Consider the following 57,671-nt stretch of genomic DNA (forward strand, 5'->3'; position numbering starts at 1 on the left):
CCCGGCCCATACCGCCCCCCCCCCACCCCCCCCCCCCCCACCACCCCCCCCACCCCCCCCCCCCCGCCCCGGGGGTCACCGCCCCGTCCGCCCCACCCCGTTGCACTACCGGTCCGTTCACTCGGGGATCGGGCGGGTCAGCGGCCCGCCCAGCGGTGCCACACCTCGGCGCGGGCGGTCGCGGTGCGGCCGCGGCGGGCGAGCAGCGCGGCGGGAGCGTGGGCGCCGAGCTCGGCGAGCACCCGCAGCCGCAGCGCGAGCCGGAAGTTCGCCGGCGGCACCGGATCCCCGCGCAGCCTGCGCAGGGGCAGCACCGCGGTGAGCGCGGCGAAGCGCGCCAGCTCCCGCGCCGCGACCCGTCCCGGCGCGCAACGCAGCAGCGCCAGCAGCCGGTTCCGCTCGTTCCACCGGTGGAACTTCGCCGAGCCTGGCCGGGTGCTCGCGCCGTGCAGGTGCGCCACCCGGGCATCGGGCACCAGCAGCACCCGGCCGCCGTCGAGCCGCAGCCGCCACGCGGTGTCGGTGTCCTCGTAGTAGCAGAAGAACCGCGCCGGAACTCCGCCCGCGGCGCGCAGTTCCGCGGTCCGCAGCAGCGCCGCCCCGCCGCAGAACCCGAACACCTCCCGCGCCGGGCCGGCGGCGGCGCCCGAACCGGTTCCGCCGACGGATTCGGTCCCGCCGACCGACTCGACCTCGGCACCTGACTCGACCTGCACCGCCGGTTCGTCCCCGCCGGCCGAAGGGACCCCGCCGACGGACTCGCCCCCGTCCACCGAATCGACCCCGTGCCCATCACCGCTCAACCGCACTCCGGCGGACTGCACCGCCCCGTCCGGGGTGCGCAGCACGGAGGCCGCCGCCCACGCCCCGCGGTCCGCGTCGAGCGCGTCCTCCAGTGCGGCGAGCCAGCCCGGTTCGGGTGCGGCGTCGTCGTTGAGCCAGGCCACGAACGGGGTGCCGATCCGCGGCAGCGCCGCCGCGATGCCGCCCGCGTAGCCGAGGTTGCGCCGCAGCCGCAGCACCTCCGGCCGGGACGGGTGCCGGGCGATCAGCTCGGCGGTGCCGTCGTCGGAGGCGTTGTCCACCACCAGCGTCCGATGTGGACGGTTCAGTGCGGCGACCGCGTCCAGGCAGGCGGTCAGGTGCCGCCGCCCGCGCCAGGTCACGACCACGACCGTGCTCCGCACACCGCCTCCGTTCCGCGTCCGGCCCCGAACCCTAGGTGACGGCACCGCGCTTCCCGGCGGTACCGGTGAATTCGCAGCGTAGGGTTCTGCTCGGCGTGCAGGTGGCCGCCGCCCGCGAACCGGAGAGGTGATGAGGTGCCCGAGTTGGTCGTGATCGCCGAGCAGCTGGTCGCTCCGGTGCCGGGCGGCACGGGCCGCTACACCCGCGAACTGCTCGCCGCGCTCGCCGCCACCGCCCCCGCGGGCTGGGAGGTGCGCAGCGCGATCAGCCGCGGCGCCGATCCCGCCCGCGCCGCGGTGGACGGGGTGCGCCCCCCGGCGGTGCTGCCGCTGCCGCGCCGCGCCCTCACCGCGGCCTGGGAGCGCGGCCTGCCGCCGTGGCCGGGCGGCGACTCGGTGCACGCCATGACCCCGCTGGCCCCGGCTCGCAAGCGCGGCCGCGGCCTGGTGGTGACGGTGCACGACACCGTGCCCTGGACCCACCCGGAGACGCTCACCCCGCGCGGCGTCGCCTGGCACCGCCGCGCCATCGCCCGCGCCGCCCGCGACGCCGACGCGATCGTGGTGCCCACCGAGGCCGTCGCCGCCGACCTCGCCACCCGCGTCGCGCTGCGCGCCGACGTGCGGGTGATCGGCGAAGGGGTGCCCGGAGCGCTGCTGGCCGAGCCCGACCCGGACCGGGCGCGCACCGCCGCCGCGAGCCTCCCGTCCCGGTACCTGCTGACCGTCGGCACCTTCGAACCCCGCAAGGGCCACGCGCACCTGATCGAGGCGCTGGCCCGGCCGGAGGCACCCGACCTGCCGCTGCTGCTGGTCGGTGCGCCGGGCTGGGGCGGGGTCGACCCGGTGCGCTTGGCCGAACGGCACGGCCTGCCCGCCGGGCGGGTGCGGGTGCTGCGCGACATCGGCGATGCCGAGCTCGCCGTGCTGCTGCGGCGGGCGACGGCCCTGGTCGCGCCGAGCCTCGCCGAGGGCTTCGGGCTGCCGGTGCTGGAGGCGATGGCGCTGGGCACCCCCGTGGTGCACTCCGACGCTCCCGCCCTGCTGGAGGTCGCCGGGTCCGCCGGGCTCACCGCGCGCCGCGCCGACCCGCGCGCGCTGGCCCGCGCGCTGCGCATCGTCGTCGATGACCCGGACCAGCGCGCCCGGATGTCGGCGGCCGGTCCGCGCCGCGCCGAGCTGTTCGGCTGGCGGCGCGCGGCCGAGCAGGTGTGGCGGGCGCACCTCGAGGCGTGATTTGCGGAACCCCCCACGATCCGCACCGGCACCCCCGTACGCTGCACGCGTGCACAGAGGCGAGCCGCAGCTCCTCGTCGACGCCACCGCCGTCCCCGCGGACCGCGGTGGCGTCGGTCGCTACGTGGATTCCTTGTTGGCCGCGCTCGACCAGGACGGCGCGCAGCTGAGCGTCGCCTGCCAGCCGCGGGACGCCGCGCTGTACGGCAGGCTCGCCCCGAACAGCCGGATCATCCCCGCGGCGGAGGCCGTCGCGACCCGCACCGCCCGCCTCACCTGGGAGCAGACGACGCTGCCCCGGCTGGTGCGCAGGCTCGGCGCGCAGGTGCTGCACTCGCCGCACTACACGACGCCGCTGGCGAACCCGGCGGCGTCGGTGGTCACGCTGCACGACGCCACGTTCTTCACCGACCCGGCGCTGCACTCACCGGTGAAGGCCCGCTTCTTCCGCTCCTGGACGAAGGCCGCGCTGCGCCGCGCCACCCTGTGCGTGGTGCCGAGCGAAGCCACCGCCGACGAGCTCGCCCGCAGCGCCGGGGCCGACCGCTCGGCGATGCACGTGATGTACCACGGCGTCGACCCCGAGCACTTCCACCCGCCGTCGCCCCCGGAGATCGCGGCCGTGCGGGACCGGCTGGGCCTGCACGACCAGCCGTACGTGGCGTTCCTCGGCGCCCTCGAACCGCGCAAGAACGTGCCCGCGCTGATCAAGGGCTTCACGATGGCCGGCCGCGGCCGCTCCGACGACCCGGCGCTGGTGCTGGCCGGTCAGCCCGGCTGGGACACCAGGGTCGAGCGGGCGCTGGAGGCGGTGCCGCACCGCGTGCGGGTGATCCGCGCCGGCTACGTGCCGTTCGCCGAGTTACCCGGTTTCCTCGGTGGCGCGCACGTCGTCGCGTACCCGAGCATCGGCGAGGGCTTCGGGCTGCCCGTGCTGGAGGCGATGGCCTGCGGCGCGGCGGTGCTCACCACCGGACGGCTCAGCCTGCCCGAGGTCGGCGGAGACGCCGTCGCCTACTGCGGGGTGCGGCCCGCCGAGATCGCCACCGGGCTCACCGGGCTGCTCGACGACCCGGCCCGCCGCGCCGCGCTGTCGGCCGCCGCGCAGCGCCGCGCCAAGGAGTTCACCTGGGCCGCGTGCGCGGCGCAGCACCGCGAGGCCTACTCCCGTGCGCACCACCTGCACCGCCGCAGCCGCTGACGGGGCCTCACCGCCCCGCGGCCGCCGAGCACCGTTCGGCAGAATGTCCGGGCGTGACCGCCTCTTCCCGCAGCCATGGCGACGAGCTCGCCATCGTCATCGTGACCTACTCGCCCGGCGAGACCCTCGACCGCAACCTCGACTCGATCCGCGCTGCCACCGAACGCCCGGTGCGGGTGGTCCTGGCCGACAACGGGTCGACGGACGGGGAACCGGAACGCGCCGCCGAGACCCGCTCCGAGGTCGAATTCCTGCCGACCGGGGCGAACCTCGGCTACGGCGGGGGAGCGAACCGCGGGGTGGCGGCGCTCGGCGAGGAGTACGGCTGGGTGGTGATCAGCAACGCCGACGTCGAATGGGCGCCGGGTGCGCTGGACGAACTGCTGGCCGCGGCCGAGCGCTGGCCGCGCGGTGGTGCCTTCGGCCCGCTGATCAACGAGCCCGACGGCACCGTCTACCCGTCCGCGCGGCTGCTGCCCTCGCTGGGACGGGGAGCGGGGCACGCGGTGCTCGGCCGGATCTGGCCGGGCAACCCGTGGACCCGCGCCTACCGGCAGTCCGAGGCGGTCGTCGAAGAGCGCACCGCGGGCTGGCTGTCCGGCTCCTGCCTGCTGCTGCGCCGCGAGGCGTTCGACGGCATCGACGGCTTCGACCCGCGCTACTTCATGTACTTCGAAGACGTGGACCTGGGGGACCGGCTCGCCCGCAAGGGCTGGCTGAACGTGTTCGTGCCCAGCGCGCGGATCACGCACATCGGCGGGCACGCCACCTCCAGCGCACCGGCGAAGATGCTGGTGGAGCACCACCGCAGCGCTTACCGGTACCTCGCGGACCGGCACCGGGGCGCGGTGTGGGCGCCGCTGCGGCTGGCGCTGCGGGCCGCGCTGGCGGTGCGGGCGCGGCTGGAAGTGCGGGCGCGCGGGAAGTAGCCGGGCGGGGGGGGGGGGGCGCCGCGCCGCCCGTCGAGCCGCGGCTAGTACTGCTGGCGGGCCGCGCGGGAGCCGAGCGGGCCGAACTGGCCCTCGGTGCGCTGCGCTTGGTACGGGTTCGGCGGCAGCTGCTGGCCGAAGTCCTCCTCGGGCCAGCCGTACGGGTCGTTCCGGCCGCTCTGCTGCTGGCCCTGCTGCCCGCCCTGCTGTTGCTGCTGGCCGCTCTGCTGCTGGCCCTGCTGCTGTCCGCCCTGCTGCGGGGGCTGCTGCCCCGACTGCTGCCCGGACTGCGGCCTGCCCTGCTGGTCACCGCCCTGCTGCGGCCGGTTCTGCGGCTGCCCAGACTGCTGCTGAGCGCCCTGCCGGGCCTGCCCCTGCTGCCCGGTCTGCTGCGGCCGCTGCTCGGCGCGCTGCTGCTGCGGCCGGGCCGCCTGCTGCTGGGATCCGTGCTGCTGCGGGGGCTGCTGCTGCGACGTGGGCTGCGGGATCGCCGTCGTCGCGTCCGCGTCGACCTGCGCGTGGTCGGCGGCGGCGATCACGGTGCGCGGGATCCGCACGGTCGTCGAGGCGTCCATCGGCGAGGTGGCGCTGTCCGGTGTCACGACGAACGCGCCCCGTGCCCGCGCACGAGCAAGTGTTTCGTCGGCTCGGTCCCGCGGGTCCATAGCGGTGCCTCTCCATGCTTTCGCCGTCGGGTTCTCGGCCGCGTCGCGACCGTCGCGCTACCGCGGTGCGCCGTCGAGGAGCTCGTCGCGCCGCGGTCCCTTCATGTTGTCGCCGTCCCGCGGCAAGGTATGCGTGCCCTGTCCGCGTCCCGGCACGGGGTTCGACTTCGGTCCGCGCCGTGGCGCGGGGTTCGGTCCTGTTCCGCTGCTTCGCACTGTATCCGCCGTTGCCGTTCCGGGGCGGGTATCGGCGGTGGTCGGGCGCCCGGTGTCGTCGCGGCGCGACGATCGTCGTGCCACCACCGGGAGCGCTTCCGCGACGCCGAGGTGGGGCGGAGCCGCGGTCGTTCGGTCGAGTTCGGGGGCGGCCGTCCGGACCCGGGACCTCGCCGCGCCGTCGCGGCGGCCGTCCCGCGCGTGCCACCGGGAGGATGGGGGGTGTGCTGCGGTGCCGGGGCGCCGTGCCCGCGGAACGGACCGGTAGTGACCGATTCCACTGAGCCGGAACCCGGTCTCCATTATGCCGCCGTCGTTGTCACAGTATTCCCCCCAACGGGTTTTCGTCAGGATCTACCGGACGCGCTCGGCACCGGCGCGGGGAAGCCCCCGCCGCCGATGACCGCGGCCGCGTGCCGGTACCGGATGCCGGGACGAGCCCGGCGCGAGGAAGGAGGTCCGGTATGACCGCCGGTCCCGATGGTTCGCCCGGCCCGCTGCACGACGCGGAGGCGGTGGTGCTCGTCGGCGGCAAGGGCATGCGCCTGCGCCCCCTGACGCTGTCCGCGCCGAAGCCGATGCTGCCCACCGCCGGAGTGCCGTTCCTGAGCCACCTGCTCGCGCGGATCCGGGCGGCCGGCATCCGGCACGTCGTGCTCGGCACCTCCTACAAGGCCGAGGTGTTCGCCGAGCACTTCGGCGACGGCTCCGAGTTCGGCCTGGAGCTGGAGTACGTCGTCGAGGACGAGCCGCTGGACACCGCGGGCGCCATCCGCAACGTGGCGCACCTGCTGCGGGAGAAGGACGTGCTGGTGTTCAACGGCGACATCCTCTCCGGCCTCGACCTGCGCTCCCTCGTCGAGACCCACCGCGCCGGCGCGGCCGAGGTGACGCTGCACCTGGTGAAGGTGGCGGACCCGCGCCAGTTCGGCTGCGTGCCCACCGACGGCGACGGCCGGGTCACCGCGTTCCTGGAGAAGACCGAGGATCCGCCGGTCGACCAGATCAACGCCGGTTGCTACGTGTTCCGCCGCCCCGTGATCGAGGACATCCCGGCCGGTCGCCGGGTGTCGGTGGAGCGCGAGACCTTCCCGGGGCTGCTGGCCGCCGGTGCTCGGTTGCAGGGGCACGTGGACTCCTCGTACTGGCTGGACATGGGTACGCCCGCCGCCTACGTCCGCGGGTCGGCGGACCTGGTGCGCGGCGAGCTGCCCTCCGCGGCGCTGCCCGGCACCCCGGGCGAGGCCTTGCTGCTGCCCGGCGCGGACATCGCCGCGGGCGCCGTGGTCGACGGCGGCAGCACCATCGGCGCGGGCGCGGTCGTCGCGGAACGCGCCCGGATCACCGGCTCGATGGTGTTCGACGGCGCGCGGATCGGGGCCGAGACCGAGGTGGACGGTTGCGTGATCGGCGCCGGGGCCCGCATCGGTGCGGGCGTGGCGCTGCGCGGCGCGGTGATCGGCGACGGCGCGGTGATCGGCGACGAGTGCGAGCTGCTGGACGGCGCCCGGGTGTGGCCCGGTGTGGAGATCCCCGCCGGTGGCGTGCGGTTCTCGGCGGACCGGAGATGACCTGATGCGCACCACCTGGCAGCCGCCCGGCCCGCTGGACCTCCCGCAGGTGCTGGCCCCGCTGCGCCGCGGCAGCGGTGATCCCGCCAGCGCGGTCCAGGAGTCCGGTGCGTGGTGGCTGGCGTCGACCACCGCGCACGGCCCCGGGACGCTGCGGCTCGCCGCCGACCCGGCGGGCGCGGTCGTCGCCGAAGCGTGGGGCGACGGCGCGGAACCGCTGCTGGCCCAGGTGCCGGAGCTGCTCGGCGCGGCCGACGACGACGGCGGGTTCGTGCCCGTGCACGACGCGGTCCGGCGCGGCGCGCGGGCCGCCCGCGGCCTCCGGCTCTGCGCGACCGGGGGGGTGTGGGACGTGCTGGTCGCCGCGGTGCTGGAGCAGAAGGTCACCAACCGGGAGGCGTGGCGGTCCTGGCGCGAGCTGTGCCGCCGGTTCGGCACTCCCGCGCCCGGTCCGGCGCCGCGCGGGCTGTGCGCGCCGCCGAGCCCCCGGCAGCTGCGGGAGATCCGGGACTGGGAATGGCACCGGGCGGGCGTGGACGGTGCCCGGCGGCGCACCCTGATCGCCGCGGCCGGCGTGGCGCACCGCCTGGAGCGGGCCGTGGAGCTGGGCGGGGAGCCGGGCCGCGCGCTGCTCCAGCACGTCCCCGGCATCGGGCCGTGGACGGCGGCGGAGGTCGCGCAGCGCGCCTGGGGCGACCCGGACGCGGTCAGCGTCGGCGACTACCACCTGTCGACGATCGTCGGGATCGGGCTCGAAGGACGGCCGATGGACGACGCGGAGATGCTCGACGCGCTCGCCCCGTACGCGGGCCAGCGGCACCGGGCGGTGCGCTACCTCGGCGCGGCCGGGGTCCGGCGCTCCCGGTTCGGGCCGCGTCTGCCGCCCCGCGACTACCGCGTGCTCTGAACCGGGTGCGGGCGGGCCGCGGCCAGCAGCGGGCCCAGGTCGGACTCCGCGGGCAGCGCGTCGATCGGCCACCAGCGCAGGTCCAGCGACTCGTCGCTGCGCACCGGCTCGGCGCCCGCGGGCGCGCGCACCAGGTACCGCACGTCGAAGTGCCGCGTCGGCACGCCCAGCGAGCAGGTGATCGGGTGCACGTCCAGGTGCACCGGTTCCGCGGACACCGCCAGCCCGTCGATCCCGGACTCCTCGGTGGCCTCCCGCAGCGCGGCGCCCGCCAGCGAGGTGTCCTCCGGTTCGCAATGCCCGCCGAGCTGCAGCCACTTCCCGACCCGCGGGTGCAAGGTGAGCAGCACGTGCTCCCCGGCCGCGTCCAGCAGCACCGCCGACGCCGTCACGTGCCCCGGCGCGCAGGCGCGCAGGCACGCGTCCTCGCGCGCGTCGAGCAGCGCCAGGAACGCGTGCCGCAGCGCCTCCTGCCCGTAGTCGGACGGCCGCCATCCGCGCAGCACCTGTTCCGCGTCCGCGTGCAACACCTCGGCCCCCACGACCGAACCTCCTCGCGCTCGCACCCGCTCACTCGGCGGAACCTGCGGTGATGTCAGAGTTCCAGCAGCCCGTCGTCCAGCTCGCGCGGCGGCCGCGGGCCGCCGCCCGGCTCGGCCGGGTGCCCGACGGCCACCGCGCCCAGCGGTTCCCACGACTCCGGCAGCTCCAGCGCCGACCGCACCACGTCGGGGCAGAACATCGTCGAGGACACCCAGCAGGAGGCGAGCTCCTCCGCGGCCAGCGACACCAGCAGCCCCTGCACGGCGGCACCGCCCGCGACGGTGAACATCTCCCGCTCCGCGGCGGTGCGCCGCGCGTCCGGGTAGTCGTGCGCGCCGTCCCGGACCAGGAACGGCAGCACCAGTTCCGGTGCCGCGTACAGCAGGTCGCCGCGGCCCACCCGGCGCTGCGCGGAAGCCTCCTCGCGGCCGTCGCCGCGCAGGTCCGCCAGCCACGCCGTGCGCATCGCGTCCAGCAGCTTCGCCCGCAGCGGCCGGTCCCGCAGCCACACGAACCGCACCGGGCGGGTGTGGTGCGGGGCGGGTGCGGTCAGCGCGGCGGCCACGGCGCGGCGCACCGGTTCCTCGGCCACCGGTTCCGCGCTGAACGAGCGCACCGAGCGGCGCAGCAGCACCGCTTCCCGGCGGCCCTGCGCGATGGCCTCGTCGGTGCCGAGCCGGAACAGGTCGTGCTCCACCGGCCGCGCCAGGTCCCGCGCCGAGGAACCGTCGTCCTCGGTGCTCAGCCCGCGCAGCACCGCCACCGGCACGCCGCCGAGCTTGCCCTTCACCAGGTCCGCGGCGGCGGCGACCTCGTCGGCGATGGCGACCTCGGTGACGGCCAGCTCGTTGCCCTGCGCGTCGATGCTGCCCGCGTACCGGTGCAGCACCCGCAGCCCGGCCGCGCCGATCGCCGCGTCGGTCTGCCCGTTGCGCCAGGTCCGCCCCATCGTGTCGGTGATCACCACGCCGACCTGCACGCCCAGCCGGTCGGCCAGGCCGGCGCGCAGCCTGCGCGCCGAGGCGTCCGGGTCCTCCGGCAGCAGCGCGATCCGGTCCAGCGCCACGTTCGAGGCGTCCACCCCGGAGGCGGCCTGCACGATGCCCAGCTTGTTCCGCGTGATCAGCGTGTTCCGGAACCGCGCCAGCACCTCGGTCGCCTCGGAGCGCACCAGCTCGCGGCGCAGCCGCTCCCGCTCCTCCGGGTCGCGCGGGGTGCGCACCACCCGGCCCTCGACCTTCGAGACGACCTTGCTGGTGACCACCACGACGTCCCCGTCGGACAACCACGGCGCGCTCGCCGCGATGGAGGCCGCCACGTCGTCGCCGGGCCCGAACTCGGGCAGCCCGGTCACCGCGAACAGCTGGAGCCCGGCGGTCGCCGCGTGATCCCTCATGACCCCTCCGGAACCGAGAGCCCGGCCGCGTCGAACGCGGCCCGCGCCATCTCCGCCGTCGCGTCCACGTCGGACATCAGCAGCGGCACGTCGCGCACCGCCACGCCGGGCACGTCGGCGGTGTCGCCGGTGTGCACCAGCCACGCGTCGAGCACGCCGTCGGCGGACTCCGCGCGGGAACCGTAGAGCCTGCCGACCGCCTCGGCGGAGGTCTCCACGCCGATCGCGGTCAGGCAGGCGTCGGCCATGCCGCGCAGCGGGCGGCCGCCGATGATCGGGGACACGCCCACCACGGGCGCCGCCGTCGAGCGCAGCGCCTCCCGGAAACCGGGCACCGCGAGCAGCGTCCCCACGCTCACCACCGGGTTCGACGGCGCGACCAGCACCACGTCGGCCCCGGAGATCGCCTCGGCGACCCCCGGTGCGAGCGAAGCCTCCTCGGCGCCGACCGGCACGATGGCGCCCGCGGCGGGTTCGGCGCGATGGCGCACCCACCACTCCTGGAAGTGCACCGCGGTCGGCTCGCCGGTGGCCGGGTCCTCGATCGCCACGTGCGTTTCGACCCGGTCGTCGCTGACCGGCAGCAGCCGCACCCCGGGCCGCCAGCGGTCGCACAGCGCCTCGGTCACCGCGGACAGCGGGTAGCCGGCGCGCAGCATCCGGGACCGCACCAGGTGGGTGGCGATGTCCCGGTCGCCCAGCCCGAACCAGCTCGGTTCGGCGCCGTAGGCGGCCAGCTCCTCCTTCACCGACCACGTCTCGCCGACGCGGCCCCACCCCTTCTCGGTGTCGATGCCGTCGCCGAGGGTGTACATGCAGGTGTCCAGGTCCGGGCAGACCCGCAGCCCGTGCATCCACACGTCGTCGCCGATGTTGACCACGGCGGTCACCTCGTGCGGGGACCCGCCGTCGCCTTCGCCGAGCGCGGGCATGCCCAGCGCCGCCTTGACCCCCAGCAGGAACCGCGCCCCGCCGACTCCACCGACCAGTGCTACGACCTTCACCCCGCGATCCTCGCACGCGGGCGGGGGCGTCCGAGGCCGGACCGGTGTCCGCTGCGTCACCGGCGGGGCCCGCGGATCAGAACTCCCAGAAGCGGAACGACTCCTGGCCCAGCAGCGCCAGCACCGGTTCGCCACCGACGAGGCCGAAGACGAGGTAGGCCAGCGAGAAGAACGCCCGGCCCACGAACGGCACCGCGAACAGCAGCAGGAACAGCACCAGCGGCGCCCACGGCCGCGCCTTCTCGCCGAGCTCCCGCGCCCGGTACGACAGCCACGGCTCGATCGCGCCGTACCCGTCCAGGCCCGGGATCGGCAGGATGTTCAGCACGAACGCGATCACCTGCAGGAACGCCAGGTAGGACAGCCCGGTGGACAGCCCCTGCGGCATCGGCACCAGCTGCACCGCGGCCGTGATCAGCATCCCGAGCACCAGGTTCGTCAGCGGGCCGGCCAGCGAGACCATCGACTCGACGCGCCGGTTCCGCAGCGCGTGGTGGTTGATCCACACCGCCCCGCCGGGCAGCGGGATGCCACCGGCGATCACGAAGAGCAACGGCAGCACGATGCTGAGTACCGGATCGGTGTAACGGCGGGGGTCCAGCGTCAGGTACCCCTTCGCCGGGACCGAGAGGTCGCCGCCCCGGTACGCGGTGATCGCGTGGCCGAATTCGTGCAGGCACAGCGACGTGGCCCACCCGCCGAGGACGATCAGCACGATGCCGGTGGTCCGGGCGAACGACTGGTCCACGGTGGCCAGGACGCCACCGAGCACCGTCGCGCCGAGCAGGGCCAGGAACAGGGGGCTCACTCGCGTGTTCACCCCACCAGTGTCCCCGGTCGGCCCCGACCGCCGGGTGCCGACGGGTGAAAAGTCGCGATTCGCGCTGCGCGGCGCCGCCACCTGGCGTATCGGCCCGCCGACAAAAGAGTGCCGGAGTTGCGTCATGCAGCGGGAGCGGTGGGGTCCCTCAACGGGTTGGCTCCGCTTGACCGAGTGGAGCTACACCGGTGTAATCACAGCGGTGTCATTCTCCGCTGAAATGATTGCTCGGCGGCGGGTTCGCCGGGCGGTCCACCGCAGAGCGGTCGGCCGCCGGCGGTGAATCCCGGCGAATCGTCCGGTTCGGTTTTCCACCTCGTGGATTTTCCGCCTGCCGGATTTCGAGCGGAGGCCGGGGAAAGGGAGCCCCGGCAGGTGGCCATGGTCGAACGGGCGGGTCCGGTGAGAGGGCCGGTGCGCTGCCCGGGCGGCGACGCGGGGCGCGGTGCGCCTCACGTCCGGAGTGCATCCCGAACGGTCCTGGGGAGGGCCGCAGGGAACGGGAGCGATCGGGGGAGGACCAATGTGGGAGACAGGTCAAGCCCACCTGATGGAACAGGGCCGCTTGATGGAACAGAGTCATCCGCTGCTTCAGGGGAACCTGGTGCAATGGGGGGATCGGCAGGAATCCGAGACCACGGATGCCGATGTGCTCGCTCAGCTCTTCGAACTGGGTGAGCCGGAACAGGAGTGGCAGGAGCGCGCATTGTGCGCGCAAACCGATCCGGAGGCCTTCTTCCCGGAGAAGGGCGGCTCCACTCGCGAGGCCAAACGCATCTGCGCGGGCTGCGAGGTCCGATCCGAATGCCTGGAGTACGCGCTGGAGCACGACGAGCGCTTCGGCATCTGGGGCGGGCTGTCCGAGCGGGAGCGCCGCCGCCTCAAACGACGCGCGGTGTGAAGCCGGGCCCGCGCCCGCAGGTCCGGAGGGGCCGGCGGCGCGCCGGGCCCGGCTCCGCACCGGAGGCATCCGTCCCGGACCGGCCCGCGCTGATCACCTGAGACACCTGCGCGGACGCCCGTCCCGGTTCGGAGACAGGCTCTGAGGTTTCCGGCTCCCGTCCACTACCGTCGTGCGGTGATCGCACCACGGCAGGGGAGGACACTGTGGCCGGGACCGCGCCGCGCCTGAACACCGCGCCCGCACTGGCGGTGCTGGTGTGCCACGACGGCGACCGCCGGTTGCCGGAGGTGCTGGCCGCGCTGCGCGAGCTCACCGTCCGGCCGCGGCACCTGCTCGCGGTGGACACCGGTTCCACCGACGGCACCGCGGACCTGCTGGCGGGCGCCTCCGACCTGGTGGACGGGGTGCTCGACCTGCCGCCGGAGACCGGGTTCGGCGCCGCGGTCGCGGCGGCCACCGAGCACGCCGTCGCCCGCTGGGGCGATCCGGGCCGCTGGTTGTGGCTGCTGCACGACGACTCCGCGCCCGAGCCGGACTGCCTGCGCCGGTTGCTGGACGTCGCCGAGCTCGATTCGGCCGCGGCCGTGCTGGGGCCGCTCGGCCTGGACTGGGACGATCCGCGGCTCGTGGTGGACGCCGGGTTGTCCACCGACGCCTCCGGGCACCGGCAGACCGGCATCGGGGCCGCCGAGGTCGATCCGGAGCTCGCCTGGGCGGAGGCCGATGCGGGCGGGGATGCCGCCGCGGACCCGGGTCGGGACGGTGCGGGACGGGACGATCCGGAACGGTCCACGCCCGAGCGTGCCGAGAACGAGCGTGCCGAGAACGAGCGTGCCGGGGCCGAACGGGCCGGGGCCGAGACCGGGACCGAACCGGCCGGGACCGAACGCTCGGCGACCGAGCACCTCGCGACCGAGCGAGCCCGGACCGAGGAACCCCGGACCGAGGAACCCGCGACCGAGCGAGCCACGACCGAACGATCCGGGATCGAACCCGCGGAGGCAGGGGCTGCGGAGGAGGCGGCCGAAGCGACCGGGACCGGAACGACCGGAGCGCAGCGCGGGACGGGCTCGACCGGGACCGAACCCGCCGCCGCGGAAGCCGGGGACGAACCCGCCGCGGCCGCGAGCACCGCACCCCGGGCCGCCGGGTCCACATCGGACGACCGGCGCTCGGCCCCCACCGACGTCCGCGTCGTCTCCGAAGTCCTGGCCGTCTCCACCGCCGGCGCCCTGGTCCGCCGAGGGGTCTTCGAGCGGCTCGGCGGCTTCGACCCGGCCCTGCCGCTGGGCTTCGACGACATCGACTTCGGCTGGCGCACCAACTCCGACGGGCACCTGGTGCTGTGCGTGCCGAGCGCCCGGATGCGCCACGCGGGCGCGCTGCGCACCGGCGACCGGGCACCCGACGCGACCGGGCGCGGGTTGCGGGCCGCCGAGCGCGTCGGCGGGGTGCGCACCTTCCTGGCCAACGCGCCGCTCCGGTCGTTCCTGCTCGGCGTGCCGCGGCTCGCGCTGCTGGTGCTGCTGCGCGCCGCCGGGTTCGGGCTGCTGTGGCGGCGGCGGGACGCGGCCGCCGAACTCGCCGCGTTCACCGCGCTGGTCACCGGCCGGATGGGGCGGCGCGCGGCGCGCGCCGAGCGGCGCGCCACCACCGCGGAACCGTCCGGGGTGCGCGGCCTGCTCACCAGCCGGGTGACGCGGTTGCGCAACGGGTTCCGGGCCGCGTTCGCCGGGCTGGTGCGGGAGCGGGTGCGCCGCGAGGTGGTGCTCGGCCGCACCCCCGCCGCGCTCGGGCCCGCGCGGGTGACACCGGTGGCCGCCGCGCCGCGTTCCGTCGGCCCCGCCGCGCTCCCCGCCGGGGCGCTCGGCACCCGCAGGCGCAGCGTCGGCGGCCTGCGCCGTCCCACCGGCCCCGTGGTGGTGCCGGTGGCGGCCGCGCCCGCGGAGGAGGAGCAGCGGCGGCCCTCCCCGGTGCCGCGCGACGCGAACTCCGCACCGGAACCGGATCGCAGGCTGCTGCTGGTGCAGGTGGACCGGCGCCGGGTGCTGCGGGAACTGGTGCTGGCGCCGCCGGTGGTGCTCGCGGTGGTGCTCACCGCGATCGCGCTGGTCACGCACGGCCTGGTCGCCGAGCACGCCCGGTTCGGCGCCGAGCTGCAGGGCGGTCGGCTGTTCGCGGCCGTCGACCTCGGTTCGACCTGGCGGGAGTACCTGGCTTCCTGGCACCCGGTCAACGGTGGCACCGGCTCGCCCGCACCGGCCTCGCTGCTGGTGCTGGCGCTGCTGGGCACGGTGCTGGCGCCGCTCGGCGGGCCGCAGGCGGTGGTGGCGCTGCTGCTGCTGTTCGGCGTGCCGCTGGCCGGGCTCACCGCGTACGCCGCGACCCGCACGCTGCCGATGCGCGGGAGGCACCGGGCGCTGGCCGCGGGCGCCTACGCGCTGCTGCCGCTGGCCACGTCCGCCGCCGGGCAGGGCCGGCTCGACGTGGTGGTCGCGCACGTCCTGGTCCCGCCGCTGCTGGCGGGCATCGCCTCCGTGATCGGGCTGACCAGGCTGGCGATGCTCGCCCAGTCCCGGCACTGGCTGGGCACGGCCTGCGCGACGGCGCTCGGCCTGGCCGTGCTGGGCGCGTTCGCCCCGCTGGTGCTGGCGCTGCTGGTGGTGCTGGCGCTGCTCGGGTTCGTGGCGGTGCCCGGCGAGGCGCGTCGCGGGGGGCGCCGGATGGCCGGGCTGGCCGCGCTGGTGCTGCTGCCGATCGTCTGCCTGCTGCCGTGGCCGGTCGTGCTGGTGCGGCACCCGGAGCTGCTGCTGCACGGGCTCGGCGCGCGGGTCACCGAGCTGCCCGCCGGGTGGTGGCCGCTGCTGCTGAGCGCCGACGGGGATCCGGCGACCTGGGCCGGCGGGCTGCTCGTGCTGGTGGCGCTGCTGGCCGCGGTGCTCGCCCCGCGCCCGGCGATGATCCCGGGCGCGGTGACCGCGGTCGCCGGGTGGGCGGTGGCCTTCGCCGTGGACCGGATCGCGATGACCCCGGTGGCGGGCGGACCGGCCAGCACCGGCGGAACCGGAGCTCCGCTGGTGGTGGCCGCGGCCGGGTTGCTGTGGACGGCGCTGTCCGCGGGACCGCTGCCGGTGCGGGTGCCGAGCAGGGTCCTCGCGGCCGCGTTGACCGGGACGCTGCTGCTCGCCGGGGTGAGCGCGGTGCTCGCCGGGCGCGGGCCGCGGCGGGGGGCACCGACCGGCGGGACCCCGGCGCTGGCCGCCGCGCTCGACGGGCCCGGCGGCATGCTGCTCGTCGAGCGCGGCCCGGCCCCGGCCCGGCTGGTCGAGGGCCGCGCGCCGCACTTCGGCGATGACGACCTGGTACCGGTGCCGGAAGCGGTGCGCTGGCTGCGGGAGGTCGAGGCGGACCTGCTCTCCGGCGACCCGCAGCGGGTGCGGACCGCGCTGGCCACCGCAGCGGCCCGCGGCACCGGTCACGTGGCGGTGCCGGACGCGGCGACCGCCGACCGGCTGCGGGCGGCGGCCGGTGACCTGGTGACCGATCACGGCGAGCTCGGCGACGGCACCCCGGTGCTGCGGGTGCTGCTGCCGTCCGGCCCGGTGCAGCTGCTCGGCCCCGACCTGGCTCGGCAGTCGCGGCTGGCGGGTACGCCGTCCCCGCAGGCCCGGCCGCTGGGCGTGCCCGCGACGCTGCCGGAGGTCGCGGTGCGCGTCTCGGACGGCGGGGTGGGCCGGGTGCTGCTGCTCGCCGCCGAGCACGAACCCGGCTGGCACGCGGTGATCGACGGACGGGAGGCGCCGCTGGCCGAGGGCTGGGGACACCAGGTCGCGGTGCCGGTGCCGGAATCGGCGAGCGAGGTCCGGGTCGGCTACGGCGACTCGTCCCGCACCGCGCTGCTCGTGGTGCAGGCCGCGGCCATCCTGTTCACCGCCATCGGCGCGCTGCCGTCCCGCCGCCGCTCCGACGAGTCCTGAACCGCCGGGCGGGGCCGGTCAGCAGGGCCTCACTGGCCTTCGATGACGTCCGGGTCGAGGCCGAGGTAGGTGGCGACCTGCTCGATGAGCACGTCGTGCAGCAGGTCGGCCATGTCCTGGCCGTCGCGGGCGCGGGCCTCCAGCGGCCTGCGGTAGAGCACGATGCGTGCGCGGGTCGGCAACCCGCGGCGGTCCACCCCGGCGGGGACGAGCCGCGCCAGCGGCACGTTCGCGTCCACCACCACGTCGTCGTCCCAGACGACCTTCTCGGGGGCGGTGACCTGGACCTCGGGCACCTCGTCGACGGCCACGTCGAGCTCGGTCAGCTCGGCGTGCCAGCGCTGCTCGATCGGCTCCAGGGCTTCCAGCACGATCGCGTCGAACCGCTGCGAACGGCTGCGCGCGACCGGGACCGACGACGGGTACAGGGGGCCGCGCAGGCCGCGCCCTCGACGATCCCGCCGGGCTAGCGTCCGGCGCCGATATCCACGTGCGGTCACCACGGGCTGAGGGTACGCCCTCAGGACCGCCGCGGGGATGCCCGTTCGGGTCGCCTCTCGGCACCGGAGGTGAGCACGCGACGTCACCGGACTGCCCGACACCCGTTCAGCGCAGCGCGAACAAGGTCCGCCACCTGCGCGAACCCGCCGGTGAGCGGCGTGCGCGCCGGAAGATCGGGATCGGGGCGCGAGGACGTTTCCGCGTGCCTCCGGCGCGGGCTGGACGGGGGGCGCTATCGTGCCAGTCGTGCGGAGCGTGAGGCGGTGCTCGCGGACCGGGTGTACCAACCCGGCCGTTGCGACGCTTACGTATGCCTATGCGGACTCGACCGCGGTGGTCGGACCGCTCGCCACGTATGCGGAGCCCCACAGCTACGACCTGTGCGAGGAGCACGCGTTGCGGCTGACGGTGCCGAAGGGCTGGGAGGTCGTCCGGTACGAGGGCGAGTTCTCGCTGCCGGAAGGTTCCGCGGACGACCTGACCGCGCTGGCCGAGGCGGTCCGCGAAGCGGGGCGCTCGGACCGGCCGGTGGATCCGCCGGACTTCTCCGTGGGCGGCGGCAGGCGAGGTCACCTGCGGGCGCTGCCCGACCCCCGCGACGATTAGGGGATCCCGAACGTGACGTGCCGCTCGTGGCCGTCGGGAGCTCTCCGCAAGATCACCGATCGCCGGTAGGCTCGGACCGCAGCGAGGTTGGCCGGACTACGTAGGGATGTGCAGCGTGCGGGACCTGTCGGAGATCGTCAAGGCGTACGACATCCGCGGGGTGGTGGATGAGCAGCTCGACGCCGACGTCGTTCGGGAGATCGGTGCCGCGTTCACCAGGCTCGTCGGCGGTCCGGCCGTCGTCGTCGGGCACGACATGCGGGACTCCTCGCCGGGGTTGGCCGCCGCGTTCGCCGAGGGCGTCACCGGGCAGGGCGTCGACGTGATCTCCATCGGCTTGGCCAGCACCGACATGCTCTACTTCGCCTCCGGCACGCTGGAGCTGCCGGGCGCCATGTTCACCGCCAGCCACAACCCGGCCCGCTACAACGGCATCAAGCTGTGCCGGGCGGGCGCCGCACCGGTCGGCCAGGACAGCGGGCTGTCGGAGATCCAGGAGCTCGTCTCGCACGGCGTTCCCGAGTTCCTGGGCGCGAAGGGCAGCGCCTCCGAGCGGGACATGCTCGCCGAGTACGCGGAGTTCCTGCGCGGCCTGGTGGACCTGAGCGGGATCCGGCCGCTGAAGGTCGTCGTCGACGCCGGGAACGGCATGGCCGGGCACACGGTGCCGAAGGTGTTCGACGGCCTGCCCGTCGAGGTGGTGCCGATGTACTTCGAGCTGGACGGCGACTTCCCGAACCACGAGGCGAACCCGCTGGACCCGGCGAACCTGGTGGACCTGCAGGCGAAGGTGCGCGAGGTCGGCGCCGACGCCGGGCTGGCCTTCGACGGCGACGCGGACCGCTGCTTCGTGGTGGACGAGAACGCCGACCCGGTGGCGCCGAGCGCGATCACCGCGCTGGTCGCGGTGCGCGAGCTGGCGAAGGAACCGGGCGCGACCGTCATCCACAACCTGATCACCTCGCACGCGGTGCCGGAGATCGTCGCCGAGCGGGGCGGCAAGCCGGTGCGCACCCGCGTGGGGCACTCGTTCATCAAGCAGACCATGGCCGAGACCGGCGCCATCTTCGGCGGCGAGCACTCGGCGCACTACTACTTCCGGGACTTCTGGAAGGCCGACTCCGGCATGCTGGCCGCGCTGCACGTGCTGGCCGCGCTGGGCGGTCAGGACGGCGCGCTGTCCGGGCTGATGGCCGAGTACTCCCGCTACGCCGCCTCCGGCGAGATCAACTCGACGGTGGACGACCAGGCCGGGCGGATGCGCGCCGTGGCCGAAACCTACCGGGAACGTTCCGGTGCTCGAATCGACGAGCTCGACGGGCTTACCGTGGAGCTGGCGGACGGCTCCTGGTTCAACATCCGGCCTTCGAACACCGAGCCGCTGCTGCGGTTGAACGTGGAGGCGCCGGACGCCGCCGCGGTCGCCGCGCTGCGCGACGAGGTGCTCGCCGTGGTGCGGGGCTGACCGAGTGATACCGCCCGCTGGGCGTGGACCGGGTGTGGACTCAGGAGGGAACGTGGCCGTGGCCCTGGAACCGACATTGCTGGAGATCCTCGCCTGCCCGGCACCGGACCACGGCGCGCTGCGCGCCGAGGGCGGCACCGCGCAGGACGAGTACTTGACGTGCACTTCGTGCGGCCGCGGCTACCCGGTGCGGGACGGCATCCCGGTGCTGCTGGTCGACGAGGCCGTCGGCGGCCCCGAGGATCCTGGCTCGACCGGGGAGAGGTGACCTCCGGTGCTCGACGACAGCCTCTTCGACGATCCCGACCGGCTCACCGAGGCCGACTCGCGCGGGCTGTTGCGATCCGCGGCGCTCGCGGGTGCGCAGGTGCGGGCGGCCGCGGAGACCGTGCAGGAGATCGGTTTCGACGACCTCGCCGACGGCAGGCCGCGCTCGCTGGTGCTGATCTCCCGGCCCGGCCTCGGCCCGTCCGCGTGCGGGGTGCTGGCCGCGCTGGCCGGCCCGTCCTGCCCGGTACCGGTGATCGTGGCCGAGTCGGTCCCGGTGTGGGTGGGACCGCTGGACGTGGTGTTCGCGCACACCCCGGACCCGGGTGATCCGACGCTGGCCGAAGGGGTGGCGACCGCGACCCGGCGGGGCGCCTCGGTGGTGCTGGCCGCCCCGGCCGACGGACCGGTGGCCGCGTCCGGCGCGGGCCGGGCGAAGGTGGTGCCGCCGCGGATCCCGGTGCCGGACGAGCTGACGTTCGCGCACGTGTTCACGGTGGGCCTCAGCGTGCTCGTCGCGCTCGGCCTGCTGCGCTGCGACACCGATCAGCTGGCCGACGAGCTGGACCGGGAGGCGGAACGCGCCCACCCCGGGCAGGAACCGCTGATGAACCCGGCGAAGTCGCTGGCGCTGCGGCTCGCCGACCACGAGGCGCTGCTGTGGGGCGTGGACCTGACCGCCACCGCCGTCGCCGGGCACGGCTCCTACGCGTTGGGCGTGCACGCGGGCCTCGCCTGCGACGTGGCGAGCCACGCGCAGGCCACCACCCGGCACGCGCTGTACCGCTCGGTGCGCGACACCGGCTCGGACCTGTTCGCCGACCCGGACGAGGACGGCGGCGCGACTCCCCGGGTCTTCCTGATCAGCACCCGGCACGACGAGCGCTCGGAGGCGGACGAACGCGCCGCGACCCGATCGCTGCCGGGCGCGGACCTGGTCGCCCCCGGCGAGTCGGCGCGGGCCGACGCGGTGCTGCGGGCCGCGGTGCTCGCGTTGCGGTTCGATCTCGCCGCGGTCTACCTGGGCCTCGCGGCGGGCACGCTCGGAGGTCCGGGCAGGCAGGCACTGGCCGTGCACTGACCGGACGGGGCGAACCCTGGGTGATTGCCGGGGACGTCCCTGGTGCACTGGTGGCGGAGAGGCGATGTCCTGGTTCCAGGGTCGGCGCCCTACGGTGCTGGTCCGAGGATGCGTGCGCGCCTGACCAGCGGTGAAGAGAGCGAGAAGGACTGTGGAGTTACTGCGGAACGCGGTGCGCCCCTACGCGTGGGGCTCGCGTACCGCCATCGCCGATCTGCTCGGCCGGCCCGTTCCCACTCCGCACCCCGAGGCAGAACTGTGGATGGGCGCGCACCCGGGCGACCCGTCGAAGCTGGTGCGCCCGGACGGCAGCGAGGAATCGCTGCTGGACCTGCTCGACGCGGACCCGGCGCACCACCTCGGCGAGGTGTGCACCGACCGGTGGGGCAGCAGGCTGCCGTTCCTGCTCAAGGTGCTCGCCGCGAACGAGCCGCTGAGCCTGCAGGCGCACCCGTCCGCGGAACAGGCCGCGGAAGGCTTCGAGCGGGAGGAACGCGCGGGCATCCCGCGCAACGCGCCGAACCGGAACTACCCGGATCCCACGGCGAAGCCGGAGCTGGTCTGCGCGCTCACCGAGTTCCACGCGCTCGCCGGTTTCCGGGAGGCGCACCGCACGGTGCGGTTGCTGGGCGAGCTGGACGTGCCGACGCTGCGCCCGCACACCGCGCTGCTGGCGGCGCAGCCGGACGCCGACGGGCTGCGCGCGCTGTTCACCACGTGGATCACGCTGCCCGAGCACTACCTGCGGGGGCTGCTGCCGGAACTGCTCGACGCCTGCGTGCGGCACGTGCGCGAGCACGGCGAGTTCGCGCTGGAGTGCCGCACGGTGCTGGAGCTGGGGGAGGCGTACCCGAACGACGCGGGCGTGCTGGCGAGCCTGCTGCTGAACCGGCTGGTGCTGCAGCCGGGCGAGGCGATCTACCTGCCCGCCGGCAACCTGCACGCCTACCTGCAGGGCACCGGAGTGGAGATCCTGGCGAACTCGGACAACATCCTGCGCTGCGGGCTCACCCCGAAGCACGTGGACGTGCCGGAGCTGCTGCGGGTGCTGGACTTCACCTGCGGGGACATGCGGGTGCACAAGGGCGAGTCGCTGGACGGGAACCTCACCGTCTACCAGACGCCCGCCGAGGAGTTCCGGCTGTCCAGGGTGGACTGGTCCCCGGCGAACTCGACCGCGGTGCGGCTGGACTCGGACGGTCCGCAGATCCTGCTGTGCACGAAGGGCGCGTTGCGGCTGACCGCGCAGCGCCCCGGCGCGGAACCGGCCGAGCTGGAGCTGGGGAAGGGCCAGTCGGTGTGGCTGGCGGCCTCGGACCCGGCGGTGCTGGCGAGCCCGGTGTGCCCGGACGGGACGGCGCAGGTGTTCCGCGCGGCCGCGGGCACCTAGCGGGCGCGAATCCGCTCATACCTGCTCTGTCCGGGTGATCGTGGCGGTAGATTCCCCGCGGAACGCAAGGAACCGAACTCGGGAGCGATACGTGTCAGCAGGTGGCGGAACCAAAGCGATCCTGGCGGCGCTGGCCGCGAACGCGGGCATCGCCGTGGCCAAGTTCGGCGGATTCCTGTTCACCGGGTCCTCCTCGATGCTGGCGGAGTCGGTGCACTCGGTGGCCGACACCTCGAACCAGGGCCTGCTGCTGCTCGGGCAGAAGACCTCGGTGCGCAGGCCCACCGCGGAGCACCCGTTCGGCTACGGGCGGGACCGCTACTTCTACTCGTTCGTCGTGGCGCTGCTGCTGTTCAGCCTCGGTTCGGTGTTCGCGCTGTACGAGGGCGTGCACAAGATCCAGCACCCGGAGCCGTTGACCTCGCCGCTCGTGGCGGTGGTGATCCTGCTGGTGGCGATCGCGCTGGAGTCCTACAGCTTCACCACCGCGATCAAGGAGTCCCGCGCCATCAAGGGCGAGCTGAGCTGGTGGCAGTTCATCCGGCAGGCCAAGACCCCGGAGCTGCCGGTGGTGCTGCTGGAGGACGCGGGCGCGCTGCTCGGCCTGGCGTTCGCGCTCGGCGGCGTGGGGCTGGCGGTGCTGACCGGGAACCCGGTGTTCGACGGCGTCGGCACGGTCTGCATCGGCCTGCTGCTCGGCGTGATCGCGGTGATCCTGATCGTCGAGACGAAGAGCCTGCTGATCGGGGAGGGCGCGAGCCGGTCGGTGCTGGACGAGGTCGTCGGCGAGCTGCGCGGTGGCCGGGTGCGGCGCGTCATCCACATCCGCACCCAGTACCTCGGCCCGGACGAGCTGCTCGTCGCCGCGAAGATCGCCCTGGTGCCGTCGCTGGACGTGGCGGAGGTCGCAGCGGAGATCGACGCCGCCGAGGCGCGGGTGCGGGCGAAGGTTCCCGCGGTGCGGCTGATCTACCTCGAACCGGATCTGGACCGCGGAGCGGTCTCGGAACCGGCGGTGGATCCGGGTTCCGCGACGGACTCGGAACCGTCGATCGAGCCGCCTCGGGACTGATTCGCCGCAGATCTTTCTCCGTTCGCGGGGGCTTTCCCGATGATCTGCGGATAACCGGGAAATCGTGCCACCGGGCGCCGGTCTACCTGCAATGACACCGCTGCTGTGTGCGGACTGTGATCGCTTGGAGGCATTTGGCGGATCAACTTGTCCTCCGGGTGGACGGGGCGGTCACAGAGCATTAACGAATCGCGACCCCCACACTGTTTCCTAGCTAATCCGGTGCAACACTCCCCCGCTAGGGTGCGTTCCACCATTCGGGTTGGAAGAGGAGGGCGACAGTGCCAGGGACCGGGCTGTGGCGAACGAAGACGGTCGAGCAATCGATCAAAGACACCGATGAGCCGGACACGAAGCTCCGAAAGAACCTCGGTGCCTGGGACCTGATGGTCTTCGGCGTCTCGGTCGTCATCGGTGCGGGGATCTTCACGCTCGCCGCCTCCACAGCGGGGGACGTGACCGGCCCATCGGTATCGCTGTCCTTCGTCTTCGCGGCGATCGCCTGCGGGCTCGCCGCGGTCTGCTACGCGGAGTTCGCCTCGACCGTGCCGGTCGCGGGCAGCGCGTACACGTATTCGTACGCGACGTTCGGCGAGTTCATCGCCTGGATCATCGGCTGGGACCTGATCCTGGAGTTCGCGGTCGCCGCCGCGGCCGTCAGCAAGGGCTGGTCCAGCTACCTGCAGCAGGTGCTGCAGCTCATCGGGATCAACGGGGTCCCGACGAAGTTCGAGCTCGGGCCGCTGCAGTTCGACTGGGGCGCTTTGCTGCTGATCGCCGGGCTCACCGCGGTGCTCGCGCTGGGCACCAAGCTGTCGGCGCGGGTCAGCCTCGTGATCAGCGCCCTCAAGGTGTTCGTGGTGCTGCTGGTCGTCGTGGTCGGGCTGTCCTACATCAACCCGTCCAACTACACGCCGTTCATCCCGCCGGCCGAGTCCGGCGCGGAGGACGCCTCCAAGCTGGACCAGTCGCTGCTGTCGCTGCTGCTGGGCGGTGAGACGAGCAGCTTCGGCGTCTTCGGCCTGCTCGCCGGTGCCTCGCTGGTGTTCTTCGCGTTCATCGGCTTCGACGTCGTCGCCACCACCGCGGAGGAGACCCGCAACCCGCAGCGCGACGCGCCGCGCGGCATCTTCGGCTCGCTGGCCATCGTCACCGTGCTGTACGTGGCCGTCGCCGTCGTGGTGACCGGCATGGTCAACTTCAAGGACCTGGCCACCGTGAACGGTGAGAAGGCCACGCTGGCGACCGCCTTCCAGCTCAACGGCGTCACCTGGGCCGCCGGGGTCATCACGGTCGGCGCGCTCGCCGGCCTCACCACCGTCGTCATGGTCATGTTCCTCGGCCAGGTGCGGATCCTGTTCGCCATGTCCCGCGACGGGCTGCTGCCGCGCGGGCTGGCCAAGACCCACGAGGAGCACGGCACCCCGGTGCGGGCGACGCTGCTCGTCGGCGGCATCGTGGCGCTGGCCGCGGCGTTCTTCCCGGCGGACAAGCTGGAGGAGATGGTCAACGTCGGCACGCTGTTCGCGTTCATCCTGGTGTCCGCCGGCGTGATCATCCTGCGCCGCTCGCGGCCGGACCTGCCGCGCGGTTTCCGGGCGCCGCTGGTGCCGCTGGTCCCGATCCTGGCGATCATCGCCTGCCTGTGGCTGATGCTGAACCTGACCGCGCTGACCTGGGTGCGGTTCATCGTCTGGATGATCGCGGGCGTGGTGGTGTACTTCCTGTACAGCCGCAAGCACTCGCGGCTCGGCCAGCAGCAGCGGGAGGTCGCCGCGGGCGGCTCCGTCTGATCCGCCGTTCGCGCGCAGCGGGGGCCGGGCCCCCCCCGGGGGGGGGGCGCCCGGCGGGGGGGGCCCCCCCCCCCCCCGGGGGCGGCGGGGGGGGGGGGTGCGGCGGGGGGGGGCCATTAAGAANNNNCCCCGACCCCCCCCCCCCCCCGGGGGGGGCGCCCCCCCCCCGGGGGGGGGCGCGGGGGGGGGCGCCGTCTCACCCGCCGTGCGCGCGCGGGGGGCCGTTCCCCCCCGGGGGGCGGGGCCCCGCTTCGTTGCGCACCCCGGCCGCGCGGAGTGCACGCTTGGCATCTACTTGCCGATGTGCGTACACTTTCCATATGGAAAATGAATCGAACGCCTCCGGACGCGACCAGCTCGGCCAGCTCGACCAGGTCGCCGACGCGCGCCGCCGCATCGCCACCCACGTCGGGTTCCCCACCGCCTACTGGGTGGTCTACGGCGTCCTGCTCGTCGTGCTGGCCGGACTGCCGATCTGGATGGACCTGCTGGGCGCGGACTACAGCGCCTACCTGTCGTGGGGATTCGCGGTGATCGCCATCGGCTCGGCCTTCTTCACCGCCGCCCGGCGCCGCCGCTCCGGCGTCTACCTGCCCAAGCGCATCGGCTCCTACCCCGGCGCCCGGCCGTTCTGGCTGGCCGCGCTCGGCATCACCGCGGTCGGCTTCGGCGCCATCGCAGTGCTGGTCAGGTACCAGCAGCAGGGGATCGCGCTGCTGGTGCTGCCCGTCGTGGCCGTCGCGGTGTTTGCGGCGCAGGTGAAGACCCGGGCGGCGATGCGGCGCGACCTCGAAGAAGGCCGGGTCCGGCCGTGACGGGTGCGCACCACGAAGGCGACGGGCGCCAACCCCTCTTCGAGACCGGGCCCAGGCTGGCGCTGTGCGCTCTGCTGCAAGGCGCCGAGTGGGTCGACTTCGCGACCGCCCGGGACATGCTGGGCGTCAGCGACTCCGTCCTGTCCAAGCACAGCCGGGCGCTCGAAGAAGCCGGCCACCTCGAAGTGCGCAAGGGCTCGGTCGGGCGCAGGCCGCGGACCTGGTTCCGGCTCACCCCGGAAGGCAGGACCGCGATCAGCAACCACCTGAACTGGCTCTCCGGCCTCCGGGCGGCTTTGGACGGGGAGTGGTGAGGTGGTCCTGCTGCGAGGGGGACGGGTGACGGAACGTCACCACCTGCCTTCGAACCCTGCCCCGCGGGTCGTGTCCCGCGTCCTGTCAGCGGCGAAGCCGCTGGGCCGCCGACCACCGAAGCAGCCCGACCACCGGCGGGTTCTCAGCGGTTCCCCCGCGAGGACGGCGAGTTCGCTGTGCATGGACGTACATGAGAAATCGATCCCGCAGCGAGGGAACCGCTGAGGTTCCGCTACCCCAGTGCTACGCAGCAGAAGTAGAGCGACAGAGCTCAGCGGTCCGCGGCTCGGAGGGCGTTGCCTCGTTCCCAGGGAGCTGCTCGGCCGCGCGGGTCGGTGAGTTCGGGGAGCGCGGAGCGGGAGGGCTTCTCCTCGTCCGCGGAGGTCTCGGCAGCCCCGGTCTCGCCGGTGCCTGCCACCTCGTCCGGTTCCCAGCCCAGCAGGTCCGACACGGAAGCCGACTCGTCCTCGCCGAGCTCGGCGTCGGCGCCGTCGGCGGTGCGCTCCGGCCCGGTGCGCTTTGGCTCGGGGCGCCGCGGCTCGGCGAGCGCGCCCAGCGGATCCGCGGTCTGCTGCGCCACCGCGGTCGGCGTGCGCAGCGGCAACGTGGCACCCCGCACCGGGATCTCCAAACCGGCCGCCATCGCGACCGCGCGGTCCCACTCCGGGTCCCCGCTGTAGTCCGTGTGCCCCAGCACGCCCGGCACCCAGCGGCGGAACGAGAACGGCCCGCGCTGCGGATCCGGCAGCCAGTGGTCCCCGCCGAGCACCAGCGCACCCGTCGGCCCCCGCGTCGCAGGCGGCAGCGGACCCTGCGTCCCGTCCGGTCGCAACCCGACGCCGATCAGCATCCCGTCGAAGACCTGCCGGTTCCAGGTGGTCACCGCGCCGCCCAGCGGATCGGTGCCCCGGCACAGCGACCGCCAGCGCCCGTTCAACGATCCGGCCAGATCCCGCAGCGACCCGTGCGGCACCACCCCCGGGAACGCCCGCGGATAGGCCCACTGCAGCTGGGAACCCGCGGTGACCAGCCCGACCCGTTCCCGGTCGGCCTCCGGCAGCGTCTCCAGCAGCCGCGCGGTCGCCACCGCCGCCAGCAGGCTGCCCTGGCTGTGGCCGACGAGCACCACCCGGGTGTCCGGCTCGGCGAGGTGCTCGGCCGCGCGCGCCGCCAGCTCCGGCACCACCTTCAGCGCGTAGCACGGCGGCACCACCGGGTGCGCCTCGCGCGGCCAGAACAAGGTGAGGTCGCACAGGATTCCCAGGTACCGCCCCGCGGTCCGCTCCTTCGCCGCCAGCTGCACCATCCGCAGCAGCCCCGCCGCGAGCAGACCCAGCGCCAGCACGCCCAGCGCCCGCAGCCAGTCCGCCCACTCGGTGCGCGGGAAACCCCACGCCCGCAGGGCCACCGCCAGCAGCGTGCTCGCGGTCAGCACCGCGGCGACCAGCAGCAGCACGTGGTGCGAGTAGCGGCGCTGCACGTCCGCGGTCCGCCACGAACCCGCCGCGTTGCGCTGGTCCTGCTGCCTGCCCGCGTGCAACAGCGCCACCTGCTCGGGCACGTCCTCGACCCCGCTCGGCAACCAGCGGCGGACCAGCATCCAGCACCCCAGCGCCAGGCCGCCGACCAGCAGCAGCACCGCCGCGCTGCCCCAGAACAGCGCCACGTCGTCGTAGGCGTCCGGCAACCGCAGCCGCTCCGGACCGCCCAGCGCCTGCCGGAGGCTCAGCGCGAGACCCGCGCCGAAACCGGCGCCCAGCATGCACGCCAGCATCAGCACCGGCGCCGCCATCCAGCCGCCCGCCCACGGGCGCAGCTCCCGCGGCACCGAAGCCCAGCCGGGCCGGGCCAGCAGCGCCGCCGGAACCAGCAACGCCGCCACCGCCGAGCAGGTCAGCAGCAGTCCCACCGTGATCGCGTCCACGGTCGCCCCGGAACCCGGCAGCGGCGCGTTCAACGGCCCCGGCAGCACCGCCACCGCGAACAGCAGCACCGCGGCGGTCGCGACCACGACGCGGCGCGCGGTGCGGCTGAGCAGCCCGCGCACCACCGCGGCCACCGGGCCGGAACCCATCCCGCTCGGATCGTCCAGCAGCAGCGTGCCGCCCACCGACAGCACCAGCAGCAGTTCGGCGAGGATCCAGCGCGGATCGGGGTTCGGCGTCAGCGGCCCGCCCAGCGCGAGCACCGAGATCACGGCCAGCGCCCCCACCACGTGCAGCGCCCGCAGCGCAGGCGTGTCCGGGTCGGCGACGACGTTCGCGCCCGGCAGCAGCGGGGCCCGCGCCGAGTGCTTGGCGGACTCGGTGCGCCCGCCGAACGTCCGCCACGAACCGGAGACCTGCCACGACACGCTGGAGAGCCGGTGCATCAGCAGCACGACCAGCCCGAGCAGCAGCATCGCCGGTACCGCACGTACCGCCGGCACGAGGCGCAACGACTCCGGCACCTCGTCCAGGCACGGCGAACCGGGGCGCAGGCACTGCGCGGCGAGCAGGTCCAGCAGCACCACGGCCAGCTGCGCGACGAACAGCATCGTCAGCAGCAGCGCGCCCACCCGCAGCAGCGCCCGCAGCAGGCGGGACAGCAGGGCACCGACGCGGTCGCCGGACCGGGGCGGCGGCAGCATCCAGTGCGCCACGTTGCTCAACGCGAACGGGAACATCAGCGCCCAGCTGGCCTTCGCCCAGCCGCCGGAGGTCATGCCGCCCCACACGTAGCCCTCGACGATCCGGGGCACGGTGCGATCGCCCGCGGTGAGCATCGGGCCGGGCACGGGACGGCGCAGCCGGTCGGCGGGGCGCACGATGCGCCCCACCCCGTCGCCCGCCACGTCGACCGAGGCCACGGAGTCGGTGAGCGCGTCCCCGGTGGTCCCGAGGATGCCGTGCACCCGCAGCTCGACCACGCGGGTGTCGGGCCCCGGTATCTGCACTTGTGCCTCCTGGCCATCGGGTGTTGATCACTTGCCCGTGATTGTCCACCGCAGATCGACTCGTGGCGAGCCCTCGGCCACTCGATTGTGACGGCCTTCGCCCGCGCCTGTCCCGGGTTCGCCGTTGCTCGATCGAAATGCCAGGTCAGCGGATCGAGAAGGGCTTGCGCGCGCACGCAACCGGGCACGTCCGGGTGAGGTGCAGGCGTGTCGCGGGGCAGCGGCCGCGGTGCACCCACCCCCAGCGGGTGCACGGCGGCCGCCGGATGGCGGAACCGACCCCTCCGCGATTCCTCCAGCCGCGATCAGGCCCCGCCGCTCAGGCCGTTGATGTCCCTGGCCTGCCCGATCTGCAGCACCGAGCCGTTGGTGGTGCCCGAGAAGTTGTTGTGCACGACCACCCCGCGCTGCGGCTCCGGCTCCACCGCGCGCCGCTGGTCCTGCTCCAGCCGTTCCCGGTCGACCCGCGCGGCGTCGACGCCGTCGAGCAGTTCCGGGTTCACCGAGTGCTTCGGGGTGTAGAGGTAGGCGTGGTCCTCGAAGTTCTTCACCTTGACCGCGTTCGCGGCGAACTGGGAGGCGCGCTTCTTGACGTAGCCGCCGCGGACGACGTCGGTGAACACCCGCTGGGACAGGATCGCGGCCACGTAGGTGACGTCCGCGTCGGAGGCGGTGAGGATGCGGCGCACCGGTTCCGCGTCGAGCAGCCGGTGGGTCTCGTTCATCGAGGTGGACAGCCCGCTCTCCGGCACCGGCCCGAGGTGGACGCTGGCGCGCAACCGCAGCTTGAGCGCGCGGTCCCGGGCGCGGACGACCTCGTCGTGCTCGTCGAGCACCTCGTTCAGCTCGTCCAGGAACGGGTCCACCAGGAACGGGGTGTCCATCGCGTCGACGCCGAAGTAGTAGCCGTCGCCGGTGGAACTGGCGAACACCTTCGTCTGCCACAGCCGGGAGAGCCCGCACTGCTCCAGTGCCCGCTCCAGCAGCTGCGGGACGTCCCGGCTGAGCCGCTCCTGGTGCGCGCTCGGGCTGAGGCTGAAGTCCTTGGTGTCCACGGCGAACACCGCGCGGTACGGCGGGAGCTGGCTGCTGCGCCGGGCGTTCGGACTGGGTGGCATGTCTCGTCCTTCCTGGAGCGGGAGCACCCGCGGGCCGGTGCTCGCCTGGGACCAGCATCGGGCGGGGGCGCGCGAACCGGCGTCCGATTTCGGACACCGCGGTGAGTGGTCGCGATCACATCTATCGGGATCGGTGGATCTCGTCCAGCAACGCCGCCGGATCGAGCACGTGCACCCCGCCCTGCTCGGTCCGCAGCAGGCCCAGCGCGCGGAAGTCGGCGAGGCTCGCCGCCACCGAACTCCGCGCCAGTCCCAGCAGGTCCGCCAGATCGCGTTGCGGCAGCGGCACGAAGTCGTCCTGCCCGGCGCTGGCCGTCAACCGGCACAGCAGCCACGCCACCTTCGACCGGGCCGACGAGCGGGACAGCTCCGAGATCATGCTGCCGTTCGACCGCAGCTTCATGCTCAAGTAGCCGGTCAGCTGGGTGCCCAGCCCGCGGCGGCGGACGAACGCGGTGAACTCGGGACCGCGCAGCCGCTGCCCGCGGCACTCCACCACCGCGAACGCGCTCGCCGACCGCGGTCGCTCGTCGATGGCGGCCTGCTCTCCGATGGTGTCGCCCGCGGCGCGCAGCGCCAGCAGCGACCGGCCGTGGTCCGCCCGCGCGCCGACCACCTTGCACAGCCCCGAGGTCAGCACGAACACGTGATCGCCGCCCTCGCCCTCGTTGAGCAGCGCCGCACCCGGCGCGCAGCGGAACGGCCCGCCGATGCGCAGCAGCTCGGCCCAGTCCGCGGCGGACAGGTGGTCGCGGAAGCTGCGGTAGTCCTCGTCGAGCGCCACGGTGATCGATTCTGGAGCACCGGATCCGAGGTGGACGATTTTCGCGCCAGGTCAACCCTAATGGCGGTCCGCGGCCCTCGGCTGCGTATCGTCCCCGCCGTGGGGCGGCTGATCGTGATCGAAGGACTGGACGGGGCGGGCAAGCGCACGCTCGTCGACGGGCTCACCGCCCGGCTGCGGGAACGCGGCCGCAGCGTCGCGCACGCCGCCTTCCCCCGCTACACCGCCGACGTGCACGCCGAACTCGTCGCCGAAGCGCTGCACGGCGAGCACGGCGACCTCGGCGCCTCCGTGCACGGGATGGCCGTGCTGTACGCGCTGGACCGGCGCGGCGCCGCCGACGACCTGCGCGCCGACCTCGCCGCGCACGACGTGGTGCTGCTGGACCGCTACGTCGCCTCCAACGCCGCCTACGGCGCCGCCCGGCTGGGCCAGGACGTGGACGGCGACTTCGTGCGCTGGGTGCGGGAGCTGGAGGTGGAGCGCTTCGGGTTGCCGCGCCCCGACCTGCAACTGCTGCTGCAGGTGCCCGCCGACGTCGCCGCCGGGCGCGCCGAGCACCGCGAACGCACCGAGACCCGCCGCCGCGACCGGTTCGAGTCCGACTCCTCGCTGCAGCGGCGCTGCGCCGAGCTCTACGCGCGGCTCGCCGAGACCGGCTGGTGGTCGCCGTGGCTGGTCGTCGACGGCTCCGCGCGGCCCGACCACGAGGCGCTGGCCGCTCGCGTCCTCGGCTGACCGGCCACCGAGCTCCGCTGTGCCGTCGCCCGCGGCCGACTCCCCCGTTCGGCGGTACACCGCGCTCCGCGTTCGGTGCAGGCGCGACGACCTGCGGTGACGATCGGCGGGTGCTGCACGCCCCGGGAGTGAGAAGTGCAACCATGTGGGGCATGAAGGCGCGCGTGCTCGTGGTGGACGACGATCCGGCCCTGGCCGAAATGCTGACCATCGTCCTGCGGGGCGAGGGGTTCGAGACAGCCGTGGTCAGCGACGGCACCAAGGCGATGCCCGCGCTGCGCGAACTGAAACCCGACCTGGTGCTGCTCGACCTCATGCTGCCCGGCATGAACGGCATCGACGTGTGCAAGGCGATCCGCACCGAATCCGTGGTGCCCATCGTCATGCTCACCGCGAAGAGCGACACCGTGGACGTGGTGCTCGGGCTCGAATCCGGCGCCGACGACTACGTCGTCAAGCCCTTCAAGCCGAAGGAGCTCGTCGCGCGGCTGCGCGCCCGGCTGCGCCGCACCGACGCCGAACCCGCCGAGGTCCTCGCCATCGGCGACCTCAGCATCGACGTCCCCGGCCACGAGGTCACCCGCGACGGCGTGCCCATCGCGCTCACGCCCCTGGAGTTCGACCTGCTCGTGGCGCTGGCCCGCAAACCGCGCCAGGTGTTCACCCGCGAAGTGCTGCTCGAACAGGTCTGGGGCTACCGGCACGCCGCCGACACCCGCCTGGTCAACGTCCACGTGCAACGGCTGCGGTCCAAGGTCGAGCGCGACCCGGAACGGCCCGAGGTGGTGCTGACGGTCCGCGGCGTCGGGTACAAGGCCGGCCCCCCGTGATCCGGAGACCGGCGCGTTGAGCGGATGGGCGAGCCGGGGCGGCGTGCTGCACCGGTGGGGGGCGCGCGCCCGCGTCGAGGTCCGCGAGCGCTGGCAGCGCTTCGAACGCGTGTGGCGGCGGTCCATGCAGCTGCGCGTCGTCGTCAGCACGCTCGCGCTGTCGTCCGTGGTCATCTGCGTGCTCGGGATGGTGCTGCAGACGCAGATCACCTACCAGCTGATGACCGCGAAGGAAGACGCCGCGATCTCGCAGGTCCGCTACAGCCTGCCCGTGCTGGAACGCGAGCTGACCGCGGTCGACCCGAACTCCGACGACGTCTCCCAGCAGCTCGAACAAGCGCTCAACCGGCTCACCACGCCCAACTCGGGACGTCCCAGCACCGAAGCCTCCGCGGGCGCCTTCGACCCGGTGCTCGTCGACGGCTCCGACGCCGAATCCGAGGCGCAGCCCTCCGCCGGTCCCATCGACGACGTGCCCGAGGAACTGCGCCGGTTCGTCGAGCAGGGCGAGCTCGCCAAGCAGATCACCACCGTGCAGCGCGGACCCGAGCCGGTCACGATGCTCGTCGTCGGCACCCCCGTGGACAGCTCGACCCGGTCCTTGCAGGCCTACCTGTTGTTCCCGCTGACGTCCGAGAAGGACACCCTCAACGTCGTGCAGAGCACGCTGCTCGTCGGCGGTCTCGTGCTCGTGGTGCTGCTCGGCGCCATCACCAACCTCGTCACCCGCCAAGTGGTGCGCCCCGTGCGGCAGGCCGCGGAGAACGCCGCGCGGCTCGCCGACGGCGACCTCGACCAGCGGATGCGGGTGATCGGCGAGGACGACGTGGCCCGGCTGGCCGAATCCTTCAACGAGATGGCCGACAGCCTCAAGCAGCAGATCAAGCAGCTGGAGGAGTTCGGCCAGCTGCAGCGCCGCTTCACCTCCGACGTCTCGCACGAACTGCGCACCCCGCTGACCACCGTCCGGATGGCCGCCGACGTGCTGCACGCCTCCCGCGAGCAGTTCCCGCCCGGGCTGGCCCGCTCCACCGAACTCCTCGTCGACGAGCTCGACCGGTTCGAATCGCTGCTCGCCGACCTGCTGGAGATCTCCCGGCTCGACGCGGGCGTCGCCGAACTCTCCGCGGAACCGCTCGACCTGCCCGCCATCGTGCAGCGCGCCGTCGACTCGGTGCGCGGCATCGCCGAGACCAGCGGCGTCCCGCTGCGCGTCGAAGTGCCCGCCGTCGACCTCGACCTCGTCGCGGACGCGCGCCGCGTCGAGCGGATCGTGCGCAACCTCATCGCCAACGCCATCGACCACGCCGAAGGCGGACCCGTCGAAGTGCGCTTCGGCGCCGGCCAGGACGCCGTCGCCGTCAGCATCCGCGACTACGGCGTCGGCCTGCGGCCCGGCGAAGCGGAACTCGTGTTCACCCGGTTCTGGCGCGCCGACCCGTCCCGCAACCGGCGCACCGGCGGCACCGGGCTCGGCCTGTCCATCAGCTCCGAGGACGCCCGGCTGCACGGCGGCGTGCTCGACGCGTGGGGCGAGCCGGGCTCCGGATCCTGCTTCCGGCTCACCCTGCCGCGCGAACCCGGCCGCGAGTTCGGCGAAAGCCCGCTGGCCCTGCCGTCGGGACGACGCATCGCCGCACCCGGCGCGCTGCTCGCCCGCACCGTCGACGCGCACGCCGACGGCGAACCCGACGGCGAACCTGCCGTCCGCGACACCGGCCCGGCACGGTTGTCCGAACCGGCCCCGGCCGAGCCCCCGCCGCACGCCCGGCCGGCCCGGGCACGGCTCGAACCGGGACGTTCCGACCGGGCCGGGGAACAGGTCGCCGAACGAGGTGGGGAGGACCCGAGATGATCAGCCGCCGGCTCGTCGCGCTCGCCGTGGCGGTGCTCCCGCTCGCCGCCTGCGCCTCCATCCCGGAACGCTCCGACCCGATGGCCGTGCCGCTGACCGACCACGGCGTCTCCCGCACCACCACGCCGGAACCGCCGCGCGCCACCGATCCCGTCGACATCGTGCGCAGCTTCGTCGACTCCGGCTCCACCCGGGAGACCGGCTACGCGTTCGCCCGCACCCACCTCATCCCCGAAGCCGAGCGGCGCTGGGAACCGGCGAGCTCGGTGCTCATCGTCGACAACATCGACACCATTCCGGTGCCCCCCGCCCCGGGCCAGCCCGACGGGGAACGCCTCGTCAGCCTGCAAGCGGACCGGGTCGGGCGGCTGCGCGCCGATTCCTCCTTCGTGCCCGAGACCGGGCCGTACGAAGTGCGCGTCCCCGTGCAGCGGGGCCGGGACGGCCGGTGGCTGATCGCCGTGCCGCCGTCCGACATGGTCATCAGCCGCACCTCGTTCGAGAACGACTTCATGCCGGTGCCGATCTACTTCGCCGACCACGACGGCGCCGGCGTCGTCCCCGACCTGCGGTGGATCGGATCGCAACCCGACAGCACGCTGCCGCGGCGCGTCGTCGAGCTGCTCATCGGCGGCCCGTCCGAGGGCTTCGAGAAGGCGATGGGCAGCAAGCTGCCGCCGAACGCGAGCCTCAAGACCAACGCCACCGAAGCCGACGACGGTGCGCTCGTGGTCAACCTCGGCGAACTCGGCGAACCCGACCTCGAAGCCCGCCGGATGATCGCCGCCCAGGTGGTGCTGTCGCTGCAGAGCGTCAGCAAGGCGCGCGTCCGGCTCCAGGAGGACGGGGTCGAGCTGCTGCCCGGCGAGCGGGACCTGCAACCCGCCGACGTCGCCTCCTACGAGAGCGACAACGCGTTGCGCCCCGGCACGCCCGGCCTCGTCGTGATCGGTGAACGGTTGCACGCGCTCGACGAGGACACCCGGCCCGTGCCCGGCCCCGCGGGGTCCGGCGCGCTGGAAGTCCTGCAAGGCGCGCAATCCATCGACGGCACCCGGCTCGCGGCGGCCACCCGCAACCCGTCCGGCCAGGTCGACCTGCGGATCGGCGCGTACGGCTCCGCCGACCTGCCCGCGGTCCCGCTCACCGGCAGCTTCATGTCCCGCCCCACCTGGCGCGACGACAACGAGGTGTGGACCGTGGTCAACGGGCGCGGGGTGTTCCGCGCGATCGAGGAGAACGGCAGCTGGACCGTCCGGCCGGTCGACGTCGCCGAGTTCGCAGGCGGACGGGAGATCAAGGAGCTGCGGCTCTCGCACGACGGGACCCGGGCCGTCGGCGTCGTCGACGGGACCATCGTCGTCGCCGGGGTCGTCGACGAGGACGGCCGCGTCGCGCTGCGGCACCCCGTGGTGCTCGGCGCCGACCGCGGCTTCGACGTCACCCACGTCGACTGGCTCACCGACCGGTCACTCGTCGCCACCACCGACGGGTCCTCCCCGGTCATGGAGGTGTCCGTCGACGGGTTCAAGTGGACCGGGTACGCCTCCGCGAACCTCACCCAGCCGATCAACGCCGTCACCGTCGGTCCCGGCAAGCGGGTCGTCGTCGCCGACCAGAGCTGGCTGTGGGAGGCGGGGGAGCCGAAGGCGGTGTGGAGCGTGCTGCCCGGCCAGATCGGCGGGAACTCGATCCCGTTCTTCCCCGGCTGATCCTGGCCCTGCCGCGTCGACGGGCGGGTGGCGGAGCCTCGGCGGGTTCCCCGCCGCGGGAACGGTCGTCACCGGTGGCTGCGCCGCAGGAGGCGACGCCGTCCCCGCGAGGACACCGCTGGACCCGCGGGGGTCCTGCTGCTCCGGTGGTCGGCTGTGGGATCGACCGCCCCGGTTCGGCGGTGCCGCCGACTCGCTCCGGTGTGTCGGATGGGGAGATCGCGCAGGATCGGGGCGTGCGTGGATCGGGTGAGCAGTGGGGGAGAGCGGGCGGGGCCGTCGCGGTCGCGATCGGCGGACTGGTGGACCGGGTGCTGCCGCTGCGGTGCGCGGGGTGCGCGCGGCCCGGCACCGGGTGGTGCACCGGCTGCGGGCGGGAACTCGGCGGGCTGCGCAAGGTGGTCCGCGAGCTGCCCGCGCCGCCCGGCGCTCGTGCCCCGATGCCGCCGGTGTTCGCGCTCGGCCGGTACCGCGGCGCGGCGCGGCGCGCCATCATCGCCTACAAGGTCGCCGGCCGCCGCGACCTGGCCGAACCCTTCGGTCGCGCGCTCGCCGACGGGCTCGGCGGAATCACCGGGTGGGCACCGGAGCTCGTGCCCGCCGCCCGGGCGGCGCATGCGTCCGCCGGGCCGTCCGGTCCGGACCGAGCGGTCGAGGCCCCGCGCTGGAACCTGGTGCCCGCCCCGTCGCGCCCGATCACCTCGCGCCGCCGGGGCGGCGCGCACATGAGCCGGGTGGCGCGCCGGGCCGCCGCCGCGCTCGCCGACCGCGGCACGGACGCGACCGTCGCCGACTGCCTGACCACCGGACCGGGCGCCCGTGACTCGGCGGGCCGCACCGCGCAGCAGCGGCTGCACGATCTGGCGGGCCGCTCGGCGGTGCTGCCGGACCGCGCGCCCCCGCCGGGAGAACCGGTGCTGCTGGTCGACGACGTGCTCACCACCGGCGCCACGGTCGCGAGCTCGGTGGGTGCGCTGGCGGTCCACGGCGTGCCGGTCACCGCCGTCCTGGTGCTGACCGCGACCGGCGGTTGACCCGTTCGTGCGGACCGGCATCCGGGTGGAACTCCGCCCGGCCCTTCGTTCGTTCAGTGGGTATGAGCAGTCGACAGGATCCGGCGCCGGGCGCCGCGCCCGGCGGGGACCGGGCATCGCGCCCGTTGCGGCACGTAGCCGCAAGTCGATCTAGCTTCCCCCGAACGAGTGAGACGAGTGGGATGGGACACGCCGACGAAACGCGTTGGGCAAGCCTCGCGCGTCGCCCGCTCAGCCCCGCACATCACGCTCGGTGGCGGCTTGACGTCGCCCGTCTCGGGGGCTGTTTCCCGTTGGCGAAGTTAGCTAACGTGCCTGCATTCAGTCGTACCCGGGCTTTCGGGAAGGAGTGAGAACCCCATGTCCCTGGCGCCGGAAGCGAGCTGAGAACACCGCTGCACCGGCGCCTCCGTGCGGACACGTCCACGGGATGTACGCGAGGAACGGAGGTCGTGAATGGACATCGTCGTCAAGGGTCGCAACGTTGAGGTTCCCGAGCACTACCGGGAGCACATCGCTGAGAAGCTGACCCGGCTGGAGCGCTACGACAGGAAGACCATTCGGGCGGACGTGGAGCTGTTCCACGAACGCAACCCGCGACAGGCGAAGAGCTGCCAGCGCGTCGAGATCACCCTGAAGAGCCGCGGTCCCGCAGTGCGGGCCGAAGCGTGCGCAGGTGACTTCTACGCCGCGCTCGACTCGGCGACGAGCAAGCTGGAGAACCGGCTCCGCCGCATGCACGACCGCAGAAAGGTCCACTACGGCCGGCACAAGTCCACCTCCGTCGCCGAGGCCACCTCGGCGAACACCTCCCAGACCGTCGCGGCGGCGGGTTCCAGCGCCGTCGGATTGCTCGAAGCCCCCGCGGAGGAAGCAGTGGAAGCCGCCGTCGACATCGACCTCCCCGCAGGAACCGGCGCGACCGGGACCGGCCGCGGTGTCCCCCAGCCGCGCGGCAGCTCCGACGACGGCTACGAACCGGGCCGGATCGTCCGGGAGAAGGAGCACACCGCCACACCCATGACCGTCGACCAAGCCCTCTACGAGATGGAACTGGTCGGCCACGACTTCTACCTGTTCTCCGACGCCGACACCGGCTGCGCGAGCGTGGTGTACCGGCGCCGAGGATTCGACTACGGGGTGATCCGGCTGGCAGGCTGACCCGATGATCGACCGGGCGTCCGGCGAGTCTGCGCCAGCGCCCGACCCCGCCGACCGTCCCCCGCGTACCGTGTGCGCGGGGGACGGTCGCCGTCCGGGGCCCGGTACCGACCGATCGCTCCTCGGGAATCGCCCACCGGGTGACCCGGCTCTAATACGATGACCACAAGGCGTCCTTGACGGGCGCATCACGATCAGCTAGTGAGGTCGACCGGATGGTCCTGTCCCGACTGCTCCGCGCCGGCGAGGGCAAGACGCTCAAGCGCCTCCGCGCCATCGCGAAGCACATCAACGAGCTCGAAGACGAAGTGCTCGCGCTCTCCGACGCAGAACTGCGGGCCAAGACCGACGAGTTCAAGCGCCGCTACAACGACGGCGAGACCCTGGACGAACTGCTTCCCGAGGCGTTCACGGTGGCACGCGAAGGTGCGCACCGCACTCTCGGCCAGCGGCACTACGACGTCCAGCTCATGGGTGGCGCGGCCCTGCACCTCGGCCAGATCGCCGAGATGCGCACCGGTGAGGGCAAGACCCTGACCTGCGTCCTGCCCGCCTACCTGAACGCCATCGCGGGCAAGGGCGTCCACGTCGTCACGGTCAACGACTACCTGGCCAAGCGCGACTCCGACTGGATGGGCCGCGTGCACCGCTTCCTGGGGCTCGACGTCGGTGCGATCACCGCCGACATGACCCCGGAGCAGCGCCGTGCCGCCTACGAAGCGGACATCACCTACGGCACGAACAACGAGTTCGGCTTCGACTACCTGCGCGACAACATGGCGTGGAGCCTGTCCGACTGCGTGCAGCGCGGGCACTTCTTCTCCATCGTCGACGAGGTCGACTCGATCCTCATCGACGAGGCCCGCACGCCGCTGATCATCTCCGGCCCCGCCGACCAGTCCTCGCGCTGGTACCAGGAGTTCGCGCGGCTCGCGCCGATGCTGCACAAGGACGTCCACTACGAGGTCGACGAGCGCAAGCGCACCGTCGGCGTCACCGAGGACGGCGTCACGATCATCGAGGACCAGCTCGGGATCGAGAACCTCTACGAGGCCGCGAACACCCCGCTGGTCGGCTACCTGAACAACGCGCTCAAGGCCAAGGAGCTCTACAAGCGCGACAAGGACTACATCGTCCGCGACGGCGAAGTCACCATCGTCGACGAGTTCACCGGCCGAATCCTGCACGGTCGCCGCTACAACGAGGGCATGCACCAGGCGATCGAGGCCAAGGAAGGCGTCGAGATCAAGGCCGAGAACCAGACGCTGGCCACGATCACGCTGCAGAACTACTTCCGCCTCTACGAGAAGCTGGCCGGCATGACCGGTACGGCCCAGACGGAGGCCGCGGAGTTCCAGGGCACCTACAAGCTCGGCGTCGTCAGCATCCCGACGAACGAGCCGATGGCCCGCAAGGACCAGCCCGACCTGGTCTACAAGAGCGAGGCCGCCAAGTTCGAGGCCGTCGCCGAGGACATCGAGGAGAAGCACCGCACCGGGCAGCCGGTGCTGGTCGGCACCACCAGCGTCGAGCGCTCCGAGCACCTGGCGAAGCTGCTGACGAAGAAGGGCGTGCCGCACAGCGTGCTCAACGCCAAGCACCACGAGTCGGAGGCGGGCATCGTCGCCGAGGCGGGGCGCAAGGGCGCGGTCACGGTCGCCACCAACATGGCTGGCCGCGGTACCGACATCGTGCTCGGCGGCAACGTCGACCACATCGCCGACGCCGAGCTGCGGCGCCACGGCCTCGACCCGGTGCAGCACCGCGAGCAGTACGAGGCGGAGTGGCCGGGCGTCGTCGAGAAGGTCAAGGCCCAGGTGAAGGCGGAGGCCGAAGAGGTCCGCGCCGCGGGCGGCCTGTACGTGCTGGGCACCGAGCGGCACGAGTCGCGCCGCATCGACAACCAGCTGCGCGGTCGTTCCGGCCGCCAGGGCGACCCCGGTGAGTCCCGCTTCTACCTGTCGCTCGGTGACGAGCTGATGCGCCGGTTCAACGCGGCCATGGTCGAGACGGTGATGACCCGGCTGAAGGTGCCGGACGACGTGCCGATCGAGAACGGCATGGTCACCAAGGCCATCCGCAGCGCTCAGACCCAGGTCGAGCAGCAGAACATGGAGATCCGCAAGAACGTCCTCAAGTACGACGAGGTCATGAACCAGCAGCGCACGGTGATCTACGCCGAGCGCCGCCGGGTCCTGGAGGGCGAGGACCTGCGCGAGCAGGTCCGCCACATGATCAAGGACGTGACCGCGGCCTACGTCGGCGGCGCCACCGCCGAGGGCTACGCCGAGGACTGGGACTTCGACAAGCTCTGGACGGCGCTGAAGGCGCTGTACCCGGTCCAGCTGGACTGGGAAGAGCTGGTCGAGTCCGAGGAGGACGTCAGCAAGGAGCTGCTCCAGGAAGCCGTCCTCAACGACGCCTGGGACGCCTACGACCGCCGCGAGGCCGAGGTCGACGGCAAGGTCGGCACGGGCGCCATGCGTGAGCTGGAGCGCCGGGTGGTGCTGAGCGTGCTGGACCGCAAGTGGCGCGAGCACCTCTACGAGATGGACTACCTGAAGGAAGGCATCGGACTGCGTGCCATGGCGCAGCGCGACCCGCTGGTGGAGTACCGGCGGGAAGGCTTCGACATGTTCCACGCGATGCTGGAGGCGTTGAAGGAGGAGTCGATCAGCTTCTTGTTCAACGTGCAGGTGGAGGCGGCCGAGCCGGAGCCCGCTCCGGAGCAGCCGTCGGTGCCGGTGTCGGTGAGCCGTTCCGACGGGTCCGACTTCCCGACCGACGTGCAGCCGGCCGTCGCGCGCGAACCGCGGGGCGCCGCCGCTGCGCAGCCGACCGGCGAGGCCGCGCAGCCGCGGTCCAAGCGCGCCAGGGCGGCCGGACCGGCGATGAGCCAGCTCGGCGGTGGCACGGTCGGTGGCGACGGCACGCAGAACGCGTTCGGCGGGCAGGGCTTCGGCGCTCCGCCGCAGCGTCCGCGGCTGAACTACTCCGGCCCCAGCGAGTCGGGCGAGGTGCGCACCAACACCGAGCGCGGCACCGGTGAGGACGCCAACGGCGGTACCCGGCGCGAGCGCCGTGCCGCGGCCCGGGAAGAGGCCAAGAAGAACAAGCGGAACTGACCTTCCGCCCGAAGCACCACCGCGGCGCCCCGCACTCCCCGTCGAGTGCGGGGCGCCGTCGTGTCGGGGCCCGGCTTTCAGACGGCGGCCAGGAAGGTGCACAGCCATCCCGCCTCACCCCGCTCCCAGCGCAGCACGACCGCGCGGGTCCGCTTCGGAGAGGAGATGACCGCGCAGCCCTCGACCAGGTCCGCGCCCACCGGACGCGCGTGCAGGGAGTGCAGCCGGGCCCGCGGCTCGTGCAGGACCTGCCGCAGCGCGTTCGACTTGAGCAGGGCGTGCACGGCGGGGGAGATCCGGGACTTGATCTGGCTGAGCGGCCGACGACCGAGCAGCACGTCCACCACCGGTTCGCCGAGCCTGGCCGCGAGCGCGCCGGAGCTGCGGTCGGCCGGTGCACCGGCCGGGTTGGCGAACAGGGTGCGCCGTGGAACGGCAGGCGCTCGTTCCGGGACCGTGCGTTCTCGGTCCGGGCGGACCGGAGCCGGGATGACCGCGGAAGCGTGGACCGGGACCGGGTGACCGGAAACCGCGTGCACCGGTTCTCGGCGGACCGGGTTCCCGGTGGAGCGAGCAGTGGGCGGCAGCGGTGTGGCGGGGGCGGGCATGGCACCTCCAGGGCGGTTCGCGGCGACCGGAGTCGGCCGGTCTCGTGGGGTAGAGGGCCGAGACCCCGGATCACGGTCGTCTCCCGGCGAGATCGCCCCGAAGGTGTGAGCCGAGGCCCGAGCCGGCGCAACCCGGCGTTCATCCGCCGTGACCTGCGATTTCCCCTTAAGAGGGGGGTGGTGTTCAGGGCCCTGTGGGCGTCCTGTAGATTTCTTTCTGCCAGCACGGAACGGGCCGAAAACGAATCGGGCCGGGTGCGGCGGGGTCGCGAAACGGGCTTCCAGGTGACTGGTAGAGTGAGTGACCTGATGGATCAACTCTAAACGGCAGGCCGGTGGCGGATGTTTCGCCTGTGGGTGTGGCGGGATGCGGGAACGCGGAACTGACCCCCCTGAAACGGCCGGAAATCGGGCCTGCTAGAGTTTGAAACATCGCAAGAACGAAAGACGAAATAACGACTCCCCGGAGTTCGCGACCCTGAATGCAGGGGTTGTGGGTGATGGTGTGGGTGTGTTCTTTGAGAACTCAACAGCGTGCCGATGATGGTGAGTGGTAAACTCATCTTGATGAATTATATGCCTCGGTTTTCTTTGGATGGCCGGGGTGCCTCGTTTTTTTCGGGGCAGGATTTTCTCTGAGACATTGTTGGAGAGTTTGATCCTGGCTCAGGACGAACGCTGGCGGCGTGCTTAACACATGCAAGTCGAACGCTGAAGCCCTTTCGGGGGTGGATGAGTGGCGAACGGGTGAGTAACACGTGGGTAATCTGCCCTGCACTCTGGGATAAGCCTTGGAAACGGGGTCTAATACCGGATAGGACACGTGGCCGCATGGTCTGCGTGTGGAAAGTTCCGGCGGTGCAGGTTGAGCCCGCGGCCTATCAGCTTGTTGGTGGGGTGATGGCCTACCAAGGCGACGACGGGTAGCCGGCCTGAGAGGGTGACCGGCCACACTGGGACTGAGACACGGCCCAGACTCCTACGGGAGGCAGCAGTGGGGAATCTTGCGCAATGGGCGAAAGCCTGACGCAGCAACGCCGCGTGGGGGATGACGGCCTTCGGGTTGTAAACCTCTTTCGACATCGACGAAGCCTTCGGGTGACGGTAGGTGTAGAAGAAGCACCGGCTAACTACGTGCCAGCAGCCGCGGTAATACGTAGGGTGCGAGCGTTGTCCGGAATTATTGGGCGTAAAGAGCTCGTAGGCGGTTTGTCGCGTCGGCCGTGAAAACCTGCCGCTTAACGGTGGGCGTGCGGTCGATACGGGCAGACTTGAGTTCGGTAGGGGAGACTGGAATTCCTGGTGTAGCGGTGAAATGCGCAGATATCAGGAGGAACACCGGTGGCGAAGGCGGGTCTCTGGGCCGATACTGACGCTGAGGAGCGAAAGCGTGGGGAGCGAACAGGATTAGATACCCTGGTAGTCCACGCCGTAAACGGTGGGCGCTAGGTGTGGGGACTGTTTCCACGGTTCCTGTGCCGTAGCTAACGCATTAAGCGCCCCGCCTGGGGAGTACGGCCGCAAGGCTAAAACTCAAAGGAATTGACGGGGGCCCGCACAAGCGGCGGAGCATGTGGATTAATTCGATGCAACGCGAAGAACCTTACCTGGGTTTGACATGCACAGGATCGCCCCTGAGAGGGGGTTTCCCTTGTGGCCTGTGTGCAGGTGGTGCATGGCTGTCGTCAGCTCGTGTCGTGAGATGTTGGGTTAAGTCCCGCAACGAGCGCAACCCTTGTCCTGTGTTGCCAGCACGTGATGGTGGGGACTCGCAGGAGACTGCCGGGGTCAACTCGGAGGAAGGTGGGGATGACGTCAAGTCATCATGCCCCTTATGCCCAGGGCTTCACACATGCTACAATGGCTGGTACAGAGGGTGGCGATACCGTGAGGTGGAGCGAATCCTTAAAGCCGGTCTCAGTTCGGATCGGGGTCTGCAACTCGACCCCGTGAAGTCGGAGTCGCTAGTAATCGCAGATCAGCAGTGCTGCGGTGAATACGTTCCCGGGCCTTGTACACACCGCCCGTCACGTCATGAAAGTCGGTAACACCCGAAGCCCATGGCCCAACCGGTTCGCCCGGGGGGAGTGGTCGAAGGTGGGACTGGCGATTGGGACGAAGTCGTAACAAGGTAGCCGTACCGGAAGGTGCGGCTGGATCACCTCCTTTCTAAGGAGCAATACACATCCGCGGACACTGGTTTCGACTGGTGTTGGTGGGGTGTCCAGGGTTGAGAAGACATGTGTTCTTCTGTTCTGGGTGCTCGAGGATTTAGTGGAAATGCCGCTCGGAGTTTTCGTTGTCGTGCACGCTGTTGGGTGTCTGAGGGGACACACTGGTGACTGCGGCCCTTATTGTGGGTTGTGGTTGGTGTCTTTTCGGTTGTTGTTTGAGAACTGTATAGTGGATGCGAGCATCTTTGTGGCCAAGTTATGTAGGGCACATGGTGGATGCCTTGGTACCAGGGGCCGATGAAGGACGTGGGAGGCTGCGAAATGCCTCGGGGAGCTGTCAACCGAGCTGTGATCCGAGGATGTCCGAATGGGGAAACCCGGCCCGAGTGATGTCGGGTCACCTGCACCTGAATGTATAGGGTGTTGGGAGGGAACGCGGGGAAGTGAAACATCTCAGTACCCGTAGGAAGAGAAAACACTGGTGATTCCGTGAGTAGTGGCGAGCGAAAGCGGAGGAGGCTAAACCGGGCGCGTGGGATACCTGGCAGGGGTTGCGTGTCTGGGGTTGTGGGGCTTGTCTGGAGGCGGCTGTCACCGTTTCAGCGTGGTTGTGTGTGTTAGTTGAACAGGTTGGGATGCCTGGCCGGAGTGGGTGAGAGTCCCGTAGGCGAAAGCACATGCGATACGTGTGGATTTGTTCCCGAGTAGCAGCGTTTCCGTGGAGGGCGCTGTGAATCTGGCGGGACCACTCGCTAAGCCTAAATACTTCCTGGTGACCGATAGTGGATAGTACCGTGAGGGAATGGTGAAAAGTACCCCGGGAGGGGAGTGAAATAGTTCCTGAAACCATGTGCCTGCAATCCGTCAGAGCATGATCTTTGGGTTGTGTGATGGCGTGCCTTTTGAAGAATGAGCCTGCGAGTTGCTGCTGCGTGGCGAGGTTAACCTGTTGTGGGGTAGCCGGAGCGAAAGCGAGTCTGAAGAGGGCGTGGAGTCGCGTGGTGCAGACCCGAAGCGGAGTGATCTACCCATGGCCAGGGTGAAGCGCGGGTAAGACCGTGTGGAGGCCCGAACCCACCAGGGTTGAAAACCTGGGGGATGAGTTGTGGGTAGGGGTGAAAGGCCAATCAAACTTCGTGATAGCTGGTTCTCCCCGAAATGCATTTAGGTGCAGCGTCGTGTGTTTCCTGGGTGGGGTAGAGCACTGGTTGGTTGATGGGCCTTATGGGTTACTGACGTCAGCTAAACTCCGAATACGCCTGGGTAGAGCGCGGCAGTGAGACGGTGGGGGAGAAGCTTCATCGTCGAGAGGGAAACAGCCCAGAACACCGGCTAAGGCCCCTAAGTGTGTGCTCAGTGGGAAAGGATGTGGGATTGCCCAGACAACCAGGAGGTTGGCTTAGAAGCAGCCATCCTTGAAAGAGTGCGTAATAGCTCACTGGTCAAGTGGTCCTGCGCCGACAATGTAGCGGGGCTGAAGTGCACCGCCGAAGCCGTGTCAATGAGTCCTTGTGGCTTGTTGGGTAGGGGAGCGTCCTGCATGCGGTGAAGCGTCCGGGTAACCGTGGCGTGGAGTGTGTGGGAGTGAGAATGCAGGCATGAGTAGCGAGAGCAGAGTGAGAATCTCTGCCGCCGATTGACTAAGGGTTCCTGGGGCAGGTTCGTCCGCCCAGGGTGAGTCGGGGCCTAAGGCGAGGCCGACAGGCGTAGTCGATGGAGAACGGGTTGATATTCCCGTACCCGTGTGCACGCGCCCATGGCGAAACGGTTGAGACTAACCATCCGCGAGCATGGTGGCTCTTCGGAGTTGTTGTGTGAGTGCATGGGACCTGATTCTGCGGTAGTCAAGTGATGGGGTGACGTAGTGGGGTAGCTGTGCCAGTGAGTGGTAGTACTGGTGTAAGCCTGTAGCCTGCCGTCTAGGTAAATCCGGGCGGTGTGAAGGGTGAGGGGTGATGCGTAGCCGTTGTGGTGAAGTCAGTGATCCCGTGCTACCGAGAAAAGCCTCTAGCGATGTGTGTGCATGGCCCGTACCCGAAACCGACACAGGTGGTCAGGTAGAGTATACCGAGGCGGTCGGGTGAACTGTGGTCAAGGAATTCGGCAAATTGCCCCCGTAACTTCGGGAGAAGGGGGGCCATTGCTGGTGAACACCCGTGCGGTGGGAGCTGGTGGTGGCCGCAGAGGCCAGGGAGAAGCGACTGTTTACTAAAAACACAGGTCCGTGCGAAGTCGTAAGACGAGGTATACGGACTGACGCCTGCCCGGTGCTGGAACGTTAAGAGGACCTGTTAGCATGCCTTTGGGTGTGTGAAGCGGAGAATTTAAGCGCCAGTAAACGGCGGTGGTAACTATAACCATCCTAAGGTAGCGAAATTCCTTGTCGGGTAAGTTCCGACCTGCACGAATGGCGTAACGACTTCTCCGCTGTCTCGACCACAGGCCCGGTGAAATTGCAGTACGAGTAAAGATGCTCGTTTCGCGCGGCAGGACGGAAAGACCCCGGGACCTTTACTATAGCTTGGTATTGGTGTTCGGTGCGGCTTGTGTAGGATAGGTGGGAGACTGTGAAGCGTTCACGCTAGTGGGTGTGGAGTCGTTGTTGAAATACCACTCTGGTCGTTCTGAGCATCTGAACCTCGGACCCTGATCGGGTTCAGGGACAGTGCCTGGTGGGTAGTTTAACTGGGGCGGTTGCCTCCTAAAGGGTAACGGAGGCGCCCAAAGGTTCCCTCAGCCTGGTTGGTCATCAGGTGTTGAGTGTAAGTGTATAAGGGAGCTTGACTGTGAGACTGACAGGTCGAGCAGGTGCGAAAGCAGGGACTAGTGATCCGGCACTGGCTGGTGGAAGCGGTGTCGCTCAACGGATAAAAGGTACCCCGGGGATAACAGGCTGATCTTGCCCAAGAGTCCATATCGACGGCATGGTTTGGCACCTCGATGTCGGCTCGTCGCATCCTGGGGCTGGAGTTGGTCCCAAGGGTTGGGCTGTTCGCCCATTAAAGCGGCACGCGAGCTGGGTTTAGAACGTCGTGAGACAGTTCGGTCCCTATCCGCCGCGCGCGTAGGAGATGTGAGGAAGGCTGTCCCTAGTACGAGAGGACCGGGACGGACGGACCTCTGGTGTGCCAGTTGTTCCGCCAGGAGCAGGGCTGGTTGGCTACGTTCGGGAGGGATAACCGCTGAAAGCATCTAAGCGGGAAGCCTGTTCCAAGATGACGTCTCCCACCCCTTTTGTGGGTTAAGGCCTCCTAGAGATGATGGGGTTGATAGGCTCGGCATGGAAGCACAGTAATGTGTGGAGTGGACGGGTACTAATAGGCCGAGGACTTGTTCACGAAGATTGCTACGCATCCACTATACGGTGTCTGAGGCAGCAACCGGTTGGTTGTTGAATTGGATAGAGGTTTCACATGGCGCCCCTTGGTGGGGTGTTGGTGTGGTTGGATTTGTCGGTGGTTTTAGCGGAGCGGGGAACGCCCGGTCCCATTCCGAACCCGGAAGCTAAGCCCTCCAGCGCCGATGGTACTGCACTCGATAGGGTGTGGGAGAGTAGGACACCGCCGACAATACTCATGAGGGGACACGCCCCGGAACTTGGTGCGGGGGCGTGTTCTGTTTTCCAGGACCGTCAAGGGGCTGGGGTGAAGACGATGATGGGGGCCTGGTCCCCAGGGAGTGGCTTGAAGGCCACTACTTGGGGACCGGCCCCCCTTTTTTTGTGTTCCTTGGCAGGACCTCGGCACCGGGTCCAGCGGGTGGGGCGTTGGGGTGCGGGTGGTGGGGCCTGGTCTTCGACGATGGCATGACGCCACCCTCTGGCTACCGGCCCCTTTGTCCCGCTTGCAGGCCGCAACGCCTCCCGTTCGCATCTTCGACGACGTCCCTCCCAGGCGAACGGCCGAACGTGCGCTGAACCTCGCCCCGCCGGCGAAGTCGCCCCCGCGCGCCAGCGGACATTCCCACGCACCGACGAAGCGGCCGGCTCGAACGACGCGCCTCCAGGCCGCATTCACTGCTAATAGCCGCACTTGAACAACGAGCAGGAAAAAGCCCCGGTGCCGTGCCGCAGCACCGGGGCTTCACCAGGACGAAGCGGAGAACCGCAGCTCAGCCCCCGCGCCGCCGCAGCAGCTCGAAGCAGAGCACCGCGGCCGCGCTGGCCACGTTCAACGATTCGACACCACCCCGCATCGGGATGGCGAGCCGCTGCGCGATGCGGGTACCGACCTCTTCGGAGAGCCCCGCCGTTTCGCTGCCGAGCACGAACGCGGCCCGAGAACCGAAGTCGGCTTCGAAGATGCTCTCCGCCCCGGTGGCCTCCAGCGCGTACAGCGGATAGCCGGCGTCGGTGAGCATCTCGGCGGCATCCCCGGCGGTGGTGCAGCGCAGCACCGGCGCGTGGAAGGCGACGCCGGCGGAGGCCTTGATGACGAGCGGGTCCAGCCCGGCGACACCGCGGTGCGGAACGATGATGCCGTCGATGCCCGCGGCCGTGGCGGTCCGCAGGATCATGCCGACGTTCGCGGGCGTGGTGAGCCCGTCCAGCAGCAGGACCTGCCGCGGGGCGGTGGCCGGGTCGTCGAGGGCGTCGACCAGCGGGCGCATCTTCCGCGCCACCACGTCGGCGAGCACGCCCTGGTCGTGCCGCCCGTTGCCGGCGAGGACCTTCACCCGGTGCGCGCTGGCGCGCTGCACCTTCACCGCGCGGTCGGCGGCGGCTTCCTTGATCTCGTTGATCGCGGGGCCGCCGATGCCCTCGGCGATGATCACCTTGTCGACGCGCAGGTCCAGGTCGGACAGCGCCTCCAGGACCGGTTTCCGGCCGTAGACGGTGACGAACCGATCTTTGGGTGAGGTAGTGCTGGTCACGCGGTCCAGTGTCACACGAGGCGACGCGACCGCTCTGAGCAGGCCGATGGTGTGCCAGTATCGCGGGCATGCCCGATCGCCTCTCCGCACTCGACGCCTCGTTCCTGTACCTGGAGGACCACACGACGCCGATGCACGTGGGTGGGGTGGCGGTGTTCCGCAGGCCGCGCAGCGGGTTCGAGTACGACCACGTGCTCTCGATGATCGATCGCAGGCTGGCGATGGTGCCGCGGTACCGGCAGAAGGTGCGGCAGTTGCCGGGGAAGCTGGCGCGCCCGGTGTGGGTGGACGACCAGGACTTCGACATCACCTACCACGTGCGCCGGTCCGCGTTGCCGAAACCGGGCAAGGACGAGCAGCTGCACGAGCTGGTGGCCCGGTTGATGTCCCGCAAGCTGGACCCGGAGCGCCCGTTGTGGGAGTTGTACCTGGTGGAGGGCTTGTCCCGAAGCCGGGTCGCGGTGATCACCAAGACGCACCAGGCGATGGTGGACGGGATCGGCGCGCTCGACATCGGGCAGGTGATCTTCGATCGGTCGACGTCCCCGGAGCGGCAGGAGGTCGAGGACCTGTGGATGCCGCGGCCGGAGCCGAGCCCCGCGCAGCTGGTGCTGGAGGCGGTGACGGAGGCGGTGCAGCGTCCGGGCGAGGTGGTGGAGAACGCCCGCTCGGCGGTCGGGGACGTGGCGGCGACGGTGCGGAAGGTGACCGGGGCGCTCGGCGGTCTCGCCTCGGCGGTGCGGGCCGCGGCGGTGCCCACCCCGGGCGGGCCGCTGAACGGGCCGACGTCGACGCAACGCCGCTTCGCGGTGGCCAGGGCGAAGCTGGACGACTTCCGCGCGGTCCGGCAGTCGCACGGTGGCACGGTGAACGACGTGGTGCTGGCGGTGGTGGCGGGGGCGCTGCGGAACTGGCTGCTGTCCCGGGGCGAGGTCGTGTCGGGTTCGACGACGCTGCGCGCGATGGTGCCGGTGTCGGTGCGCGGTGCGGATTCCGGTGGCGCCGACGAGGTTTCCAAGGCGGACGGCAACCGGGTGGCGGCCTACCTGGTGGACTTGCCGGTGGGGGAGCCGAGCCCGGTGCTGCGGCTGCACCACATCAGCCACGCGTTGCGGGCGCACGCCGAATCGGGCCGCTCGGTGGCGGCGGAGGCCTTGGTGGGCGTGTCCGGTTTCGCCCCGCCGACGCTGCACGCGTTGGGGGCGCGGGTGGCCAACGGCTTCTCGGACCGGTTGTTCAACGTGCTGGTGACGAACGTGCCGGGCCCGCAGGTACCGCTGTACGCGGCGGGCGCGAAGATGACGGAGATGTTCCCGGTGGTGCCGCTGGCGAAGAACCAGTCGCTGGCGATCGGGGTGACCTCCTACGACGGAGGGGTGTACTTCGGCCTGAACGGGGACCGGGACGCCATGTCCGATGTGGACGTGCTCGCGGCCATGATCGGGGAGTCAGTGGAAGAGATGATCGGGACGGTCGACGGATGAGGGTTTACCTGCCCGCCACGGTGCGCATGACGCGCGGCCTGGTGGAGGACCAGCAGATCCAGCCGCTCAGCGGCACCGGTTTCGCGTTGACGCCCGCGCTGCGGGAGTCGTACGCGGCGGGGGACACCGAGGAGCTGGAGTACGCCGCGATGCGCGAGGCCGCGCGGGCCTCGTTGCGGCTGATCGCGAGCGAGCTCGCGGAGGACGAGAAGGCGGACCTGCGCCGGGTGGTGATCTCCGCCGACGTCGAGGACGTGGCGCTGCGCCCGGACCTGGACCACGCGGTGGTGCGGCTGTCCGGGCCGGTGCCGTGGAAGAAGGTCGCGGCCGTGCACGTGGACTCGCCGGACGCGGAGGACGCGGTGCGCGCCGCCGCCGGCGTGATCGACTCGGCGGACCTGGGGGACCCGGACGCGGAGTTCGTGCTGGGCGAGGCCGAGGACCACGAGCTGTCCTGGTACGCGCCGCAGGAGGTTCCGTTCCTGCTGGAACTGATGTGACCCGGGCGGCCGGGGCGCGCGTGGCGCCCCGCCCGGTCGCGGTTCACGGGCCTTGCGGCAGACCCGGCATCTCGAACTCCCGGATCTGGGAGGCGTCCGGCTTCGCGACGCTGACCGGCTTCCCCCAGTCGGAGTAGGTGAGGGTGGTGGTCGATTCGCCGACCTGCTGGCCCGCGATGTTCATCGGGGGAGTGACCTGCTCGACCTTGAGCGGGCGGCCTTCCTCGTCGGCCCACACGGTCTGCTTGAGCTCGGTGACACCGGCCTTCAGCATCATCTCGTAGCTCTGCTTGAGGATGCCCTCGGCGGAGCCGACGACGTCGTTGATGTTGGTGACGACCTCGTACTTGGTGGCCTGCGTCCCGTCGACGGTGTCGGAGCCCGCCGCGGTGAACTGGGAGCCTTCCGGCAGCAGCTTGCGGAAGTCGGCGGCCTCGGACAGCGCGGTGGACTGCGCGCCGCCGACGGCGGCCGCGGGGCTGTTCTGGGCGATGTGCACCCACGGCTTGCCCGGGTCCCCGCCCATCGAGTTCAGCTGCGGGTTGTTCATGTACGTCTCGCCGTCGATGACGATGATCTCACCGGTGGTGCCGGTGCAGCTCATCGCGGACTTGGCGGCGTCGACGTCGCAGTCGCTCTGGAGTCCACCGGCGCTGCCGAGCGTGGCGTTCAGCTTCAGCTTGTACGACTTGCTGTCGTCCATGACCTGGGAGGCGCCGGAGACCAGCGAGGCGAGGTCGCTGTAAGCCCCGCCCTGCTGGGCCCCGGAGTCGCTGGAACCGGTCTCCCCGGCACCACCCGGGTTCTGACCGAGGGCACATCCCCCCAAGGTCGCGGTCAACGCGACGGTGCACACTGCGATGCTCGTGCGGCGCACGGAACTTCCTTCCCCTGATCAATATCGGCGAGAGGAAGCTAGCAGCGCGGTTCGACCGTTGTGGGCTGTTCGCGGAAGTTCGTCAACGCGGCGGTTGCGCTCCGGGCAGCGGGCCGTCCGGGAAGGCCCCGACCTGGTCGGCGGGTGGCGGCGCGATGTCGACGGGCGCGCCCCAGTCGCGGTAGGTGGAGGTCAGCGATACCTGCCCGGCTTGCGCGACCTGCTCGGTGGCGGCGAACCGCGCGGGGAGGCCGCGGTCGTCGAGCCACAGCTCGTAGCCGATCTCGGTGCGCCCCGCGTCGGCGGCCTTGCGCAGCCGGGTCCGCTGCTGCTCGTCGGGCGCGGATGCGGCGCCCTGCGCGGTGAGCACCCGGATGCTGTACCGGGTGGTGGGGGTGCCGTCGACCTGTTCCGGCGCGCTCGACTGGATCCTGGTGGCGCCGGCGACCCCGGCGAACGTGGCGCGCGGATCGGCGGCGTCCTGCACCTGGCGGAGGGCGGGGGAGAGCAGCTTCGCGGCGAAGTCGGTGCCGTCGGCGGCGAGCCGCAGCCACGGCTTGCCCGGTTCCGGCTGCAGCAGCGGCGACTTCAGATAGCCGACGCCGTCGACCACGGCGAGTTCCACCGGTTGCGGTGGCTGGGCGGCGGCCGGCTTGGTGGTGCCGTGCAGGGCCACGTCGGCGCGGTCGGCGGTGTAGCGCACCGCGCCATCGCCGGCGAGTTCGCCGACGAAGCCGAGGTCGCCGCGCACGCTGCTGCGCACGCTGCCCTCCTCGTCGATGCGGTGCAGCACGTCGGCGAGCAGCGGTTCGGCGGACGGGCGCGGGTCGGGTCGCGCGGCGGCGGGCTTGGAGGGCTGCGGTGCGGGCGCGGGGGCGCAGCTCACCGCGGCGAGGGCGCCGAGCAGAACGGCGGTCAGCGGGGTGGCGTGGCGGACTCGGGGCATGGTCGAGCTCCTCGTCGGGGGACGACGTCCGCGTCCGACGCTAGCAACGCCGTGCGGCGAGCACAGGTGCCGTTCGAGTCGTCGAGGTTTCCGCGGCGTTGCGGCTTTCCCCGGGATTCCCGTTCGGCCGCAAGGATTTCCGCCGTGCGGACGCGGCCCGTCCGGGAAGACCGCTTCCACCCGGCCGGGTGCCGGTCAGGCTTCGTCGCGTCCCGCGCGGGACCGCAGCAGCCGCCGCAGCGAGCTGAGCTGCTCGGTGCGGCCCGCACCCGCTTCGGCGGCGTAGGTGTCGAGGTGGCATTCCGGGTCCGCACCGCCGCCGAGGTGCCCGCAGTTCGACGGGCATTCCTCGGCGGCCTCGGCGAACCCGGTGAAGGCGCTGATCAGGTCGCCGGCAGTGACGTGCGCCAGGCCGAACGAGCGGATGCCCGGGGTGTCGACGACCCAGCCGCCCGCGGGCAGCGGGAGCGCTACCGCCGAGGTCGAGGTGTGCCTGCCCTTGCCGACGCCGCTGACCTCGCCGGTGGCGCGTTCGGCGTGCGGCACCAGCGTGTTCACCAGCGTCGACTTGCCGACGCCGGAGTGCCCGACCAGGGCGCACACCCGGCCGTCGAGCTGCTCGGACAGGTCCTCGTGCAGCTCGTGCATGTTGGTGACGACGATCGGCAGCGGCAGCGCCGAATAGGTCGCCAGCACCTCGTCCGGGGTGGCCAGGTCGGACTTGGTGAGGCACAGCACCGGGGTCAGCCCGCCCGCGTAGGCGGCGACGAGGCAGCGGTCGATCAGCCCGGTGCGCGGCGGCGGGTCGGCGAGCGAGGCGACGATGATGAGCCGCTGCGCGTTCGCGACCACGATCCGCTCGTACGGGTCGGTGTCGTCGGCGGTGCGGCGCAGCACGCTGCTGCGGTCGGCGACCCGCACGATCCGGGCGAGCGTGTCGGCGCGACCGGACGTGTCGCCGACGAGGTCCACCTGGTCGCCGACGACGACCGGGGTGCGGCCCAGTTCGCGGGCGCGCATCGAGGTGACCAGGCGGTCCGGGTCCCCGTCGAGCGCGCAGGTCCACCGGCCCCGGTCCACGGCCACGACCATGGCCGTGGCGGCGTCGGCGTGCTCCGGGCGCCGCTTGCTGCGCGGTCGGGTGCCGCGCCCGGGACGCACCCGCACATCGGATTCGTCCAGGTCTCGCCAGCCGCGGCGGCCCATCAGGCCACCGGCTCCAGCATCGCCGTCCACATCCCGGGGAAGTCGGGGATGGTCTTGCGGGTGGTCGCGACGTCCTCCACTGCGACGCCGGGGACCCGCAGGCCGAGGATGGCGCCCGCGGTGGCCATCCGGTGGTCGGCGTAGGTGTGCCAGGTGCCGCCGCGCAGCGGCCGGGGCCGGATCAGCAGTCCGTCGGCGGTCTGCTCGACGTCCCCGCCGAGGCCGGTGATCTCCCGTTCCAGCGCGGCGAGCCGGTCGGTCTCGTGCCCGCGCAGGTGCGCGATGCCGTGCAGCCGCGAGGGCCCCTCGGCGAGCGCGGCGAGCGCGGCGACGGTCGGGGCGAGCTCGCCGACCTCGTGCAGGTCGACGTCGACCGGCAGCAGCCGTTCCGGGCCGGTGGCGGTGAGCCCGCCGGCGTGCAGCGCGACCTCGGCGCCCATCGCGGTGAGGATGTCCCGGAACGCGTCGCCCGCCTGCGTCGTGGCCGACGGCCAGCCCGGCACGGTGACCTCCCCGGCGGTGGCGGCCGCGGCCGCCAGGAACGGGGTCGCATTGGACAGGTCCGGTTCGACGTCGAGGTCCAGCGCCCGGATCGGCCCGGGGGAGACCTGCCAGGTGTTCGGCCGCTGGTCGTCCCCCCCCACGCCCGCCTCCCGCAGCATCGCGACGGTCATGTCGATGTGCGGCAGCGACGGCACCGGCGGCCCGTCGTGCACCACGGTCACGCCCTGCTCGAACCGCGGGGCGGACAGCAGCAGCCCGGAGACGAACTGGGAGGACGCGGAGGCGTCGATGGTGACCTGCCCGCCGGGCAGCGACCCGGTGCCGCGCAGTTCGAACGGCAGCGAGTCGCCGGTGATGTCGGCGCCGAGCTCGCGCAGCGCGTCGAGCACCGTGTCCAGCGGCCGCTTCCGCGCGTGCGGGTCGCCGTCGAAGGACACCGGTCCTTCGGCGAGCGCGGCCAGCGGCGGCAGGAAGCGCATCACGGTCCCGGCGAGGCCGCAGTCGACGCTCGCGGGCGCGCGCAGCTCGCCCGGTTCGACCAGCCAGGCGCCGTCGGCGCCGTCCCGCACCGCGGTGCCGAGGGAGCGCAGCGCCGCCGCCATCAGCTCGGTGTCCCTGCTGCGCAGCGGCTCGCGCAGCGTGGACGGCCCGTCGGCGAGCGCGGCGAGCACCAATGCGCGGTTGGTGATCGACTTGGAGCCGGGGACGGGGACCGTCGCGCGGACCGGGCCTGCGGCGACCGGGGCGGGCCAGAGCTGCGTCATGCCCCCATGATCCCGCATTCGTCCCTGCTCAACCGGCCGGGGCCGGGCCGGAGGAGTTCGACGTCGTCGGTGGGTGCTGCGACGATGGGCTCGGGGGCGGCGCGATTCCGCCCCTGGCGGCGACGGCGGAGGTGACCAGGAGATGTGCGGCAGGTACGCCTCCACGAAGGATCCGGCGGCGCTGGCCGCGGAGTTCGCCGCCGACGACCGGACCGGCGGTGGTGCCGGGGGAGCCGACTACAACGTGGCCCCCACCAAGCAGGTGCCCGCCGTGGTGGCGCGGCACCGCGACGGCGGACCGGCGCGCAGGTTGCGGACGATGCGCTGGGGCCTGGTGCCGAAGTGGGCGAAGGACCCGAAGATCGGCAACCGCATGATCAACGCGAAGGCGGAGACGGTCGTGTCGAAGCCCGCGTTCCGCGCCGCGGCGAAGTACCGCCGGTGCCTGCTGCCCGCCGACGGCTGGTACGAGTGGAAGCGCGACGGCGACCGCAAGCAGCCCTACTTCATGACCTCGCCGGACGGGGCGAGCCTGGCGCTGGCCGGGCTGTGGGAGACCTGGCACGACCCGGCCGCGGCGGAGGACGCACCGCCGCTGGTGACCTGTTCGGTGCTGACCACCGCGGCCGTCGGGGCGCTCGCCGAGGTGCACGACCGGATGCCGCTGGTGTTGCCCGCGGACCGGTGGGAGGACTGGCTCGACCCCGAGCGCCACGACGCGTCCGGCCTGCTCGAACCCTCGCCGGACCTGGTGGCCGCGCTGGAGCTGCGGCCGGTGTCCTCGGCGGTGAACGACGTGCGGCACAACGGCGCCGAGCTCATCGCCCCGCAGGACGACCCGGACCCGGCGGTAGCGTTGGATCATGCTCGGGACGCGGGGTGAGTGCTGATGTGCGGTCGCTACGCGGTGCGGCGCGACCCGGCGGCGCTGGCCGCCGAGTTCGACGCGGTGGACCGCTCGGAGGGGCTGCTCGGCCCGGACTACAACGTGACGCCGACCAAGACGGTGCCGATCGTGGTGCGCCGCGGCACCGAGCGCAGCGTGCGGCCGGTGCGCTGGGGGCTCGTGCCGACCTGGGCGAAGGACGCCACCAGCGGACCGCCGATGATCAACGCGCGGGCTGAGACGATCACCACCAAGCCCGCGTACGCCGAGTCCGCGGCCCGCCGCCGCTGCCTGATGCCCGCGACCGGCTGGTACGAGTGGCGGCCCGGCGACAAGCGCAGGCAGCCGTACCTGTGCGCGCACCGCGGCGGGGCCAGCCTCGCGATGGCCGCCGTGTTCTCCGCGTGGTGGTCGCCGGAGAACACCTCCGCACCCTTGGTGACCTGCGCCGTCGTCACCACCGACGCGGTCGGCGAGCTCGCGGGCGTGCACCACCGGATGCCGCTGGTGCTGCCCGCGGACAAGTGGGCCGACTGGCTCGACCCGGAGCGCGACGATCCGCGCCCGCTGCTCGACCCGGATCCGCGGTTGCTCGCGGAGCTGGACCTGACCACGGTGTCCACCGAGGTGAACAACATGCGCAACAACCACCCGGGCCTGCTGGACCCGGCGGAGCCGGTGCCCGCACCCGCCGAGCAGGGGGCGCTGTTCGAATGACCCGCGTGCAGATCGACACCCCGCACGGCCCGGCCGCGGCCGAGCTGCACTGCGCCGAGGAGGGCCGGGCGGCGCTGCTGCTCGGGCACGGTGCGGGCGGCGGCATCGCGGCGCCCGACCTGGTGGCCGCGACTCGCGCCGCCACCGGCGCCGGCGTGCACGTGGCGCTGGTCGAACAGCCCTACCGCGTCGCGGGCCGGAAGGCACCCGCGCCCGCCAAGCAGCTCGACGCCGCGTGGCTGGCCGTCGCCGAAGACCTCGGCGAGCGCTGGTTCGCGGACCTGCCGCTGCTGTTCGGCGGTCGTTCCTCCGGGGCGCGGGTGGCGTGCCGCACCGCCGAGGCGGGTACCGCGTCCGCGGTGCTGTGCCTGGCGTTCCCGCTGCACCCGCCGGGCAAGCCGGAGAAGTCGCGGCTCGGCGAGCTCGACGCCGTCGACCCCCCGGTGCTGGTGGTGCAGGGGGAACGGGACGCGTTCGGCAGGCCCGAACCGGCGCACCGGCGCGAAGTGGTGCTCGTCGCCGGGGACCACTCGTTGAAGGCCGACGTCGACGCCGTGTTCCGCGGGGTCGAGGAGTGGCTCACCCGGGTCCTGCGGCCGCTCGACTGATCAGGCCCCGGCGATGTCGGCGACCTGCGCGTCCAGCAACCGGACCAGGTCGGCGGCGGCGAGCTCGATCTCCAGGCCGCGGCGGCCCGCGCTGCAGAAGATCGTGTCGAACGCCTCGGCCGAGGAGTCGACGACCACCGGCAGCCGCTTCTTCTGCCCCAGCGGCGAGATGCCGCCCGCCACGTAACCGGTGGCGCGCTCGGCGGCTGCCATGTCGGCGAGCTTCGCCTTCTTGCCGCCGCGCGCCGCGGCCAGCGCCTTGAGGTCGAGCTGCCCGGTCACCGGCACCACCCCCACCACCAGCGCCCCGTCGACCTCGGCGACCAGCGTCTTGAACACCCGCTCCGGCGGTTGTCCCAGCGCATCGGCCGC

45 protein-coding genes and 3 rRNA genes (1 of these 48 running past the window's edge) are annotated in these 57,671 nt (G+C 72.2%); 31 read left to right on the forward strand and 17 right to left on the reverse strand.

Annotated elements, in window-relative coordinates; all coding sequences use genetic code 11:
• Positions 1 to 137 precede the first annotated feature (137 nt).
• Positions 138 to 1,187 (reverse strand): glycosyltransferase family 2 protein, encoded by a 1,050-nt coding sequence (locus tag LCD33_RS05550; RefSeq protein ID WP_224977582.1) that lies wholly within the window; start codon positions 1,185 to 1,187, stop codon positions 138 to 140.
• A gap of 135 nt (positions 1,188 to 1,322) precedes the next feature.
• Here LCD33_RS05550 and LCD33_RS05555 point away from each other — a divergent pair, with 135 nt between their 5' ends.
• The 3 genes from LCD33_RS05555 to LCD33_RS05565 are packed head-to-tail and all read left to right on the forward strand — an operon-like array spanning position 1,323 to position 4,553.
• Positions 1,323 to 2,423 (forward strand): glycosyltransferase family 1 protein, encoded by a 1,101-nt coding sequence (locus LCD33_RS05555; RefSeq protein WP_224977583.1) that lies wholly within the window; start codon positions 1,323 to 1,325, stop codon positions 2,421 to 2,423.
• A 49-nt stretch (positions 2,424 to 2,472) separates the two neighbouring features.
• Positions 2,473 to 3,624: a glycosyltransferase family 1 protein gene (locus tag LCD33_RS05560; RefSeq protein WP_224959291.1), complete on the forward strand. Its 1,152-nt coding sequence runs from the start codon at positions 2,473 to 2,475 to the stop codon at positions 3,622 to 3,624.
• A gap of 53 nt (positions 3,625 to 3,677) precedes the next feature.
• A complete protein-coding gene (locus LCD33_RS05565; protein WP_224959290.1) occupies positions 3,678 to 4,553 on the forward strand; it encodes a glycosyltransferase family 2 protein in 876 nt (291 codons plus the stop codon).
• A 44-nt stretch (positions 4,554 to 4,597) separates the two neighbouring features.
• Here LCD33_RS05565 and LCD33_RS05570 read toward each other — a convergent pair whose 3' ends face one another.
• On the reverse strand, positions 4,598 to 5,155 hold the full coding sequence (locus LCD33_RS05570) for a hypothetical protein (protein WP_224967526.1): 558 nt from the start codon (positions 5,153 to 5,155) through the stop codon (positions 4,598 to 4,600).
• A gap of 743 nt (positions 5,156 to 5,898) precedes the next feature.
• On the opposite strand from LCD33_RS05570, the gene LCD33_RS05575 reads away from it, so the two are divergent.
• Both LCD33_RS05575 and LCD33_RS05580 read left to right on the forward strand, forming a co-directional pair.
• Positions 5,899 to 7,005 (forward strand): sugar phosphate nucleotidyltransferase, encoded by a 1,107-nt coding sequence (locus LCD33_RS05575; protein ID WP_224959288.1) that lies wholly within the window; start codon positions 5,899 to 5,901, stop codon positions 7,003 to 7,005.
• 4 nt (positions 7,006 to 7,009) lie between these two features.
• On the forward strand, positions 7,010 to 7,912 hold the full coding sequence (locus LCD33_RS05580; RefSeq protein WP_224977584.1) for a DNA-3-methyladenine glycosylase: 903 nt from the start codon (positions 7,010 to 7,012) through the stop codon (positions 7,910 to 7,912).
• Here LCD33_RS05580 and LCD33_RS05585 read toward each other — a convergent pair.
• The 4 genes from LCD33_RS05585 to LCD33_RS05600 form a co-directional block, all read right to left on the reverse strand.
• Positions 7,897 to 8,454 carry an NUDIX hydrolase gene (locus tag LCD33_RS05585; RefSeq protein WP_224959286.1) on the reverse strand — a complete coding sequence of 186 codons (558 nt, stop codon included), beginning with the start codon at positions 8,452 to 8,454 and terminating at the stop codon, positions 7,897 to 7,899. The genes LCD33_RS05580 and LCD33_RS05585 overlap by 16 nt on opposite strands.
• Positions 8,455 to 8,507: 53 nt before the next feature.
• Positions 8,508 to 9,851 carry a coenzyme F420-0:L-glutamate ligase gene (locus LCD33_RS05590; RefSeq protein WP_224959285.1) on the reverse strand — a complete coding sequence of 448 codons (1,344 nt, stop codon included), beginning with the start codon at positions 9,849 to 9,851 and terminating at the stop codon, positions 8,508 to 8,510.
• The gene (gene cofD / locus LCD33_RS05595) at positions 9,848 to 10,855 is read right to left on the reverse strand and encodes a 2-phospho-L-lactate transferase (protein WP_224967523.1); all 1,008 of its coding nucleotides are present in this window, start codon (positions 10,853 to 10,855) and stop codon (positions 9,848 to 9,850) included. Before cofD ends, LCD33_RS05590 begins: the two co-directional genes overlap by 4 nt.
• A 76-nt stretch (positions 10,856 to 10,931) precedes the next feature.
• Positions 10,932 to 11,675, reverse strand: a complete 744-nt coding sequence (locus tag LCD33_RS05600) for a site-2 protease family protein (protein ID WP_224959281.1) — start codon at positions 11,673 to 11,675, stop codon at positions 10,932 to 10,934.
• Between the two features lie 568 nt (positions 11,676 to 12,243).
• On the opposite strand from LCD33_RS05600, the gene LCD33_RS05605 reads away from it, so the two are divergent.
• Together LCD33_RS05605 and LCD33_RS05610 are read left to right on the forward strand one after the other, a co-directional pair.
• On the forward strand, positions 12,244 to 12,576 hold the full coding sequence (locus LCD33_RS05605; protein WP_224959299.1) for a WhiB family transcriptional regulator: 333 nt from the start codon (positions 12,244 to 12,246) through the stop codon (positions 12,574 to 12,576).
• Positions 12,577 to 12,782: 206 nt separating this feature from the next.
• Positions 12,783 to 16,556: a glycosyltransferase family 2 protein gene (locus LCD33_RS05610; protein ID WP_224977585.1), complete on the forward strand. Its 3,774-nt coding sequence runs from the start codon at positions 12,783 to 12,785 to the stop codon at positions 16,554 to 16,556.
• Positions 16,557 to 16,585: 29 nt separating this feature from the next.
• Here LCD33_RS05610 and LCD33_RS05615 read toward each other — a convergent pair whose 3' ends face one another.
• Positions 16,586 to 17,059 carry a metallopeptidase family protein gene (locus LCD33_RS05615; protein ID WP_184482313.1) on the reverse strand — a complete coding sequence of 158 codons (474 nt, stop codon included), beginning with the start codon at positions 17,057 to 17,059 and terminating at the stop codon, positions 16,586 to 16,588.
• 244 nt (positions 17,060 to 17,303) lie between these two features.
• Between LCD33_RS05615 and LCD33_RS05620 the strand changes: the two genes are divergently transcribed.
• From LCD33_RS05620 to LCD33_RS05660, 9 genes are all read left to right on the forward strand, one after another.
• Entirely contained in the window at positions 17,304 to 17,663 is a 360-nt protein-coding gene (locus LCD33_RS05620; RefSeq protein WP_224959277.1) for a DUF3499 domain-containing protein, read from the forward strand.
• 115 nt (positions 17,664 to 17,778) lie between these two features.
• Positions 17,779 to 19,128, forward strand: coding sequence for a phosphomannomutase/phosphoglucomutase (locus LCD33_RS05625; protein WP_224959275.1), 1,350 nt, complete (start codon positions 17,779 to 17,781; stop codon positions 19,126 to 19,128).
• 52 nt (positions 19,129 to 19,180) lie between these two features.
• Positions 19,181 to 19,396: a Trm112 family protein gene (locus LCD33_RS05630; RefSeq protein ID WP_224959273.1), complete on the forward strand. Its 216-nt coding sequence runs from the start codon at positions 19,181 to 19,183 to the stop codon at positions 19,394 to 19,396.
• A 6-nt stretch (positions 19,397 to 19,402) separates the two neighbouring features.
• Positions 19,403 to 20,476 carry a hypothetical protein gene (locus tag LCD33_RS05635; protein WP_224977586.1) on the forward strand — a complete coding sequence of 358 codons (1,074 nt, stop codon included), beginning with the start codon at positions 19,403 to 19,405 and terminating at the stop codon, positions 20,474 to 20,476.
• Between the two features lie 151 nt (positions 20,477 to 20,627).
• Positions 20,628 to 21,866 carry a mannose-6-phosphate isomerase, class I gene (gene manA / locus LCD33_RS05640; RefSeq protein WP_224959270.1) on the forward strand — a complete coding sequence of 413 codons (1,239 nt, stop codon included), beginning with the start codon at positions 20,628 to 20,630 and terminating at the stop codon, positions 21,864 to 21,866.
• Positions 21,867 to 21,957: 91 nt separating this feature from the next.
• Positions 21,958 to 22,938, forward strand: coding sequence for a cation diffusion facilitator family transporter (locus LCD33_RS05645; RefSeq protein ID WP_224959269.1), 981 nt, complete (start codon positions 21,958 to 21,960; stop codon positions 22,936 to 22,938).
• A 281-nt stretch (positions 22,939 to 23,219) separates the two neighbouring features.
• The gene (locus LCD33_RS05650) at positions 23,220 to 24,731 is read left to right on the forward strand and encodes an amino acid permease (RefSeq protein WP_224959268.1); all 1,512 of its coding nucleotides are present in this window, start codon (positions 23,220 to 23,222) and stop codon (positions 24,729 to 24,731) included.
• A 320-nt stretch (positions 24,732 to 25,051) separates the two neighbouring features.
• Positions 25,052 to 25,546 carry a hypothetical protein gene (locus LCD33_RS05655; protein WP_224959267.1) on the forward strand — a complete coding sequence of 165 codons (495 nt, stop codon included), beginning with the start codon at positions 25,052 to 25,054 and terminating at the stop codon, positions 25,544 to 25,546.
• A complete protein-coding gene (locus LCD33_RS05660; RefSeq protein WP_224959266.1) occupies positions 25,543 to 25,860 on the forward strand; it encodes a transcriptional regulator in 318 nt (105 codons plus the stop codon). Before LCD33_RS05655 ends, LCD33_RS05660 begins: the two co-directional genes overlap by 4 nt.
• Before the next feature lie 272 nt (positions 25,861 to 26,132).
• On the opposite strand, the gene LCD33_RS05665 is transcribed toward LCD33_RS05660, so the two are convergent.
• The 3 genes from LCD33_RS05665 to LCD33_RS05675 form a co-directional block, all read right to left on the reverse strand.
• A complete protein-coding gene (locus tag LCD33_RS05665) occupies positions 26,133 to 28,796 on the reverse strand; it encodes a hypothetical protein (RefSeq protein WP_224959265.1) in 2,664 nt (887 codons plus the stop codon).
• A gap of 305 nt (positions 28,797 to 29,101) precedes the next feature.
• Entirely contained in the window at positions 29,102 to 29,914 is an 813-nt protein-coding gene (locus tag LCD33_RS05670; protein ID WP_224959263.1) for a hypothetical protein, read from the reverse strand.
• Between the two features lie 121 nt (positions 29,915 to 30,035).
• Positions 30,036 to 30,698 carry a Crp/Fnr family transcriptional regulator gene (locus LCD33_RS05675; RefSeq protein ID WP_224959262.1) on the reverse strand — a complete coding sequence of 221 codons (663 nt, stop codon included), beginning with the start codon at positions 30,696 to 30,698 and terminating at the stop codon, positions 30,036 to 30,038.
• A 99-nt stretch (positions 30,699 to 30,797) separates the two neighbouring features.
• Here LCD33_RS05675 and LCD33_RS05680 point away from each other — a divergent pair, with 99 nt between their 5' ends.
• The 7 genes from LCD33_RS05680 (at position 30,798) to secA (ending at position 41,153) form a co-directional block, all read left to right on the forward strand.
• Positions 30,798 to 31,436, forward strand: a complete 639-nt coding sequence (locus LCD33_RS05680) for a dTMP kinase (RefSeq protein WP_224959261.1) — start codon at positions 30,798 to 30,800, stop codon at positions 31,434 to 31,436.
• 152 nt (positions 31,437 to 31,588) lie between these two features.
• On the forward strand, positions 31,589 to 32,266 hold the full coding sequence (mtrA, locus tag LCD33_RS05685; RefSeq protein ID WP_224959260.1) for an MtrAB system response regulator MtrA: 678 nt from the start codon (positions 31,589 to 31,591) through the stop codon (positions 32,264 to 32,266).
• Between the two features lie 16 nt (positions 32,267 to 32,282).
• Positions 32,283 to 34,121 carry an MtrAB system histidine kinase MtrB gene (mtrB, locus tag LCD33_RS05690; RefSeq protein ID WP_255615415.1) on the forward strand — a complete coding sequence of 613 codons (1,839 nt, stop codon included), beginning with the start codon at positions 32,283 to 32,285 and terminating at the stop codon, positions 34,119 to 34,121.
• A complete protein-coding gene (locus LCD33_RS05695; RefSeq protein ID WP_224977587.1) occupies positions 34,118 to 35,833 on the forward strand; it encodes an LpqB family beta-propeller domain-containing protein in 1,716 nt (571 codons plus the stop codon). The genes mtrB and LCD33_RS05695 overlap by 4 nt, the downstream gene beginning before the upstream one ends.
• A gap of 236 nt (positions 35,834 to 36,069) precedes the next feature.
• A complete protein-coding gene (locus LCD33_RS05700) occupies positions 36,070 to 36,867 on the forward strand; it encodes a ComF family protein (protein WP_224977588.1) in 798 nt (265 codons plus the stop codon).
• Between the two features lie 456 nt (positions 36,868 to 37,323).
• Positions 37,324 to 38,028 (forward strand): ribosome hibernation-promoting factor, HPF/YfiA family, encoded by a 705-nt coding sequence (gene hpf, locus LCD33_RS05705; RefSeq protein WP_224967518.1) that lies wholly within the window; start codon positions 37,324 to 37,326, stop codon positions 38,026 to 38,028.
• A gap of 215 nt (positions 38,029 to 38,243) precedes the next feature.
• On the forward strand, positions 38,244 to 41,153 hold the full coding sequence (gene secA, locus LCD33_RS05710) for a preprotein translocase subunit SecA (protein WP_224967516.1): 2,910 nt from the start codon (positions 38,244 to 38,246) through the stop codon (positions 41,151 to 41,153).
• 77 nt (positions 41,154 to 41,230) lie between these two features.
• Here secA and LCD33_RS05715 read toward each other — a convergent pair whose 3' ends face one another.
• Positions 41,231 to 41,761: an Rv3235 family protein gene (locus tag LCD33_RS05715; protein WP_224967514.1), complete on the reverse strand. Its 531-nt coding sequence runs from the start codon at positions 41,759 to 41,761 to the stop codon at positions 41,231 to 41,233.
• A gap of 643 nt (positions 41,762 to 42,404) precedes the next feature.
• Here LCD33_RS05715 and LCD33_RS05720 point away from each other — a divergent pair.
• The 3 genes from LCD33_RS05720 (at position 42,405) to rrf (ending at position 47,504) form a co-directional block, all read left to right on the forward strand.
• Positions 42,405 to 43,930 (forward strand): 16S ribosomal RNA (locus LCD33_RS05720).
• A gap of 254 nt (positions 43,931 to 44,184) precedes the next feature.
• Positions 44,185 to 47,273 (forward strand): 23S ribosomal RNA (locus LCD33_RS05725).
• A gap of 113 nt (positions 47,274 to 47,386) precedes the next feature.
• Positions 47,387 to 47,504: ribosomal RNA gene (rrf, locus tag LCD33_RS05730) — 5S ribosomal RNA — on the forward strand.
• The 16S, 23S and 5S rRNA genes sit together here, the layout of an rRNA operon.
• A 541-nt stretch (positions 47,505 to 48,045) precedes the next feature.
• Here the strand turns inward: rrf and LCD33_RS05735 are convergent.
• The gene (locus LCD33_RS05735) at positions 48,046 to 48,807 is read right to left on the reverse strand and encodes an RNA methyltransferase (RefSeq protein ID WP_224960508.1); all 762 of its coding nucleotides are present in this window, start codon (positions 48,805 to 48,807) and stop codon (positions 48,046 to 48,048) included.
• Positions 48,808 to 48,875: 68 nt separating this feature from the next.
• Between LCD33_RS05735 and LCD33_RS05740 the strand changes: the two genes are divergently transcribed.
• Positions 48,876 to 50,291, forward strand: a complete 1,416-nt coding sequence (locus LCD33_RS05740) for a wax ester/triacylglycerol synthase family O-acyltransferase (protein WP_224968155.1) — start codon at positions 48,876 to 48,878, stop codon at positions 50,289 to 50,291.
• Complete coding sequence (locus tag LCD33_RS05745; RefSeq protein WP_224960506.1) at positions 50,288 to 50,791, forward strand: hypothetical protein; 504 nt, start codon at positions 50,288 to 50,290, stop codon at positions 50,789 to 50,791. Before LCD33_RS05740 ends, LCD33_RS05745 begins: the two co-directional genes overlap by 4 nt.
• 43 nt (positions 50,792 to 50,834) lie before the next feature.
• Here the strand turns inward: LCD33_RS05745 and LCD33_RS05750 are convergent, their stop codons facing one another.
• From LCD33_RS05750 to aroA, 4 genes are all read right to left on the reverse strand, one after another.
• On the reverse strand, positions 50,835 to 51,668 hold the full coding sequence (locus tag LCD33_RS05750) for a hypothetical protein (protein ID WP_224960504.1): 834 nt from the start codon (positions 51,666 to 51,668) through the stop codon (positions 50,835 to 50,837).
• A gap of 82 nt (positions 51,669 to 51,750) precedes the next feature.
• Positions 51,751 to 52,614, reverse strand: a complete 864-nt coding sequence (locus LCD33_RS05755) for a hypothetical protein (RefSeq protein WP_224977589.1) — start codon at positions 52,612 to 52,614, stop codon at positions 51,751 to 51,753.
• A 195-nt stretch (positions 52,615 to 52,809) separates the two neighbouring features.
• Entirely contained in the window at positions 52,810 to 53,820 is a 1,011-nt protein-coding gene (rsgA, locus tag LCD33_RS05760) for a ribosome small subunit-dependent GTPase A (protein WP_224960502.1), read from the reverse strand.
• Entirely contained in the window at positions 53,820 to 55,088 is a 1,269-nt protein-coding gene (gene aroA, locus LCD33_RS05765; protein ID WP_224977590.1) for a 3-phosphoshikimate 1-carboxyvinyltransferase, read from the reverse strand. The genes rsgA and aroA overlap by 1 nt, the downstream gene beginning before the upstream one ends.
• 142 nt (positions 55,089 to 55,230) lie before the next feature.
• Here aroA and LCD33_RS05770 point away from each other — a divergent pair, with 142 nt between their 5' ends.
• The 3 genes from LCD33_RS05770 to LCD33_RS05780 are packed head-to-tail and all read left to right on the forward strand — an operon-like array spanning position 55,231 to position 57,299.
• Complete coding sequence (locus tag LCD33_RS05770; protein ID WP_224960498.1) at positions 55,231 to 55,971, forward strand: SOS response-associated peptidase; 741 nt, start codon at positions 55,231 to 55,233, stop codon at positions 55,969 to 55,971.
• 6 nt (positions 55,972 to 55,977) lie between these two features.
• Positions 55,978 to 56,691 (forward strand): SOS response-associated peptidase, encoded by a 714-nt coding sequence (locus tag LCD33_RS05775; protein ID WP_224960496.1) that lies wholly within the window; start codon positions 55,978 to 55,980, stop codon positions 56,689 to 56,691.
• Entirely contained in the window at positions 56,688 to 57,299 is a 612-nt protein-coding gene (locus LCD33_RS05780) for an alpha/beta family hydrolase (RefSeq protein WP_224968161.1), read from the forward strand. The genes LCD33_RS05775 and LCD33_RS05780 overlap by 4 nt, the downstream gene beginning before the upstream one ends.
• On the opposite strand, the gene ybaK is transcribed toward LCD33_RS05780, so the two are convergent.
• A protein-coding gene (gene ybaK, locus LCD33_RS05785) for a Cys-tRNA(Pro) deacylase (RefSeq protein WP_224960492.1) crosses the window boundary here: on the reverse strand, positions 57,300 to 57,671 show its 3' portion. The gene runs 108 nt beyond the window's last position; only the last 372 of its 480 coding nucleotides appear in the window; the start codon falls outside the window, past its right edge — the gene reads right to left on this strand; it ends in the stop codon at positions 57,300 to 57,302.

The sequence above is a fragment of the Saccharopolyspora sp. 7B genome (assembly GCF_020177435.1).
GTDB classification, from domain to species: domain Bacteria; phylum Actinomycetota; class Actinomycetes; order Mycobacteriales; family Pseudonocardiaceae; genus Saccharopolyspora_C; species Saccharopolyspora_C gregorii.

Coding starts and splice junctions, on each gene's coding strand:
- LCD33_RS05575 (WP_224959288.1), top strand. CDS start 5,899: ATGACCGCCGGTCCCGATGGTTCGCCCGGCCCGCTGCACGACGCGGAG.
- LCD33_RS05605 (WP_224959299.1), top strand. CDS start 12,244: ATGGAACAGAGTCATCCGCTGCTTCAGGGGAACCTGGTGCAATGGGGG.
- aroA (WP_224977590.1), bottom strand. CDS start 55,088: ATGACGCAGCTCTGGCCCGCCCCGGTCGCCGCAGGCCCGGTCCGCGCG.
- secA (WP_224967516.1), top strand. CDS start 38,244: ATGGTCCTGTCCCGACTGCTCCGCGCCGGCGAGGGCAAGACGCTCAAG.
- LCD33_RS05775 (WP_224960496.1), top strand. CDS start 55,978: ATGTGCGGTCGCTACGCGGTGCGGCGCGACCCGGCGGCGCTGGCCGCC.
- LCD33_RS05780 (WP_224968161.1), top strand. CDS start 56,688: ATGACCCGCGTGCAGATCGACACCCCGCACGGCCCGGCCGCGGCCGAG.
- LCD33_RS05670 (WP_224959263.1), bottom strand. CDS start 29,914: ATGCCACCCAGTCCGAACGCCCGGCGCAGCAGCCAGCTCCCGCCGTAC.
- rsgA (WP_224960502.1), bottom strand. CDS start 53,820: ATGGGCCGCCGCGGCTGGCGAGACCTGGACGAATCCGATGTGCGGGTG.
- hpf (WP_224967518.1), top strand. CDS start 37,324: ATGGACATCGTCGTCAAGGGTCGCAACGTTGAGGTTCCCGAGCACTAC.
- LCD33_RS05745 (WP_224960506.1), top strand. CDS start 50,288: ATGAGGGTTTACCTGCCCGCCACGGTGCGCATGACGCGCGGCCTGGTG.
- LCD33_RS05695 (WP_224977587.1), top strand. CDS start 34,118: ATGATCAGCCGCCGGCTCGTCGCGCTCGCCGTGGCGGTGCTCCCGCTC.
- LCD33_RS05755 (WP_224977589.1), bottom strand. CDS start 52,614: ATGCCCCGAGTCCGCCACGCCACCCCGCTGACCGCCGTTCTGCTCGGC.
- LCD33_RS05715 (WP_224967514.1), bottom strand. CDS start 41,761: ATGCCCGCCCCCGCCACACCGCTGCCGCCCACTGCTCGCTCCACCGGG.
- LCD33_RS05655 (WP_224959267.1), top strand. CDS start 25,052: ATGGAAAATGAATCGAACGCCTCCGGACGCGACCAGCTCGGCCAGCTC.
- LCD33_RS05770 (WP_224960498.1), top strand. CDS start 55,231: ATGTGCGGCAGGTACGCCTCCACGAAGGATCCGGCGGCGCTGGCCGCG.
- LCD33_RS05580 (WP_224977584.1), top strand. CDS start 7,010: ATGCGCACCACCTGGCAGCCGCCCGGCCCGCTGGACCTCCCGCAGGTG.
- LCD33_RS05590 (WP_224959285.1), bottom strand. CDS start 9,851: ATGAGGGATCACGCGGCGACCGCCGGGCTCCAGCTGTTCGCGGTGACC.
- mtrA (WP_224959260.1), top strand. CDS start 31,589: ATGAAGGCGCGCGTGCTCGTGGTGGACGACGATCCGGCCCTGGCCGAA.
- LCD33_RS05740 (WP_224968155.1), top strand. CDS start 48,876: ATGCCCGATCGCCTCTCCGCACTCGACGCCTCGTTCCTGTACCTGGAG.